50 protein-coding genes (2 of these 50 only partly in view) are annotated in these 56,825 nt (G+C 66.1%); 23 read left to right on the top strand and 27 right to left on the bottom strand.

Annotation, left to right across the window (positions count from 1 at the left end; genetic code table 11):
- Positions 1-1,050 carry the 5' portion of an NAD(P)H-hydrate dehydratase gene (locus tag P0M04_RS26950; protein WP_259452709.1) on the bottom strand. 447 nt of this gene lie to the left of the window's left edge, so 1,050 of the gene's 1,497 nt are visible here — the first part of the coding sequence; it begins with the start codon at positions 1,048-1,050; its stop codon lies off the left edge, out of view.
- A gap of 107 nt (positions 1,051-1,157) precedes the next feature.
- Between P0M04_RS26950 and P0M04_RS26945 the strand changes: the two genes are divergently transcribed.
- The gene (locus tag P0M04_RS26945; protein WP_259452710.1) at positions 1,158-4,787 is read left to right on the top strand and encodes a hydantoinase B/oxoprolinase family protein; all 3,630 of its coding nucleotides are present in this window, start codon (positions 1,158-1,160) and stop codon (positions 4,785-4,787) included.
- Between the two features lie 44 nt (positions 4,788-4,831).
- Complete coding sequence (locus tag P0M04_RS26940; RefSeq protein ID WP_259452711.1) at positions 4,832-6,961, top strand: galactocerebrosidase; 2,130 nt, start codon at positions 4,832-4,834, stop codon at positions 6,959-6,961.
- Between the two features lie 18 nt (positions 6,962-6,979).
- Here P0M04_RS26940 and P0M04_RS26935 read toward each other — a convergent pair whose 3' ends face one another.
- Positions 6,980-8,659, bottom strand: coding sequence for a tetratricopeptide repeat-containing response regulator (locus P0M04_RS26935; RefSeq protein ID WP_259452712.1), 1,680 nt, complete (start codon positions 8,657-8,659; stop codon positions 6,980-6,982).
- Positions 8,660-8,842: 183 nt separating this feature from the next.
- Here P0M04_RS26935 and purL point away from each other — a divergent pair, with 183 nt between their 5' ends.
- Positions 8,843-12,883: a phosphoribosylformylglycinamidine synthase gene (purL, locus tag P0M04_RS26930; protein ID WP_259452713.1), complete on the top strand. Its 4,041-nt coding sequence runs from the start codon at positions 8,843-8,845 to the stop codon at positions 12,881-12,883.
- Between the two features lie 45 nt (positions 12,884-12,928).
- Here purL and P0M04_RS26925 read toward each other — a convergent pair whose 3' ends face one another.
- From P0M04_RS26925 to P0M04_RS26875, 11 genes are all read right to left on the bottom strand, one after another.
- Positions 12,929-13,375, bottom strand: a complete 447-nt coding sequence (locus P0M04_RS26925; RefSeq protein ID WP_259452714.1) for a GNAT family N-acetyltransferase — start codon at positions 13,373-13,375, stop codon at positions 12,929-12,931.
- A gap of 18 nt (positions 13,376-13,393) precedes the next feature.
- Positions 13,394-13,753: a DUF1304 domain-containing protein gene (locus tag P0M04_RS26920; RefSeq protein ID WP_371877397.1), complete on the bottom strand. Its 360-nt coding sequence runs from the start codon at positions 13,751-13,753 to the stop codon at positions 13,394-13,396.
- A gap of 51 nt (positions 13,754-13,804) precedes the next feature.
- Positions 13,805-14,458 (bottom strand): hypothetical protein, encoded by a 654-nt coding sequence (locus P0M04_RS26915; protein WP_259452715.1) that lies wholly within the window; start codon positions 14,456-14,458, stop codon positions 13,805-13,807.
- Between the two features lie 7 nt (positions 14,459-14,465).
- A complete protein-coding gene (locus tag P0M04_RS26910; RefSeq protein WP_259452716.1) occupies positions 14,466-15,869 on the bottom strand; it encodes a selenium-binding protein SBP56-related protein in 1,404 nt (467 codons plus the stop codon).
- A gap of 110 nt (positions 15,870-15,979) precedes the next feature.
- Positions 15,980-17,272, bottom strand: coding sequence for a GDSL-type esterase/lipase family protein (locus tag P0M04_RS26905; RefSeq protein WP_259452717.1), 1,293 nt, complete (start codon positions 17,270-17,272; stop codon positions 15,980-15,982).
- 84 nt (positions 17,273-17,356) lie between these two features.
- Entirely contained in the window at positions 17,357-18,136 is a 780-nt protein-coding gene (locus P0M04_RS26900; protein WP_259452718.1) for a peptidylprolyl isomerase, read from the bottom strand.
- A 102-nt stretch (positions 18,137-18,238) separates the two neighbouring features.
- The gene (locus P0M04_RS26895; protein WP_259452719.1) at positions 18,239-19,030 is read right to left on the bottom strand and encodes a peptidylprolyl isomerase; all 792 of its coding nucleotides are present in this window, start codon (positions 19,028-19,030) and stop codon (positions 18,239-18,241) included.
- A gap of 129 nt (positions 19,031-19,159) precedes the next feature.
- Positions 19,160-19,435 carry a BolA family protein gene (locus P0M04_RS26890; RefSeq protein WP_036229424.1) on the bottom strand — a complete coding sequence of 92 codons (276 nt, stop codon included), beginning with the start codon at positions 19,433-19,435 and terminating at the stop codon, positions 19,160-19,162.
- Positions 19,432-20,085, bottom strand: coding sequence for a septation protein A (locus P0M04_RS26885; protein ID WP_259452720.1), 654 nt, complete (start codon positions 20,083-20,085; stop codon positions 19,432-19,434). Before P0M04_RS26885 ends, P0M04_RS26890 begins: the two co-directional genes overlap by 4 nt.
- Before the next feature lie 18 nt (positions 20,086-20,103).
- The gene (gene msrB / locus P0M04_RS26880) at positions 20,104-20,499 is read right to left on the bottom strand and encodes a peptide-methionine (R)-S-oxide reductase MsrB (RefSeq protein WP_036229421.1); all 396 of its coding nucleotides are present in this window, start codon (positions 20,497-20,499) and stop codon (positions 20,104-20,106) included.
- Between the two features lie 35 nt (positions 20,500-20,534).
- A complete protein-coding gene (locus P0M04_RS26875; RefSeq protein ID WP_259452750.1) occupies positions 20,535-22,022 on the bottom strand; it encodes a protein adenylyltransferase SelO in 1,488 nt (495 codons plus the stop codon).
- A gap of 209 nt (positions 22,023-22,231) precedes the next feature.
- Between P0M04_RS26875 and P0M04_RS26870 the strand changes: the two genes are divergently transcribed.
- Together P0M04_RS26870 and P0M04_RS26865 are read left to right on the top strand one after the other, a co-directional pair.
- A complete protein-coding gene (locus tag P0M04_RS26870) occupies positions 22,232-23,893 on the top strand; it encodes a 3-(methylthio)propionyl-CoA ligase (RefSeq protein WP_281042112.1) in 1,662 nt (553 codons plus the stop codon).
- A 69-nt stretch (positions 23,894-23,962) separates the two neighbouring features.
- Positions 23,963-26,050 carry a 3-hydroxyacyl-CoA dehydrogenase NAD-binding domain-containing protein gene (locus P0M04_RS26865; RefSeq protein WP_259452721.1) on the top strand — a complete coding sequence of 696 codons (2,088 nt, stop codon included), beginning with the start codon at positions 23,963-23,965 and terminating at the stop codon, positions 26,048-26,050.
- On the opposite strand, the gene P0M04_RS26860 is transcribed toward P0M04_RS26865, so the two are convergent.
- On the bottom strand, positions 26,040-26,696 hold the full coding sequence (locus P0M04_RS26860) for a hypothetical protein (RefSeq protein ID WP_259452722.1): 657 nt from the start codon (positions 26,694-26,696) through the stop codon (positions 26,040-26,042). The two genes, P0M04_RS26865 and P0M04_RS26860, sit on opposite strands and share 11 nt — an antisense overlap.
- A gap of 119 nt (positions 26,697-26,815) precedes the next feature.
- On the opposite strand from P0M04_RS26860, the gene P0M04_RS26855 reads away from it, so the two are divergent.
- The 3 genes from P0M04_RS26855 (at position 26,816) to P0M04_RS26845 (ending at position 30,664) form a co-directional block, all read left to right on the top strand.
- Entirely contained in the window at positions 26,816-27,334 is a 519-nt protein-coding gene (locus P0M04_RS26855) for a TetR/AcrR family transcriptional regulator (RefSeq protein ID WP_259452723.1), read from the top strand.
- A 50-nt stretch (positions 27,335-27,384) separates the two neighbouring features.
- Positions 27,385-28,602: an MFS transporter gene (locus tag P0M04_RS26850; RefSeq protein ID WP_259452724.1), complete on the top strand. Its 1,218-nt coding sequence runs from the start codon at positions 27,385-27,387 to the stop codon at positions 28,600-28,602.
- Between the two features lie 163 nt (positions 28,603-28,765).
- Complete coding sequence (locus P0M04_RS26845) at positions 28,766-30,664, top strand: PQQ-binding-like beta-propeller repeat protein (RefSeq protein ID WP_259452725.1); 1,899 nt, start codon at positions 28,766-28,768, stop codon at positions 30,662-30,664.
- Here P0M04_RS26845 and P0M04_RS26840 read toward each other — a convergent pair.
- The 3 genes from P0M04_RS26840 to P0M04_RS26830 form a co-directional block, all read right to left on the bottom strand.
- A complete protein-coding gene (locus tag P0M04_RS26840) occupies positions 30,651-31,739 on the bottom strand; it encodes a glycoside hydrolase family 5 protein (protein ID WP_259452726.1) in 1,089 nt (362 codons plus the stop codon). The two genes, P0M04_RS26845 and P0M04_RS26840, sit on opposite strands and share 14 nt — an antisense overlap.
- A gap of 180 nt (positions 31,740-31,919) precedes the next feature.
- Complete coding sequence (locus tag P0M04_RS26835) at positions 31,920-33,620, bottom strand: MFS transporter (protein WP_259452727.1); 1,701 nt, start codon at positions 33,618-33,620, stop codon at positions 31,920-31,922.
- Positions 33,621-33,716: 96 nt separating this feature from the next.
- A complete protein-coding gene (locus tag P0M04_RS26830) occupies positions 33,717-34,742 on the bottom strand; it encodes a tyrosine-type recombinase/integrase (RefSeq protein WP_259452728.1) in 1,026 nt (341 codons plus the stop codon).
- A gap of 125 nt (positions 34,743-34,867) precedes the next feature.
- On the opposite strand from P0M04_RS26830, the gene P0M04_RS26825 reads away from it, so the two are divergent.
- The 3 genes from P0M04_RS26825 to P0M04_RS26815 all read left to right on the top strand — a co-directional run bounded on the left by P0M04_RS26825 (position 34,868) and on the right by P0M04_RS26815 (position 36,524).
- Complete coding sequence (locus P0M04_RS26825; protein ID WP_259452729.1) at positions 34,868-35,068, top strand: DUF1737 domain-containing protein; 201 nt, start codon at positions 34,868-34,870, stop codon at positions 35,066-35,068.
- Between the two features lie 211 nt (positions 35,069-35,279).
- Positions 35,280-35,582, top strand: a complete 303-nt coding sequence (locus tag P0M04_RS26820; protein WP_259452730.1) for a Dabb family protein — start codon at positions 35,280-35,282, stop codon at positions 35,580-35,582.
- Between the two features lie 30 nt (positions 35,583-35,612).
- Entirely contained in the window at positions 35,613-36,524 is a 912-nt protein-coding gene (locus P0M04_RS26815; RefSeq protein WP_259452731.1) for an SDR family oxidoreductase, read from the top strand.
- Here P0M04_RS26815 and P0M04_RS26810 read toward each other — a convergent pair.
- From P0M04_RS26810 to ygfZ, 5 genes are all read right to left on the bottom strand, one after another.
- On the bottom strand, positions 36,506-37,483 hold the full coding sequence (locus P0M04_RS26810) for an amidohydrolase family protein (protein ID WP_259452732.1): 978 nt from the start codon (positions 37,481-37,483) through the stop codon (positions 36,506-36,508). The genes P0M04_RS26815 and P0M04_RS26810 overlap by 19 nt on opposite strands.
- 12 nt (positions 37,484-37,495) lie before the next feature.
- Positions 37,496-39,334: a glycosyl hydrolase family 18 protein gene (locus P0M04_RS26805; protein WP_259452733.1), complete on the bottom strand. Its 1,839-nt coding sequence runs from the start codon at positions 39,332-39,334 to the stop codon at positions 37,496-37,498.
- A gap of 86 nt (positions 39,335-39,420) precedes the next feature.
- Positions 39,421-40,179, bottom strand: a complete 759-nt coding sequence (locus P0M04_RS26800; protein WP_259452734.1) for an NRDE family protein — start codon at positions 40,177-40,179, stop codon at positions 39,421-39,423.
- Entirely contained in the window at positions 40,170-40,448 is a 279-nt protein-coding gene (locus P0M04_RS26795) for a DUF4936 family protein (RefSeq protein ID WP_259452735.1), read from the bottom strand. The genes P0M04_RS26800 and P0M04_RS26795 overlap by 10 nt, the downstream gene beginning before the upstream one ends.
- 5 nt (positions 40,449-40,453) lie before the next feature.
- On the bottom strand, positions 40,454-41,512 hold the full coding sequence (ygfZ, locus tag P0M04_RS26790) for a CAF17-like 4Fe-4S cluster assembly/insertion protein YgfZ (protein ID WP_259452736.1): 1,059 nt from the start codon (positions 41,510-41,512) through the stop codon (positions 40,454-40,456).
- Between the two features lie 103 nt (positions 41,513-41,615).
- On the opposite strand from ygfZ, the gene mltG reads away from it, so the two are divergent.
- The 7 genes from mltG to P0M04_RS26755 all read left to right on the top strand — a co-directional run bounded on the left by mltG (position 41,616) and on the right by P0M04_RS26755 (position 46,816).
- Complete coding sequence (gene mltG, locus P0M04_RS26785; RefSeq protein ID WP_259452737.1) at positions 41,616-42,617, top strand: endolytic transglycosylase MltG; 1,002 nt, start codon at positions 41,616-41,618, stop codon at positions 42,615-42,617.
- Positions 42,618-42,632: 15 nt separating this feature from the next.
- Positions 42,633-43,259 (top strand): dTMP kinase, encoded by a 627-nt coding sequence (gene tmk, locus P0M04_RS26780; protein ID WP_259452738.1) that lies wholly within the window; start codon positions 42,633-42,635, stop codon positions 43,257-43,259.
- A 2-nt stretch (positions 43,260-43,261) separates the two neighbouring features.
- The gene (locus P0M04_RS26775; protein WP_259452739.1) at positions 43,262-44,287 is read left to right on the top strand and encodes a DNA polymerase III subunit delta'; all 1,026 of its coding nucleotides are present in this window, start codon (positions 43,262-43,264) and stop codon (positions 44,285-44,287) included.
- A gap of 22 nt (positions 44,288-44,309) precedes the next feature.
- A complete protein-coding gene (locus tag P0M04_RS26770) occupies positions 44,310-44,711 on the top strand; it encodes a PilZ domain-containing protein (RefSeq protein ID WP_259452752.1) in 402 nt (133 codons plus the stop codon).
- Positions 44,712-44,727: 16 nt separating this feature from the next.
- Positions 44,728-45,246, top strand: a complete 519-nt coding sequence (locus tag P0M04_RS26765) for a GNAT family N-acetyltransferase (protein ID WP_259452740.1) — start codon at positions 44,728-44,730, stop codon at positions 45,244-45,246.
- 133 nt (positions 45,247-45,379) lie between these two features.
- On the top strand, positions 45,380-46,162 hold the full coding sequence (locus tag P0M04_RS26760; protein WP_259452741.1) for a TatD family hydrolase: 783 nt from the start codon (positions 45,380-45,382) through the stop codon (positions 46,160-46,162).
- Positions 46,163-46,165: 3 nt separating this feature from the next.
- Positions 46,166-46,816: an ankyrin repeat domain-containing protein gene (locus tag P0M04_RS26755; protein WP_259452742.1), complete on the top strand. Its 651-nt coding sequence runs from the start codon at positions 46,166-46,168 to the stop codon at positions 46,814-46,816.
- On the opposite strand, the gene P0M04_RS26750 is transcribed toward P0M04_RS26755, so the two are convergent.
- Positions 46,800-48,140: a diguanylate cyclase domain-containing protein gene (locus tag P0M04_RS26750; RefSeq protein WP_259452743.1), complete on the bottom strand. Its 1,341-nt coding sequence runs from the start codon at positions 48,138-48,140 to the stop codon at positions 46,800-46,802. The genes P0M04_RS26755 and P0M04_RS26750 overlap by 17 nt on opposite strands.
- A 196-nt stretch (positions 48,141-48,336) precedes the next feature.
- Here P0M04_RS26750 and P0M04_RS26745 point away from each other — a divergent pair, with 196 nt between their 5' ends.
- From P0M04_RS26745 to lpxO, 5 genes are all read left to right on the top strand, one after another.
- Positions 48,337-49,260 carry a class I SAM-dependent methyltransferase gene (locus P0M04_RS26745; protein ID WP_259452744.1) on the top strand — a complete coding sequence of 308 codons (924 nt, stop codon included), beginning with the start codon at positions 48,337-48,339 and terminating at the stop codon, positions 49,258-49,260.
- 156 nt (positions 49,261-49,416) lie between these two features.
- Complete coding sequence (locus P0M04_RS26740) at positions 49,417-50,739, top strand: vanadium-dependent haloperoxidase (RefSeq protein WP_259452745.1); 1,323 nt, start codon at positions 49,417-49,419, stop codon at positions 50,737-50,739.
- A 149-nt stretch (positions 50,740-50,888) separates the two neighbouring features.
- Positions 50,889-51,089, top strand: coding sequence for a hypothetical protein (locus P0M04_RS26735; RefSeq protein WP_036229622.1), 201 nt, complete (start codon positions 50,889-50,891; stop codon positions 51,087-51,089).
- Positions 51,090-51,201: 112 nt separating this feature from the next.
- A complete protein-coding gene (locus P0M04_RS26730; protein ID WP_036229374.1) occupies positions 51,202-51,432 on the top strand; it encodes a DUF6139 family protein in 231 nt (76 codons plus the stop codon).
- Between the two features lie 120 nt (positions 51,433-51,552).
- Positions 51,553-52,452 carry a lipid A hydroxylase LpxO gene (lpxO, locus tag P0M04_RS26725; RefSeq protein WP_259452746.1) on the top strand — a complete coding sequence of 300 codons (900 nt, stop codon included), beginning with the start codon at positions 51,553-51,555 and terminating at the stop codon, positions 52,450-52,452.
- 262 nt (positions 52,453-52,714) lie between these two features.
- Here the strand turns inward: lpxO and P0M04_RS26720 are convergent, their stop codons facing one another.
- The 4 genes from P0M04_RS26720 to P0M04_RS26705 all read right to left on the bottom strand — a co-directional run.
- A complete protein-coding gene (locus tag P0M04_RS26720) occupies positions 52,715-54,061 on the bottom strand; it encodes an IS4 family transposase (RefSeq protein WP_281042111.1) in 1,347 nt (448 codons plus the stop codon).
- Between the two features lie 159 nt (positions 54,062-54,220).
- Positions 54,221-55,618: an acetate kinase gene (locus P0M04_RS26715; RefSeq protein WP_259451230.1), complete on the bottom strand. Its 1,398-nt coding sequence runs from the start codon at positions 55,616-55,618 to the stop codon at positions 54,221-54,223.
- Between the two features lie 24 nt (positions 55,619-55,642).
- Entirely contained in the window at positions 55,643-56,146 is a 504-nt protein-coding gene (locus tag P0M04_RS26710) for a hypothetical protein (RefSeq protein ID WP_259451231.1), read from the bottom strand.
- Positions 56,147-56,157: 11 nt separating this feature from the next.
- Positions 56,158-56,825: the 3' portion of a C39 family peptidase gene (locus P0M04_RS26705; protein WP_259451232.1), read on the bottom strand. It continues 22 nt past the right edge of the window; the window shows 668 of its 690 coding nt (coding positions 23-690); its start codon lies beyond the right edge, outside the window; it ends in the stop codon at positions 56,158-56,160.

Below are 56,825 nucleotides of genomic sequence, written 5' to 3'. Positions count from 1 at the left end.
TGCCGCCAGGTCGGGGCTGGCCGCGCACAGGTTCAGCGCGTCCGCATCGACCACGAGGGGCCCCGTCCCGTCGATCACCCTGGACAGCAGGTGCGTGGCGCCGGCGGAATCGCCCATGCCGGGGCCGGCGACGACAGTGCGGCCGTCGAACGCGAAGCCGGCCGCGTCGCGGAACATGATCTCCGGCTGCGCCGCATCGAGCGCCGGTCCCGGATCGACGGCCGCCACGAACACCCGGCCCGCGCCCGCATACAACGCGGCGCGGGCCGCCAGGATGCCGGCGCCGGCCATGCCGCGCGCGCCGCCCAGTACGGCGACATCGCCATACGTGCCCTTGTGCGAATTGTTGCGGCGCGGCTTCAGGAAGCCTGCGAACAGGGCGGGCGTGTTCAGGCGCGCGTGCGCGACTTCGGCGTGCAGCCCGTCCGCGCCGAGCCGGTTGACGTGCACCCGGCCCGCGTGGTCGCAGCCGTCGCCTGTGTGCAGGCCCGGCTTGTTCCCGAGAAAGGTGATGGTGTGCGTGGCGCGCACGGCTACGCCGTCCGGACCGATGACGCTGCCCGTGTCCGCATCGAGGCCGCTCGGCACGTCCAGTGCGAGCACGGGGCACGTCATGCCGTGCGTACGCTCCACGAGCGCGCGCGCCTGGCCCGCGAGTGGCCGCGCGAGGCCGATGCCGAACAGGCCGTCCACGACGAGACAGCAGCCGTGGCAGTCCGCGAGGTCGGACACGAAGCGCGCCCGGCTGGCCTGGGCCCGCGCGAGGGCATGCTGGGTCTCGGGCGACGGCGCCGCGCCGGCGAGGTGGACCACGTCCACGTTGGCGCCGAAGTTGGCCAGGTTCGCGGCCACTTCCAGCGCGTCGCCGCCGTTGTTGCCGGGGCCGGCCAGCACGAGGATGCGGCCCGTCGGCAGGCCGCCCAGCACTTCCAGGGCATAGGTGGATGCCGCTTCGCCGGCGCGCCGCATGAGGCTGCCCGGCGGGAGCTGCGACTGCGCGGCCTGTTCGATGGCGCGGATCTGGGCGACGCTGTAGAGCGGATTGTCCATGGTGGTTCCAGGCATTGCGAAAACCGGGTTGCGAAAACTGCATTGTCGCCAAAATCGGCGCCGCGCGCGACTACAATAGCGGCTCGATGACTTTGGGAGGTATCACGATGGATTGGCAGTTCTGGATCGACCGCGGCGGCACCTTCACGGACATCGTGGCGCGCCGGCCCGACGGCAGCCTCGTCACGCACAAGCTGCTGTCGGAAAATCCGGAACAGTACCGGGATGCGGCCGTGGCAGGCATCCGCCACCTGCTTGGCCTGGCGCCCGGCGCGCCCATCCCGGCGGGACAGGTGGACGCCGTCAAGATGGGCACGACGGTCGCGACCAATGCGCTGCTGGAACGCAAGGGCGAACCGACCGCGCTTGCGATCACGCGGGGTTTTCGTGACGCGTTACGCATCGCCTACCAGAACCGTCCGCGGCTGTTCGACCGCCACATCGTGCTGCCCGAGCTGCTGTACGGGCACGTCGTCGAGATCGACGAACGCATCGGCGCCCACGGCGACGTGATCAATCCGCTGGACGAGGCGGCCGCGCGGCGCGGCCTGCAAGCGGCCTACGACGCCGGCATCCGCGCGCTGGCGATCGTGCTCATGCACGGCTATCGCTATCACCAGCACGAAGACGCCGTCGCGCGCATCGCCCGCGACATCGGTTTTACGCAGGTGTCCGTGTCGCACACGACGAGCCCCCTGATGAAGCTCGTCGCGCGCGGCGACACGACGGTCGTCGACGCCTACCTGTCGCCGATCCTCCGCCGCTACGTGGACCAGGTGGCATCCGAACTGCCCGGCGTGAACCTGCAGTTCATGCAGTCCAGCGGCGGCCTGACGGATGCGCGCGCGTTCCAGGGCAAGGACAGCATCCTGTCCGGCCCCGCCGGCGGCATCGTCGGCATGGTGCGCGCGAGCCGCCTGGCCGGCTTCGAGCGCATCATCGGCTTCGACATGGGCGGCACGTCGACCGACGTGTCGCACTATGCGGGCGAATTCGAGCGCGTGTTCGAGACGCAGGTGGCCGGCGTGCGCATGCGCGCACCCATGATGAGCATCCATACCGTCGCCGCGGGCGGCGGCTCGATCCTGCACTTCGACGGCAGCCGCTACCGCGTGGGGCCGGACAGCGCCGGCGCGAATCCGGGCCCGGCAAGCTACCGGCGCGGCGGGCCGCTGGCGGTCACGGACTGCAACGTCATGCTGGGCAAGATCCAGCCCCGGCATTTCCCGCATCTGTTCGGGCCGAACGCGGACCAGCCGCTCGATGCAGATGCCGTGCGCGCCGGCTTCGAAGCGATGGCGGACCACGTCGAACGCGCGACCGGCACGCGGCCGCTGCCCGAGGCCGTCGCGGAAGGCTTCATCCGCATCGCCGTGGGCAATATGGCGAACGCGATCAAGCAGATCTCCGTGCAGCGCGGGCACGACGTCACGGACTACGCGCTCACGAGCTTCGGCGGCGCGGGCGGGCAGCACGCCTGCCTCGTGGCGGATGCGCTGGGCATGAAGACGGTGTTCATCCACTCGCTGGCGGGCGTGCTGTCCGCGTACGGCATGGGTCTCGCGGACCAGGGCGCGATGCGCGAGCGGGCCGTCGAGCGCCGCCTCGACGAGATCGGCCCCGACGTCCTGGCCGCGGAGCTGGATGCGCTGGCCGATGCTGCGCGGGCCGACCTGGCGGCGCAGGGCGTGGCGGCCGAGCGCATGGGCGTGTTGCGGCGCGTGCACCTGCGCTACGAGGGCACGGATTCCGCCATCGTCGTGATGGATGGCGACCGCGCGGCGCTGCAGGCCCAGTTCGAACAGGCGTACCGCCGGCGCTTTTCCTTCCTCATGCCGGGCAAGGCGCTCGTCGTGGAAGCCGTGTCGGTGGAAGCGCTGGGGCGCTCCGACGCCCCGCCCGAACAGCAGATGGATGCCGTCCAGCGCGACGGTGCCGTCCCCGTGTTCGAGACCGTGCGCATGTACGCGGATGGCGCCTGGCGCGACACGGGCGTGTACCGCCGCCAGGACATCGCGCCGGGCGACGTCATCGACGGCCCGGCCATCATCGCGGAAGCGAATGCGACGACGGTCGTGGAGGCGGGCTGGCAAGCCGGGGTCACGGCGTACAACCACCTCGTGCTGCGCCGCGTGCAGGCGCTGCCGCGGCGGCACGCGATCGGCACGACGGTCGACCCGGTGATGCTGGAGATCTTCAACAACCTGTTCATGTCGATCGCCGAGCAGATGGGCCTGCGCCTGCAGAACACGGCGTACTCCGTCAACATCAAGGAGCGCCTCGACTTCAGCTGCGCCATCTTCGACGCGGACGGCAACCTCGTCGCGAATGCGCCGCACATGCCCGTGCACCTCGGCTCGATGGGCGAGAGCATCAAGGCCGTCATGCGCAGGAACGCCGGCGCGATGAAGGCAGGCGACGTCTACGTGCTGAACGACCCGTACAACGGCGGCACGCACCTGCCCGACGTGACGGTGATCTCGCCCGTGTTCAACGAGACGGGCCGGGACATCCTGTTCTATGTCGGCTCGCGCGGCCACCATGCGGACATCGGCGGCACGACGCCGGGCTCGATGCCGCCGGATTCCGCGCACATCGAGGAAGAGGGCGTCCTCATCGACAATTTCAAGCTGGTGGACGGCGCCGACGGCGTGCTGCGCGAGGCCGAGACACGCGCCTTGCTGGGCGGCGCGCGCTGGCCCGCGCGCAATCCGGACCAGAACCTGGCGGACCTGCGGGCCCAGGTTGCCGCGAACCAGAAGGGCGTCGAAGAACTCCGCAAGATGGTGGCCTTCTACGGACTGGACGTCGTGCGTGCGTACATGGGCCACGTGCAGGACAATGCCGAGGAAGCCGTGCGGCGCGTGATCGGGGCGCTGGCGGACGGGCACTTCGTCAACGAGCTCGATAACGGCGCGCGCATCGAAGTCGCGATCCGCGTGGACCGCGCGGCGCGCAGCGCGGAGATCGATTTTACGGGGACGTCCGGCCAGCTGCCGAACAATTTCAATGCGCCGTCCGCCGTGTGCATGGCGGCCGTGCTGTACGTGTTCCGCACGCTCGTCGACGACGAGATCCCGCTGAACGCCGGCTGCCTGAAGCCGCTGAAGGTGATCATTCCGCCGGGCTCCATGCTGAATCCGCACTATCCGGCGTCCGTCGTGTCCGGCAACGTGGAGACGTCGACGTGCATCACGAACGCGCTGTATGGCGCGCTCGGCGCGATGGCGGCCGCGCAGGGCACGATGAACAACTTCACGTTCGGGAATGCGCGCTACCAGTACTACGAGACCATCTCCGGCGGCTCCGGCGCCGGCCCGGGCTTCGACGGCACGGACGTCGTGCAGACGAACATGACGAACTCGCGGCTGACCGATCCGGAGATCCTGGAATTCCGCTTCCCCGTGCGGCTGGAAAGCTATGCGATCCGCGCCGGCTCCGGCGGCGCGGGGCGCTGGCACGGCGGGAACGGCGGCGTGCGGCGCATCCGCTTCCTCGAGCCGATGACGGCGGCGATCCTGTCCAACAACCGCGTCTACGCGCCGTTCGGCATGGCGGGCGGCGCGCCGGGCGCGCGCGGGCGCAATCTCGTCGAGCGGGCCGATGGGCGTGTCGAGGAGCTGGGGCACATCGGCAAGGCGGAGATGGGCGCCGGGGACGTGTTCGTCATCGAGACACCCGGTGGCGGCGGGTATGGCGAAGCCGCAGGTATGCCGATTTCGAAAACGCCTATATGAAATCGGAATTGTTCTTTGCGTAAGCCGCGGCCCATACTGCGGCCATGACCAGACAACGAACCCTCCTCCTTTCCCTGGCGCTGAATGTGACGCTGACGGCAGCGCTCCCTGCACATGCCGACGTCCAGACCATCACGCTGGACGGCCGCGCACCCGGCACGCGCTTTGACGGCATCGGCGTGGTGGACGGCGGCGGCGCGACGTCGGTGCTGCTGAAGGATTATCCGGAACCGCAGCGCAGCCAGATCCTCGACCTGATGTATAAGCCGAAGTTCGGCGCATCGGTCAGCGCGCTCATCGTCGAGATCCCGGGCGACGGCAATTCCACGCAGGGCTCCATGCCCAGCCATCGCCACACCCGCACGGACGTCGACTACGGCCGCGGCTATACCTGGTGGGTGCTGCGCGAGGCGAAGCGGCGCAATCCCGCGCTGACGCTGGACGCCGCCGCCTGGAGCGCGCCCGGCTGGATCGACGACGGCGGCAAGCACGACTTCTTTTCGCCCGACGGCGCCGATTACTACGTCAGCTGGCTGAAGGGCCTGCGCGACGTGTACGGGCTGGAGCTCGATGCGATCGGCAGCCGCAACGAACGGGGCGTCAGATACGACTTCGCGAAGACGCTGCGCGCACGCCTCGACGCCGGCGGTTTCAAGAAGGTGAAGCTGCACAGCTTCGACAACTGGCCCGACGACAAATTCGATTTTGTGAAGGACATGCCGAAGGATGCGGGCCTGCGCGACGCGATCGACATCCTCGGCGCCCACATCAACGCGCCCGAATACATCGTGCCCGCCTGGGTGCGCGAGGCGGCGGCCGGCATGGGCAAGCCGATCTGGAATACCGAGCAGCACGTCTACGTGGCCGGATTCGACGGAGCGCTGGGGATCGTCCAGGCGTTCAACCGGAACTGGATCGACAGCGGCGTGACGAAGATCGTCAACTGGTACGGCATCGCGGGCCTGTACACGCTCGAGCCGTATTCGGGCGTGAAGGAGGCGGCGGTCCGGGCCAACTGGCCGTGGAGCGGCCATTACGAGATCAATCCGCAGCTGTGGGCCTATGCGCACTACGGTCAGTTCACGGCGGCCGGGTGGACGTATCTGGCACAGGGCAGCGGTCGCCTTGCCGACGGCGGCAGCTACGTGACGCTGAAGGCGCCCGGCCCGGACTACAGCGTGATCATCGAGACCCGCCATGCAAAAGCGCCGCAAACGGTGCGCGTGGCGGTCGGCGCGGGCCTGTCGACGGACGACGTGGCCGTGTGGCGTAGCGATGCGAAGGCGCAGTTCGTGCACGTCGCGGACCTGCATCCGGAGGGCGGCGCGGTGGCGCTCACGGTCGATCCGGACGCCATCTATTCGCTGACGACGACGCGCGGCCAGCAAAAAGGCGGGTTCGACGCCGTGCCCGTGCAACAGGCCTTCCCGTTCCCGTACCGCGAGACGTTCGAGCGTTACCGCGATGCGCGCGCATGGGGGTACCTGCCGCGCTACTTCGCCGACATCGAAGGCGCGTTCGAACTGGCGCCGTGCCCCGGCGATCGCCGCACGTGCCTGCGCCAAAGCGTGCCGGTCAGGCCGCATTCGTGGGCGCCGGACTGGAAGCCGTACACGATCCTGGGCGACGACGGCTGGACCGATTACGAGGTGAGCGCGGAAGTACGGGTGGGTCGTGGCGAATCGGCGGCCGTGATGGGCCGGATCAACGACGTCGGCAGCGGCTATGGCGCGCTCCCGAAAGGCTATTACCTGGAACTGGACGGTGCGGGCGAGGCGCGCCTCGTCGTCGTGCGCGGCAAGGTGGACAAGAAGGCGCTCGTCGGCGACGCCGAACAGCAGGCGCTGATCAAGGCGGCGAACGATGCGGCGGAGGGCGGCGAGAAGGTGCTGGCACGGGCGCCGCTCGGCAAACCGGCCGCCGACCGCTGGCATACGCTGAAGCTGCAGTTCAGCGGGGCGCGCATTCGCGGCTTTGTGGACGGCAAGCCCGTCGTGGAAGCGGACGACGCCCTGTACGGCAAAGGCATGGCCGGCCTGCTGGCGGGACCCGCGCAGACAGGCCTGAGCATGCCATACTATCGGGACGTCGTGGTCAACCGCGTGGGCGGCGCGCTGCCGACGCCGACGAAGCCGTTGCCAGGACAGGCGCCGATGTACGTCCGCAAGCGCTGAGCACCGGTCAGGCCGCGTTCAGTTCGCGATGCCGTACTTCCGCTTCGCCGCTTCCATCTCCGCATCCAGGGCGGCCAGCCTCGGATGCGCGGGATCGAGCGCGCGGATATGCTCCAGCTGTTCTTCCGACAGCGCGGCGAGCGGGTGGTCCCAGCCCATCTCCATGATCTGGCGGAGGACGCCGCCAACGACGGCGATCATCACCTGCAGGTTGTTCGGCGCCATGTGCAGCGCTTCCAGCAGGGTCTGGACGGCGCCGCGCACGTCGCCCATGTTGCGCTTCTCGTCCGCCACGCCAAGCAGGATCTGGGCCTGGGCGCGCAACTGCTTGCCCATGCCGTCCGCCAGGTCCGGACGGCCCGCGCGGACGAACACGTTCAGCGCCTGCTGCGCGGACAGCGCCTCGTCGCCGCCGTTCAGCGCGCCGAGCATCACTTCCGACGCCTCGTCGTCCATGCGGTGCGCGAGGCAGGTTTGCGCGAGGCCCACGCGCATGTTGGGCGACAGCGTGCCGCCCGCGCGCACGGCATCGACCGCAAGCTTGAGCTCCTTGACGGCGGCCGCGCCATTGCCGGCCGCATCGTGCAGCAACGCCACCGAGATCGCCTTGCACGCGTCGGCCGCCGGGGTGCCGCGCAGCGAGCGTTCGAGGTCGCGGATCACGGTCGACGCGCCGGCCGGATCGCCCTTGCCGACGAGCGCCCGGACGAGGTTCACGTGGTCTTCGGGGTTGCGGAATTCGGAATAACGGGAACGCGTCACGACTTGCCGGAACGACTTCTCGGCGCCGTCCGTGTCGCCCGCTTCGAGCGCCACCTCGCCCAGCCGGCGCAGGCGCCGCACGACGTACGGCGAGATGGCGACGGCATCTTCGAGGGTCTTCTTGGCGAGGGCCGCGTCGCCGCGTTCCTGCTGGCAGCGCGCGAGCAGGTCGTAGGCGGCCATCAGGCGCGGATTCTCGGCCACGATATGTTCCAGCAGCGGGATGGCCTCATCGGTGCGGCCCTGGGCGGCGACGGCGCGCGCGAGCCCCAGCCGCGCCCAGCCCACGGGTTTTGTCGCCAGCACGTCGCGGTACACGGTTTCGGCCAGTTCGTGCTCCTTCAGCGACACGTGCAGTTCCGCGCGCAGCCGCGCGAAGTCGAGGGCGTAGTGCGGGCGCGTGCGGGCCGATTCGATGGCAGCGTCGATCGCTTCGCGCGGCCGGGCCTGCGCGATGAGCTGGTACACGGGGAGGAGGGCGGCGCGCCGTGCCACGGCCTTCTGGATGCGCTCGTGCAGCACCTGCACCGTGAACGGCTTCAGGATGTAGTCGGTGGGCGTGAGCTCGGCCGCGCTGACCACCTTGCCGTACGCGCCTTCCGCCGTGAGCATGATGAAGATGGACCAGGGCGGGATGAGGCGGTGGTGGCGCAGGTCTTCCAGCAGTTGCTGGCCGTCCTGGCCCTCGCCGCTCGTGGTCCCGCTTCCGAGGTCGTACTCGCACAGGATGATGTCGAAGGACTTGCGGCCGAGCGCCTTGATCGCGGTGCTGGCGTTCACCGCGGACTCGATGCGCGTCACGCCCGACTGGTTGAGCATGTTCTGCAGGTTCGCACGCAACGCCGGATTCGGGTCGACAATCAGCACGCTCAGCTGGCTGCTGAGCTGCACGTTCTGCGGATTGCCGGCTGGGCTGGATGAGCTGTTTTCTGGCATGCGTGTCAAGGATCGTCGTGATGCGCGTCGCGCCGTTTTCGACACTACGATACCGGTAAGCTGCAAGGTCGGCAACTTTTTGCCTCCCGTGCGGGCCTCATGCCAGACGGGAAAGGGGGCAACGCTGTATAATACCGGGCTTCTTTCACCCGCAGCCACGCTGCATCAACCGACTTCCAAGCCATGTTGATTCTGCCGGGTTCCAACGCCCTCTCTGCTTTCCGTAGCCAACGCCTCCTCACGCAACTGCAAGCCGTCGCGCCGACGATTGCCGACGTCTCGGCGCGCTACTACCACTTCATCGACGCAAGCGCCCCCCTGTCCACGGAGGACACCGAGCGCTTGACGGCCATGCTCACCTATGGGGAGCCCGTGCCGGAAACGCAGTACGAGGGCGTCACCGAGGAATTCTTCGTGATCCCGCGCCTGGGCACCATCTCGCCGTGGGCGTCGAAAGCCACCGACATCGCCCACAACTGCGGCATGGCCCACATCCACCGCGTCGAGCGCGGCGTCGCCTTCAAGGTCGTCCTGAAGAGCGGCATCCTCGGCACGGGCTTCGGCGCGCCGAAAAAGCTTGCCGACGACGAGATCCAGGCCGTTGCCGCGCTGCTGCACGACCGCATGACGGAAACGGTGCTGCGCAGTGCCGACCAGGCGCAAGCCCTGTTCACGGACCTGGAAAGCCGTCCGCTGGACCAGATCGACGTGCTCGGTGCAGGCCGCGCCGCCCTCGTCGAAGCCAACGCCACGATGGGCCTGGCGCTGGCCGAGGACGAGATCGACTACCTGTTCGACGCCTTCTCGCGCGTGCAGCGCAACCCGACTGACGTCGAGCTGATGATGTTCGCGCAGGCGAACTCGGAGCACTGCCGCCACAAGATCTTCAACGCCGAGTGGACCATCGACGGCGCGAAACAGGACAAATCCCTGTTCCAGATGATCAAGAATACGCACCAGCTGCAGCCGAAGGGCACGATCGTCGCGTACAGCGACAACTCGGCGATCATGGAAGGCGCGGAAGCCCTGCGCTTCTTCCCGCAGGCCGGCAGCCAGGAATACGCGCCGGTCACGGAGTTGACGCATACGCTGATGAAGGTCGAGACGCACAACCACCCGACCGCGATCTCCCCGTTCCCGGGCGCCTCGACGGGTGCCGGCGGCGAGATCCGCGACGAGGGCGCGACGGGCCGCGGCGCGAAGCCGAAGGCGGGTCTCACCGGCTTCACGGTGTCGAACCTGTACCTGCCGGATGCCGTGCAGCCGTGGGAAAACGCAGCCAACGTCAACAGCGCGGACAAGACGGGCGCCGATAAAGTCTACGGCAAGCCGGAACGCATCGCGTCGCCGCTGCAGATCATGGTCGACGGCCCGCTGGGCGGCGCCGCCTTCAACAACGAATTCGGCCGGCCGAACCTGGGCGGCTACTTCCGCGTCTACGAACAGAACGTGGGCCCGACCGCGATCAACGGCAATACCGTGTTCGGCTACCACAAGCCGATCATGATCGCGGGCGGCATCGGCAACATCTCGTCCGCGCACACCCACAAGAACGACATCCCGGTCGGCAGCCTGCTGCTGCAACTGGGCGGTCCGGGCATGCGCATCGGCATGGCCGGCGCGGCCGCGTCGTCGATGGCGACCGGCACCAACACGGCCGACCTGGACTTCGACTCGGTCCAGCGCGGCAACCCGGAGATGGAGCGCCGCGCGCAGGAAGTCATCAACAGCTGCTGGCAGCTGGGCGCCGAGAACCCGATCATCTCGATCCACGACGTGGGCGCGGGCGGTATCTCGAACGCTTTCCCGGAAATCACCAACGACGCCAAGCGCGGCGCCACGTTCGACCTGCGCAAGGTGCCGCTGGAAGAAAGCGGCATGTCGCCGAAGGAAATCTGGAGCAACGAATCGCAGGAGCGCTACGTCCTCGCAATCTCGCCGGACGACCTGCCGCGCTTCGCCGCCATCTGCGAACGCGAGCGCTGCCCGTTCGCGGCGGTGGGCGTTGCCACGGAAGAGCGCCAGCTGCGCCTGATCGACCCGATCACGAATACGTCGCCGGTCGACATGCCGATGGACGTCCTGCTGGGCAAGCCGCCGAAGATGCACCGCAACGTCGAGCACGTGAAAGACCAGTTCAAGCCGGTCGACGTGACGGGCCTGGACCTGGAAGAAGTGGCGCGCCGCGTGCTGCTGCTGCCGACCGTCGCGGATAAATCGTTCCTGATCACGATCGGCGACCGCAGTGTCGGCGGCATGAGCGTGCGCGACCAGATGGTCGGTCCGTGGCAGGTGCCGGTGGCCGATTGCGCCGTTACCACGCTGAGCTTCGAAGGCTACAAGGGCGAGGCGATGGCGATGGGCGAGCGTACGCCGGTCGCCGTCATCGACGCGGCCGCGTCGGGCCGCATGGCCGTCGGCGAGGCGATCACGAATATCGCTGCCGCGCCGATCGCCGACATCTCCGCGATCAAGCTGTCCGCGAACTGGATGGCCGCATGCGGCCAGCCGGGCCAGGACGCCGCGCTGTTCGACACGGTGAAAGCCGTGGGCATGGAGTTGTGCCCGGCGCTGGGCGTGTCGATCCCGGTCGGCAAGGACTCCCTGTCGATGCGCACCACGTGGAATGAAGACGGCGACAACAAGGCCGTCGTGTCGCCGGTGTCGCTGATCGTGTCGAGCTTCGCGCCCGTCACCGACGTCCGCAAGACCCTGACGCCGCAACTGCGCACGGACCTGGGCGACACGTCGCTGATCCTCATCGACCTGGGCCGCGGCAAGAACCGCCTCGGCGCCTCCGCGCTGGCGCAAGTGACGCAGCAGCTGGGCAACGACGCGCCGGACGTCGACAACCCGGCCGACCTGAAGGCCTTCTTCGCCGCGATCCAGAAACTGAACGACGACGGCAAGCTGCTCGCTTACCACGACCGTTCGGACGGCGGCCTGTACGCCACGCTGTGCGAGATGGCTTTCGCGGGCCGCGCCGGCGTCTCCGTCAACCTGGACATCCTGACGATGGAAGGCGAGCACGCCTCCGACCACGGCGACGCCAAGAACTGGGCGGCACAGGTGGGCGAGCGCCGCAACGACCTGACCCTGCGCGCGCTGTTCAGCGAAGAGCTGGGTGCCGTCGTGCAGGTCAAGACGGCCGAGAAGTCGGACGTGATGAACGTGCTCCGTTCGTTCGACCTGGGCGCTTGCAGCCACATCATCGGCAAGGTCAACGACCGCGGCGTCGTGGAATTCACGCGCGACACGAAGGTCATCTACAACAAGCGCCGCAGCGAGCTGCACCGCCTGTGGAGCGAGACGAGCTGGCGCATCGCGCGCCTGCGCGACAACCCGGCGTGCGTGGACCAGGAGTACGACCGCCTGCTGGACGAGCAGGATCCGGGCTTCACGCCGAAACTCGTGCACGACACGAACGTGAACATCGCCGCGCCGTTCATTGCGACGGGCGCGCGTCCGACGGTGGCGATCCTGCGCGAGCAGGGCGTCAACTCGCACATCGAGACGGCATGGGCGATGCACCAGGCGGGCTTCAAGGCCGTCGACGTGCACATGAGCGACCTGATCGCCGGCCGCGCGAAGCTGGACGATTTCAAGGGCCTGATCGCCGTGGGCGGCTTTTCGTACGGCGACGTGCTGGGCGCCGGCGAAGGCTGGGCCAAGACGATCCTGTTCAACCCGGCACTGAAGGCGGCATTCGCCGAATTCTTCGGCCGCGGCGACACGTTCGGCCTGGGCGTCTGCAATGGCTGCCAGATGATGAGCAACCTGAAGTCCATCATCCCGGGCGCCGAGGCATGGCCGAAGTTCACCCGCAACAAGTCGGAACAGTTCGAAGCGCGCTTCGGCATGGTCGAGGTGATGGATTCGCCGTCGATCTTCTTCCAGGACCTGGCCGGCACGCAGGCCCCGCTGGCGATCGCGCACGGCGAAGGTTTCGCGGACTTCTCGCAGACCGGCGACATCGCCAACGTCGTGAAGGCGCTGCGCTACATCGACAACCGCGGCGCCGCCACCGAGGCGTATCCGTTCAACCCGAACGGCTCGCCGGAAGGCCTCACGGCCGTCACCACGCCGGACGGCCGCTTCACCGTGATGATGCCGCACGCGGAGCGCGTCGCCCGTACCGTCACGATGTCGTGGCATCCGGATGGCTGGGGCGAGGATTCGCCGTGGGCGCGCATGTTCCAGAATGCGCGGAAGTGGGTGGGCTGATCCCCGTCACTTAAAGCAAAAAGCGCTGCCTCGGCAGCGCTTTTTTCATGCCGGCCGCTTTTTGTAGATGTCGGGCCGGTTGATGTGCCAGAAGAGTTTCGGATTGTCGGGCGTCGTGAACCCGAGCTTCTCGTACAGCCAGGCCGCGCTCGTCGTCGCCAGCAACAGGCGCCGGTAGCGCTCGACGCCGGGATAGTCCAGCATGCATTCGACGAGCCACCGTCCGAGTCCCTTCCCGCGATAGTCGTCGATGACGAACACGTCCGCCATATAGGCAAACGTCGCATGATCGGTGATGAAGCGGGCGTAGCCGATCTGCCGGCCGTCGTCGTACAGGCCGAAGTTGAGGCTGTTCGCGATGGCAGTGCGCACCGTCGCCTCGTCGATACCCGCGGCCCAGGTGGTCCGGCTGAGGTTCTGGTGAATGACGTCGAGCTGGAGCAGGCTGTTGTCGGTCGACACTAGGTAGTTTTCTTTAGTCCAATTCATCATGGGCGCAGGCTCCGGGTGTCAAGCCGCCAGCCATGCAGCGAGTGCCAGCGCGGCCGGGACGGTCTGCACGAAGAGGATGCGGCGCGACACGGTCGCCGCACCCCACACGCCCGCGACGGCCACGCACACGAGTCCGAACACGACGAAAGCACGTCCAATGACCGCGTCCGGATGCAGCAGCCCCACCGCCAGACTGGCCACCAGGAACCCGTTGTAGCACCCCTGGTTCGACATCAGCGGCGCGAGCGCGTCCACCCGGTCTTCCTTGATGCCGAACACCTTCCTGCCGCGCGTGCGGAACAGGACGGTCTCGATCAGCACGATGTAGACGTGAATGGCGATGACGATGGCGGTGAGCAGGGTGGCGATCAGCAGCATGTTTATTCCGGTTAATAGAAATGTACGTACTGTACAGCAACTCGGTCGCCATTACACCGCCAGCCAGATCCCGGTAGCACCGGCAAGGACCAGGCTGGCGCCCCAGGCCGCCTCCACGTTGAGCCAGGCGTGCCGCAGGAAACGCAGGCCCAGATAGCGATAGACCAGCCAGGCCATGCCGATGCCCGCGAGGAGGCTTGCGAGGGTGTGCACGGCGGCGACCAGCAGCGCGGTATCCATGTTGGCCCGCGCCATGAAGTTCATCACGGCGCCATGGCCCGTTCCATCGGCGGCGGGCGCCGCGCAGAGGCCGAGCATGAACGGCACCAGCATCAATCCCGCGCCGTGGGCAGTGGCCATCAGGAACGACCACCACGCAAGCCGGGTCGGCGGAATACGTGCGAGCAGGCGCGGGTGGCGCCGATTGATGAGTTTGAAGGCGCCGAACAGCAGCACCACCGCGCCGGCGCCGATGCGGATGGCACGGCTCCATTCCAGATACCAGCCGAGCCAGGCGAACGGCGCGAGCGCGACGGCGATCGCCATGAAGTGCCCGCCACCCAGCGGCAACAGGGTGGCAAAGACGGCACGGGCGCGCTGCTCCGCCATGCCGTTGGCCACCGCCAGCGGCCATCCCATCGCCGGATTGATGCCGTGATAGAGGCCAAGCGCGACAACGGTCAGCCAGAGTGCGCTTGTGCTCAAACCGTGCTCAAGCCGACGGATAGCAGAACGAATCCGTCGAGCAGTCGCCGCCCTGCAGGCGAATCTGGTGCGCGGCGTAATGCGGTCCGAAGTCGACGTGGAACGACGGGTCCAGTTCGATGCCGCCGTTCGCGCCGACGTGGCACATCAGCTGTACGCCCGGTACGCCGTCCGGATAGAACTGCGTGTCCCAGCTGCTGTAGAGGGAGTTGGTGAAGTAGACGCGCTTGCCGTCCCGGCTGATCTCGGTCATCTGCGGGCCGCCGCCGTAAGCCCGGCCGTTGGGGTGTTGCGCATGCTGCGCGATGCCGCCGATGCGTACGCTGCCCGCCAGCGTCGGCTTCATCGGATCGGTCACGTCGTACTGGCGCAGCTCGCCGGTGCCCCAGCACGCGACATACAGGAAGCGGTCGTCGAGCGACAGGTCGATATCGGTGACGAGCGGCGGTACCGCACCGAAGCCTTTCAGCAGCGGCGGCAGCAGGGCCGGGTCGGCCGGCTCGGCCGGTATCGTGGCCGTCTTCCTGATGTGAAACGTGCCGTTCTCGCGGTACCAGGTCCAGATGGAGCCTTCCAGATTGGTCGTATCGACGACAACGCCAAGGAAGCCGTATTCGCGTGTGGGATCGTGCGCCGGGCGGATCTCGAGCGCCATCTGGTGGTGGGCGCCCAGGTCGATGGTCTGCACATGCCTGCGCTCGCGCAGGTTCCAGAAATGTACCGAATGGCCGTATTTGTTGGCGAGCAGGTCTTCGGCGACGATGCCGTTCTCAAACTGCGGCGGCAGGCCCCATTCGCTCGACACCATATAGTCGCGCGGCAGGTTCCACCAGAAATCGTATTGCAGTTGCTGCGGCCCGCGGTCGATTTCCCAGCGACCCAGTATCTCGAAGCTCTCGCAGTCCATGATGAAGACGCCCGGCGGGCCCTGCGTGCCGTCCGCGCCCCCGCCCAGGGTGCTGATGTAGATGCCCTCGGGGCCGCAATGGACGGTATGGGGGCGCGAGTACCCCGTCTTGCGCATCAGTTCTTCCGGTTCGATCGTCTTGACCAGTCGTGGCGCACGCGGATCGGGTTGGGTGTCGACGATGTAGATGCGCGACGAGCGGATGCCGGGAATGACGAGGTAGCGGCGCTGCAGGAAGGCATGGCCCGACATGGGCGACAGCGCCGAACTGCAGGCGTTCCAGCCGAAGTGGTGGAATTCGTCGCCGGCGTAGGGCATGACGAGCCGGTTGATCACCGAGCCATACGTGGCCGATTGCGGATCGAGGTCGACGACGGCCAGCGCGTCGGGCTGCGAACGGTCCGGCGACAACAGCGCCGTGTACGCCAGCAGTTCAGGTGCCGCTTCCATCGCCAGCCGCGCCGATGGGTGAAAGGTGGGATCGGGACGCAAGGTCTGCAGCATCATAGCCCCCAGGAATGAGTCTCGGCCGGGATGGCCGAGACATTCAAGGCTGAGCGCTTGCCCGGGCGCCGTCAAGGGCAGTGGCTGCCCTTGTTGTGTGAGATCAGAAGTCAGCGCATCAGGCGGTCAAGCTCCGGCTGCATCTCGCGCTGCCAGATCTTGTAGCCTTCGGCATTCGGGTGCAGCAGGTCCGGCATGATGTCCTTCGACAGCGTGCCGTCCGCCGCCAGGAATGCCTTGTTCATGTTGAGGAAGAACACGTGCTTGTTGTCGGCCAGCCTGGGCAGCATCGCGTTGACCTTCTCGTTCAGGACGCGCAGGGTGTCGTCCGGCTTCTCGCCGCGCGGGAAGATCGCCAGCAGCAGGAGTTTCGTCTTCGGCAGGCGCTTGCGGATTTCCGCGATGTCGCGCTTGATGCCGGCGTAGATCAGTTCCGGCGCTTCCTGGCGGAAGCCGGTGTTGTTCGTGCCGATCATCAGCACCGCGACCTTCGGGGCTATGCCGTCGATCTCGCCATGCTGCAGGCGCCACAGGACGTTTTCCGTGCGGTCGCCGCCGTAGCCGAGGTCCAGTGCGCTGTACCTTCCGTAGAACGTTTTAAAGAGCTCCGGCTGCTCCTTTTCCCAGTGGTGGGTGATGGAGTCGCCGATGAAGACGAGTTCCGTGCGCTCGCCGGCGGCCTTGCGGCGCGCGATCTCGGCCAGCTTCTCTTCATGGCGCGGCATCCACCAGTCGAGCGACCACGACTCGTTCAGCGGCGACGGCGTCACGCTGGCCGTGCGGTAGTCCGGGCACGCCTGGTTCGGTTTGCCCGCCATGTCGATGCGGATGTTGGCGATCTCGACGTTGCCGGCGCCCGTGCCGTCCAGCGCGAACGGTTTCGTCACGGCGCTGAAGTCGTCGCCCTTGCGGTAGAAGCACGACAGCGCATAGCTCCGGTGCTGCCAACCCTTGCCCTCGGCGGCGCGCGCTGGAATCACATCGGGGACCTTGCGCTCGCAGTTGTTGCCGCAGTCGATGCGGAAGTTCAGGCCGCCTTTCGCCAGCTCGTTCACCTTCAGGTCGAACGACACCGTGCCCCTGGCCAGATACGGACGCAGGTCGAGCGGGGCACTCTCCACGCGCAGGGTCGAGAACCACGCATCCTTCCAGGCCAGGCCGAGCGCGTCGCCGGCCGCATCCTTGTTCGTGCGGCGGGCTTCGACGACGGCGTTCTTCAGCTTCGGATCGTCGTCCATGCGGCCGTTGTCGCCGTCCAGCGTTTTTTGCACGTCGAAGTCGCCGTACAGGACTTTGGCGCCGGCCAGCGGCTGGCCCACGTAGAGGGGCAGGGTGGAGGCTGCCGTCGCTGCGCTTGCGGCGAGCGCGGACAGGATGAGGGCGGCGGAATGGCGGAGTGTCATGGGTGTCTCTAGTTTGTTGTTTGGTCGAACAAATTAGTCAAAAAAAAGCGCCCACGAGGAGCGCTTTTTTCATGTGTAACCGTCTTACTGGATCTTGGCCTTTTTCAACAGCTCTTCACGGAACGCGGCCAGCTTGCGCTGCTGCAGCGATTCCGCGACCTGCTGCTTGACTTCTTCCAGCGGCGGGAACTTGCTGGCGCGGACGTCTTCCAGCTTGATCACGTGGAAGCCGTACTGCGTCTTGACCGGGGTCTCGGTGATCTGACCTTTTTGCAGCGAGGTCATGGCCTTCGAGAACTCAGGCACGAACGAGCCCGGGCTCGCCCAATCCAGGTCGCCGCCGTTCGCTGCCGAGCCCGGGTCTTTCGACTGCTTGGCCAGTTCTTCGAACTTGGCGCCGCCCTTCAGCTTGGCGATGATCTGCTTGGCTTCGTCTTCCGTGGCGACCAGGATGTGGCGGGCGTGGTATTCCTTGTCGCCCTGCTGGGACTTGTACTTGTCGTACTCGGCCTTGATCTCGGCATCCTTGACCGGGTTCTTCTTGATGTAATCGGCCAGCATCGCATTGATGATGATGCTCTGGCGGGCGTTGTCGATTGCGTTCTTGACGTCCGGACGGGTGCCGACGCCTTGCTTGTCGGCTTCCTGGATCAGGACTTCGCGGCCGATCAGGTCCTTCTTGATTGCCTCGCGCAGTTGCGGGGAATCGGTTGCCTTGCCCTGGGCGACGACCTGCTTGACCACCTGGTCAACCTTGGCCGCGGGGATGGGCTTGCCATTGACGGTCGCAACGTTCTGCGCGAACGACGGCAGGGCTACCATCGCGGTCATGGCTAACAACAGGCGGGCTGGCTTCACAATCATTTATTCGATCCTATCTAAAACCGGTGGTGGTGGTCCGGTGGTCAACACGAAATGTCGCCGTGGCGACGAAAACCGGCGGCCGAAGCCGCCGGCGCTGCAATGTTACTGCACCTTTGCCTTCTTGACCATTTCTTCCTGGTACGCGGCCAGCTTCTGCTGGGTCAGCGCTTCGGAGATCTGCGGCTTGACTTCGTCCAGCGTCGGCAGCTTGGCCGGACGGACGTCGTCCAGCTTGATCACGTGGTAGCCCACTTGCGTCTTGACCGGGGCGTCGGTGATCGCGCCTTTCTGCAGGTTGCTGAAGCCCGCTGCGAATTCCGGCGGGAACGACGAAGGGCTGGCCCAATCCAGGTCGCCGCCGTTGTTGGCGGTGCCGGTGTCTTTCGACTGCTTGGCCAGGTCTTCGAACTTGGCGCCGCCTTTCAGCTTGGCGATGGCTGCCTTCGCTTCATCTTCGGTCGCGAACAGGATGTGGCGCACGTGGTATTCCTTGTCGCCGGTCTGCTTGGCGAAGCGGTCGTACTCGGCCTTCACTTCGGCGTCGGAAACCGGGTGCTTCGTGATGTAGTCGCGGGCGAGGGCGTTGATCACGATGGTCTGGCGGGCGTTCTCCAATGCCGCCTTCACTTCCGGATTCTTGTCGTAGCCCTGCTTGATCGCTTCCTGCATCATCACTTCGCGTGAAATCAGGTCTTTCTTGATCGCCTCACGCAGTTGCGGGCTGTCGGTACCCTGGCCTTGTGCCACTACCTGCTTGACGATCGCGTCGGCGCGCGACGACGGGATGGCTTTGCCGTTCACCACGGCGAGATTCTGTGCGAAGGAAGGCGAGTAGGCAAACGATGCGGCGATAGCGATCAGGGCTAACAGCAGCCGTGCTGGCTTAAAAGTCATTTTGTTTCCTGTGAGGGGGTTGCTTGGACGAAGATTTGATTGGTTTTTTTAGTGCGTAGCGGATTCTCGGACAGCTCACTTACGATTCGCTTAATTACGACTCACTTAAGACTTCGGATAAACAAGCCGTCACGACTGCTCGGAAGGCGCGACGGCGGTAATCGCCAGGGCATGAATGTCAGTGTGCATCATACCTTGCACGGCATCATATACCAGTCGATGACGCATGACCAGCCTCAGTCCCTCGAAGCGTTCCGAAACGATTTTCACTCGGTAATGCCCCCCGCCGGAGGCCGCGCCGGGGTGTCCTGCGTGCAGGTGCGAATCGTCGCCGACTTCCAGCACGGACGGGCTCAGAGCCGCATCGAGCGACTGGCGGATGCGTTCCACGCGGTCGTCCATCATGCGTCTCCCTTGCCCTGCGGCTGCTCGTGTTCTTCGATGTACTTCGACAGCATCAAGGTCTGGATGACGATGAATGCGAAGAAGATGCCGGTGATGCCGAACAGCTTGAAGTTCACCCACGCGCCCGTGTTGCCCTTGAAGACGATGAAGGCCATGACGAGGTTCAGCACGCCGATGACGGCGAAGAAGGCCATCCATGCGTAGCCGACCCTGGCCCAGACGGCGTCGGGCAGCCGGATCTGCGCTTCCATCACCTTGCGCATCAGGTTGTTGCGGAAGCCGACCTGCGCGACGAACAGCGCCAGCGCGAAGGCCCAGTACAGGATCGTCGGCTTCCACTTGATGAAGTCGGGATCGTGGAAATAAATGGTCGCGCCGCCCGTCACGACGATGACGCCGAGGGACAGCCACAGCATGCCGTCCACCTTGCGCCCGCGCGCCAGCAGGTACAGGATCTGCAGGACGGTCGCGATGATGCCGACCGCGGAGGCAAGGATGATCGGCGACTGGTCGGGCGTGACGCTGCCGCCCGAGATCAGGCCGCCCATGTATTGCTGGACGAGCGCGTGCGCCGCGTCCTGGTGGCCATCCGCGAATTTGTAGACGAGGAAGAAGAGGATGACCGGGAACAGGTCGAACAGGAATTTCATCGGTACGTTGCCCCTGGTTCAGATCGGCTCGAAGCGGAGCGCGGCCGAGTTGATGCAATAGCGCAGGCCGGTCGGCGGCGGGCCGTCCGGGAACACGTGGCCCAGGTGGGCATCGCAGACGGCACAGATGATTTCCGTGCGCACCATGCCATGGCTCCTGTCGACCTTTTCGATCACGTTGTCCGGATCGAGGGCCTTGAAATAGCTGGGCCAGCCGCAGCCGGAATCGAACTTGGCGTCCGATTCGAACAGCGGCGTGTCGCAGCACACGCAGTGATAGATGCCGTGCTCATGGTGGTCCCAGTACTTGCCCGTGAACGCGCGCTCGGTCGCCGCGTGGCGGGTGACCTGGTATTCCATCGGGTCCAGCTGGGCGCGCCATTCGGCGTCGGTTTTCGTCACTTTGTCGGTCATGATCCCTCGTTTTTCATCGTTTCAGGAAGAGCAGCTCACGAGGAGCAGCTAACTTCAAGGTGAGATGCCCAGTCCGGCGGCAGTGCCGCATAGGCGTCGTTCCCGGGCTGTTCGTCGAACGGACGCTCGAGCACACCGAGCAGCCTGTGCACTTCTTCAAAGTCGCCATTCTGCGCTTTTTCGATGGCCACCTGGGCCAGGTAGTTGCGCAGTACATATTTGGGGTTGACGGCGTGCATCGCAAGCCGGCGCTCCGCATCGACGCTGTTCTCCACGCGCAGCCGGGCCCGGTAATCGACCGCCCAGGCGTCGAAGGCCGGGCGGTCGAGGAACAGGTCGCGCAGCGGCGCGTCTGCTGCCTCACGATCCGCGTCGAGCACGTCCACCTTCAGGTCGCCCAGGCGGCGGAAGAACAGTGTGAAGTCGACGTGGTTGGCCTGCATGAGCTTGAACATGTCGTCGGCCAGCGCGCGGTCGTTCTCTTGCGTCGATTTGAGCCCGAGCTTGGCATGTAAAAGTTCATCGAACTTTTCGCCGTACGCGTCGACATACACTTCCAGCGCGGCCTGCGCCGCTTCCTGGTCCTCGATCAGCGGCAGCAGCGCGTTCGCCAGCGCATAGCAGTTCCAGTGGCCGACGGGCACCTGGTTCGCGTACGAATAGCGGCCGCCCTGGTCCGTGTGGTTGCAGATGTGGTCGACGTCGAACGCTTCCATGAAGCCGAACGGGCCATAGTCCAGCGTGATGCCCAGGATCGACATATTGTCCGTGTTCATCACGCCATGCATGAAGCCGACGGATTGCCAGTGCGCGATCATCCGTGCCGTACGGCGCGTGACTTCCTCGAGCAGAGCGAGGTAGGGATTCGGCGCGCCCGTCAGTTCGGGATAAAAGGTCTTGATGACGTAATCGGCCAGCGTGCGCAATTCTTCCGGCTTGTCGCGGTAGCGCCAGTGCTCGAAAGAGCCGAAGCGCACGAAGGACGGCGCCATGCGGGTGACGACGGCGGCCGTCTCCATCGTTTCGCGGATCACGCCCTTGTTCGAGCCCGTCACCATCAGCGCGCGGGTCGTCGGGATGCCGAGGGCGGCCATCGCCTCCGAGCACAGGAATTCGCGGATCGACGAGCGCAGCACGGCGCGGCCGTCGCCCATGCGCGAATAGGGCGTCATGCCGGCACCCTTCAGCTGGAGCTCCATCCGGCCCTCCGGACCGTCGATGTCGCCCAGCAGGATCGCGCGGCCATCGCCCAGCTGGCCTGCCCAGTGGCCGAACTGGTGGCCGGAATACACGGCGGCCAGCGGCTGCGAGCGGGGCGGGACCTGGTTGCCCGTGAAGACGGCGACGAAATCCTCGTGCGCGAGGGCGGCCGGATCGAGGCCCACAAGCCGGGCAGCCGGCGCGCTGGCTGCGACAAAGTATGGCGCGGGCAGGGGCGTCGGCATCAGGCGCGTATAAAACGCGGGCGGCAGTTCGGCAAAGGAATTGTCGAATGGCAGATCGTCGGCGGTGCGGGTGCTGATAACGCTTCCTCGGGTTGATTGTTCTTCGTGCGCGGATTTTACCCCACACGCGCGGATTCTATGGGCGCAGGGCGTGCGCGACCTATCCGGGTTACATTCGGTAACTGTTTCGTAATGTTGAGCTGCTGCGCTGCAGCATCGATTTCCGTTGACGATATAAGCACGATCGTTCGAAACTCGGTCTTCCCACAAGCAACCTCGAGAGACCGATGACCTACGTTCCCCCGCCGTTGATGGGCCAGATGATGGATCAGCCCCTGCTCATTTCCAGCATCATCCGTTTCGCCGCGCGGCATTACGGCGACAGCAAGATCGTCTCGCGCCGCGTCGAGGGCGACGTCCACCGCTACACCGTGCGCGAATGCGAGGCACGGGCGCGGCGCGTGGCCAACGTGCTGCAGGCGCAGGGCATCGCGGCGGGCCAGCGCGTCGGCACGCTGGCGTGGAACGGCTACCGCCACCTCGAACTGTATTACGGGGTGTCCGGCTCGGGCGCCGTGCTGCACACGATCAATCCGCGCCTGCATCCCGAGCAGATCGCGTACATCGTCAACCACGCGGAAGACCAGCTGCTGTTCTTCGACCTGACGTTCCTGCCGCTCGTGGCGGCGATCGCGCCGCTGTGCCCGACCGTGAAGGCGTTCGTGCTGATGAGCGACCGGGCGCACATGCCTGCCGAGGGCAGCATTCCGAACCTTTTGTGTTACGAAGACCTGCTCGCCGCGGCCTCCGAGGAGTACGACTGGCCGGATTTCGACGAGCGCGCGGCCGCCTCGCTGTGCTACACGTCCGGCACGACGGGCAATCCGAAGGGGGCGCTGTACTCGCACCGGTCGACCGTGCTGCACGCCTACGCGTCCGCGATGCCCAACGCCCTGAACGTGGCCGGGCGCGACGTCGTGCTGCCCGTCGTGCCGATGTTCCACGTGAACGCGTGGGGTTTGCCGTATTCCGTACTGCTGTCCGGCGCCAAGCTCGTGCTGCCGGGCGCGGCGCTGGACGGCAAGTCGCTGTACGACCTGTTCGAGGCCGAGGGCGTCACGTTCTCGGCGGGCGTGCCGACCGTCTGGCTCGGTCTGATCAATTACGCGCTGCAGAACAGGCTGGCGTTCTCCACGTTCAAGCGCACGGTGATCGGCGGCGCCGCGTGCCCGCCTGCGATGATGGATACGCTGATCGACCACTTCGGCATCGAGGTCATCCACGCGTGGGGCATGACGGAGATGTCGCCCCTCGGCACCACGTGCGGGCTGCTGGCGCGGCACCGCGACCTGCCCGTCGCGGCGCAGCGCGCCGTGCTGCGCAAGCAGGGCCACGCGATCTTCGGCGTGGACATGAAGATCGTCGACGACGACGGCAACGAGCTGCCGTGGGACGGCCATACCTTCGGCCACCTGCTCGTCAAGGGCCCCTGGATCATCTCCAGGTACTTCCGCGACGAGGGCGGCGACGCGCTGCAGGACGGCTGGTTCCCGACCGGCGACGTGGCGACGATCGACGCGGACGGCTACATGCAGATCACGGACCGCAGCAAGGACGTGATCAAGTCCGGCGGCGAGTGGATCGGGTCGATCGACCTCGAAAACATCGCGATGGCGCATCCGGCCGTGCTGCAGGCCGCGTGCATCGGCGTGCGCCATCCGAAGTGGGACGAGCGGCCCGTGCTCGTCGTCGTGCGGCGGCCCGAGGCCGAGGTGACGCGCGCCGAGCTGCTGAAGTTCTTCGACGGGAAGGTCGCGAAATTCTGGATGCCGGACGACGTGCTGTTCGTGGATGCGTTGCCGACCGGCGCGACCGGCAAGATCCAGAAGAACCGGTTGCGCGAGCAGTTCCGGGAGTATCGGCTGCCTGGCACCGACGGTGCGTGCTAAAAATAACACGACCGTTCTTTTAACGGTTATATTGTCGCCACCTACAATCACACCAACGCAAGGAGACCCATGAGCGCCGATTACCAGGTTATCGACGACGTCGCCGTCATCACGCTGAACAACCCGCCCGTCAATGGCCTCGGCCTGGCGACGCGCACCGCCGCCGTCGAAGGTTTGAATCGCGCGGCCGCGGATCCGGCCGTCAAGGCCATCGTCATCACGGGCGCCGGCAAGGCGTTCTCGGGCGGTGCCGACATCCGCGAATTCAACTCGCCCAAGGCGCTCACGGAACCGACCCTGCACACGTTGATCCGCACGGTCGAGAATTCGGAGAAACCCGTCGTCGCCGCGATCCACACCGTGTGCATGGGCGGCGGCCTGGAACTGGCGCTGGGCGCCAACTACCGCGTGGCGCTGCCGGGCGCGCAGATCGCGCTGCCGGAAGTGAAACTGGGCCTGTTGCCGGGCGCCGGCGGCACGCAGCGCCTGCCGCGCGTGCTGGGCCTGGAGACCGCGCTGAACATGATCGTCACCGGTACCCCGGTGCTGTCCGAAAAGCTGGCCGGCACCTTGCTGTTCGACGAATTGCTGCCGGCCGGGTCCGACCTCGTCGCGGGCGCGATCGCATTCGCGCGCCGCGTGGCCGACGTGCGTCCGTTGCCGAAGGTGCGCGAGCGCCAGGTCGACCACCCCGATGCGGCGGGCTTCCTGGCCGCTGCCCGGGCGCGCGTCAAAGCCGAGGCGGGGCCGTTCCCGGCGCCCGTCGAATGCGTGGAGACGGTCGCCGCGTCCGTCGAAAAGCCGTTCGAAGATGGCCTGACATTCGAGCGCGAGCGCTTCATCCACCTCACGCAGACGACGGAATCGAAGGCGCTGCGCCACGCGTTCTTCGCGGAGCGCGCCGCGAGCAAGGTGCCCGACGTCCCGAGCGACACGCCCGTCCGCGAGATCCGCAGCGCGGCCGTCGTCGGCGCCGGCACGATGGGCGGCGGCATCGCGATGAACTTCGCGAACGCCGGCATCCCCGTGACGATCCTCGAGACGAAGCAGGACGCGCTGGACAAGGGCCTGGCCACCATCCGCAAGAATTACGAGAACACGGTCAGGAAGGGCAAGCTGGCGGCGGACAAGGCCGAGCAGCGTGTCGGTCTCATCCGCGGCACGCTGGACTACGCCGACATCGCCCAGGCCGACATCGTCATCGAAGCCGTGTTCGAGGACATGGGCGTCAAGGAAACCGTGTTTCGCCAGCTGGATGCGACGATGAAGCCGGGCGCCATCCTCGCGTCGAACACGTCGACCCTGGACCTGAACCGCATCGCGGCGCTCACGTCGCGCCCGCAGGACGTCATCGGCCTGCATTTCTTCAGCCCCGCCAACGTGATGAAGCTGCTGGAAATCGTGCGCGGCGCGGAGACGGGCAAGGACGTCCTCGCGACGGCGCTGGCGCTGGCGAAGAAGATCAAGAAGACGGGCGTCGTCGCCGGCGTGTGCGACGGTTTCATCGGCAACCGCATGGTCGAGCAGTACATCCGCCAGGCCGGCTTCCTGCTGGATGAAGGCGCGCTGCCGCAGCAGGTCGATGCGGCTATCGAAAAATTCGGCTTCGCCATGGGCCCGTTCCGCATGGGCGACCTGGCCGGCAACGACGTGGGCTGGTATATCCGCAAGCGCCGCGCCGTCGAATCGCCCGATGTGAAGTATTCGAAGACGGCCGACCTGCTGTGCGAACAGGGCCGCTTCGGCCAGAAGACGGGTGCCGGCTGGTACGACTACCAGGCGGGCGACCGCACGCCGCGGCCGTCGCCGTGGGTCGACGAGATGATCGTGAAGCACTCGCACGATCTGGGCATCAACCGCCGCGCCATCTCCGACGAGGAGATCGTCGAGCGCCTCGTCTACGCGCTCGTCAACGAGGGCGCGCGGATCCTGGAAGAGGGCATCGCGCTGCGCGCGTCGGACATCGACATGGTCTATCTGTCCGGCTACGGTTTCCCGCTGTTCCGCGGCGGTCCGATGTTCTATGCGGACACCGTCGGCCTGCCCGCCGTGCTGGCCGCTGTCGAGAAGTATGCGCGCGGCTACCACGGCGAAGCGTGGGCGCCGGCGCCGCTGCTCGTGCGCCTCGCGGGCGCGGGCAAGACCTTCAACGGCTAAGGCGCCACAGCGTCAGCGCGGCGCCCGCGTACCACAGCGCCTGCACGCCCGTGAGGAGCATCAGCGAATGCGGGTGCATGTGCAGGCCGCTCGCGGCCGCGAGTGCGGTGCCGGCGCCCGCCGGCAGCGCGAGCGCGGCCAGCAGCCGCGTCGCGCGTGGACTGGCCCAGGACAGGCAGCACATGCCCGCGCCCATGCCGATCAGGCCCGCCTTCGTGAGCACCTGGATCGCGATGGCGATCAGCGTGAGCAGTGCGGCCGTGGCATCGTGCGGCCAGCCGCCGTCGAGGGCGGCCCGCGCCAGGCGTGGCGTGATGAAACCGTCGCCCAGCATCGCGCCGCCGACCGCCGCGCAGCCCAGCGCATGGCAGATGACGCCGAAGACGACCACAGGACGGTGCGTGCCGAGCGCCAGCGCCAGCGCGGTGACGCCGTAGAGGAGAAAACCGCAGACGACGAACAGCGCGCCATGCACGCGCGCCGAACCGTCGCCCAGGCGCACGAGCGCGGCCAGCGTGTCGGCGAAGCCCGTGCCGTGCGGGACCACGGGATGATGGAAGAGGAGGGCGACCATCGCGGCGCCCGCGACGACGAGGGCCCAGGCGGCGGGCGGAATGGAACGGGGCGTGCGGTCGGCTGCTATCATGGCGGTCCTTTCGATGGAAAACCACATTGGACCAGCGACGGATGTCCCGTTGGCGGATGGTGCCGCCGCGCCGTCCGTTAGCGGACAAAACCGGTTCGATGTCCGCTCATGGAGATGCGATGGAAGAAATCGTGCTGGACCGGCGCATACAGCGCACGCGCAAGGCGGCCGTCGGCGCATTCATCGAACTGCTGATGGCCGAGGGCTACGATGCCGTCGCAATGACGGCGGTGGCCGAGCGCGCAGACCTCGGCCGCTCCACCTTGTACGAACACTTCCGCACGAAGGATGACCTGCTGGCCGCGTCGATGGACTGGCCGCTGCGCGTGCTGGCGGCCGATCCGCCCGAGCCGGCGGCGCTGCTGATGCTCATCGAACACGTGCGCGAACGGTCCGGCGCCGTGCGCCTCCTGCTCGAACAGCCGCTGCGCTCGCGCATCGCGCGCATGCTGGCGGCGCGCATCGTGCCCGGGTTGCACGCCCGCGGCGTGGTGGGGCCGCGCGCGGACGTGCGCGCGCTCGCATGCGCGGAAGGCCAGCTGGCGGCGCTCGGGCTGTGGATGCACGGTGCCGGCGTCCCGGCCGCCGTGCTGGCCGAGGAACTGGCGCGGTTGTCCGCGGGGGCTGCCGCGCACTGATAATGCCCCTGATGCGGTCAGGGTGCGCGCCGTGCTAGGCTGTGTCCACCATGAAGAACGCCCTCCTGATCGCGACCGCCTGCCTGCTCGGACTGTTGTCCACGACGGGCGCGTCGCTGCCGTATCCCATCCTGCCGCCGCTGTTCGTGAACGGCGCGCCGGACAGCCTGACGCACTTCCTCGGCCTGCCGCCCAAGCTCCTGTTCGCGCTGGCGCTGATGGTCAACCCGGTCGGCCTGCTGCTGGGCACCGCCGTGCTCGGGTCGCTGTCGGACCGCTACGGCCGCCGGCCGCTGCTGCTCGTGACGGCCGTGGGCGCCGCCATCGGCCACGTGCTGACGGCGTGGGCGCTGGCGAGCCGTTCGTACCCGCTGTTCCTCGTCGCCCGCTTCGGCACCGGCCTGCTGGAGGGCCACAGTGCGATCGTGCGCGCGATGCTCGCGGACCGGCTGCAAGGCCCGCTGCGCAACCATGCGATGTCGTGGCTGAACGGCGCGCTGCACATGGGCTGGCTGGTGGGGCCGCTGCTGGCCGGGTTCACGATCGCGTGGGGCATCACGGTCCCGTTCTACATCGCCGCGGGCGCGCTGCTGCTGGGCGCCGTTCTCGTCGGCGTCGCGCTGGAACGCAAGCCGCGCGCGGCCGGGCCGTCGTGGTGGAGCGTCGCGCGCGAACGCCACGCGTTCAACCTGCTGCGCCACGACGGCCTGCGCGCACTGTTCGGCGTGCAGCTCGCGTACACGTGCGGCGTCACGGCGTTCTACGAGTTCTATCCGTTGTGGCTCGTCGAAGTGGGCCATTACGATACGCGCGCGATCGCCCTCGTCAACGTCGGCATGTGCGGCCTGATGACGTGTTCCGCGCTGTTCGCCGGCCGCGCCAGCCGCACGGAGCCGATGCGCCGCGCCGCGTGGCTGGCCGCCTGCGTGGCACTGGCCATCGGGTCGCTCGGCGTCGGCCATTTGTGGGTGGGCCTCGTGGGCATCATGGCGTTCGGCCTGCCGCACGCGTTCTACAATGCCGTGGTGCAGGCCTGGGCGGCGGACCGCTTCGGCGGCGGGCACGGACAGGGCGCCGTCATGGGCCTGCTGTCGACGACGTTCTGCCTCGCGAACATCCTGATGGCGGCGGCGGGCGCCGTGCTGACGCTCGTCGACACGCGGCTGGTGCTGTTGGCGGGCGCGATCCTGACGGCGTGGGCGGCGAACCGGATGCGAACGTGGGGGAGCGGGGCGGTGGCCGGGTCGGCGGCGAGCGGGACCAAATGATGGCGGACGGACGGCAGAAGGTCCACGACGATCCGGATGTCTTTGCCGTATGGCAGCCGGGCGGCGACATTTCGTGAGATTCTGCCCGTACTTACTGCATTAGAATGGGCGCCTTTGACAAAATTGCATTAAACATTGCAAAGGTGACTCTCTCATGCATTTCATGTCTCGACATATCACTCCCCTGCTGCTGGGGCTCGCGCTGGTGGGCTGCGGCGGCGGTGGAAGCGGTGGCGCGGGCGGCGTCGCGGCCAATCCGGAAGGCGCCTGGCTCACGTTCACGCCGAATCCCGTCGCCGTCAGTAGTGTCGAGGGCGACAGCACGTCGTTCCAGGTCACCGCGACGTCGAGCCGTACGTTCGCCAAGCCGTTCAATATCGCGATCGTCGATTCGACAGGCGTCATCACGACCAACGTCAACCTGAGCGCGCTGAGCGAGCTGCAATACCGTGCGACGCTGCAGACGTCACCGGACCTGCGCGTGGGCGAGCATCCGACGACCCTCGAGGTCCGGTTGTGCGAGGACGATCCGCTCGTCTGCCGCTCGCCGCTCCCCGGATCGCCGTGGCGCGTGCCGCTGAACGTGACCGTGAAGCCGTCGCCCGACGCCACGAAGCACGTGACGGTAACAACGACACCGGCCGCGCTGGCGCTCACCACCTATCCGGGCGAGGTTGCCACCATCGACCTGAAGGGCACCATCGGCGGCGATGCGCTCACGAAGAGCTTCCAGGTCGGCGTCATCGATCCGTCCGCCGCCACCACGAGTGTGCTCAACTTCGCCGACGCGCACGGATTCAGCGCGACGCTGACGACGTCCGCGAGCCTCGTGCAGGGCGATTACAACGGCAACGTGGAGGTGCGGTTGTGCTTCGACGATCCGCGCACGTGCCGCCAGCCGGTGGCCGGTTCGCCGTGGCTGGTGCCGCTGAAGATCAGCGTGAAGTCGCCGACGAACCTGACCGCGCTCGTGCCGATAGCGGGCGTCGGCGCGTGGTCGACATACCAGGGCAATGCGGCGCACACGGGGTTTGTCCCCGCCAGTTTCGACTTCACGAAATTCAGCCGGCGCTGGAACATTCCCGCCGGGTCGAATTACTCGCAGCCGCTCGACGGCGCCGCCAGCGACAACGGCATGGTCTTCGTGACCCGCACCGATCCCACGGGCGCGGCCGACGTGGTGGCGCTCAGTGAGGCGACCGGCAAGGAAGTGTGGCACACGGCGCTCGGCAAGATCCATCACGTGAACGCGCCGGCCGCGGGCAACGGCCAGGTGTACGTCACGACGACCGGCCACGAGGACACGTTCATGTGGATGTTCGACCAGCGCAGCGGTACGTTGCTGAGCAAGACGAGCATGTCGTCGCAATGGGAAAACTACCTGGCGCCGACGGTGGTCGGCACCGACGTGTACACCGAGTCGGGCTACTACGGAGGCATGAGCAAGTTCTCGAGCGTGACCGGCAGCCAGACCTGGTGGGCGAACATGCCGCAATACGATTCGTGGACGCCGGCCGTCGATGCCCGCTACGCGTATGGCTACATGTCGGGGCAGCTCATCGCCGTCGACGTCGCGACGGGCAACGATCGCTGGACCGTGACCGATCCGGAAAATTCGTGGGCCGGCTACGGCGGCGCGCCCGTCGTACTGACCAACGATCTGGCGTTCGTCGCGAACGGCGGACGCGTGATGGCGTTCGACATCGCGAAGCACACGCGGGCCTGGTCTGTCACCGGCACCGTGACCGGCCAGCCGGCATTCGGCAACGGTACGCTGTACGTCCTGAATGCGAATGGCACCGTGCTGGAAGCACGCGCGCCGGCCGACGGCCGGCTGCAATGGACGTCCGAATCCTTGGGCAGCGACTTCTTTACCCGGGTGATCGTGACGCGCAACCTGGCGTTCGTCAGCAGCGCGATGCGCACCGTCGCGATCGACCTCGTGACCCACAAGGCGGTGTGGTCTTACCCGCTGGGCGGTGACCTGTCGATCTCGGCGAACGGCATCCTGTACATCCTCGGTACGACCGGCGGCGCACTGGCGGCGGTCAACCTCCAGTGATGCAGCGGCCGGCGACGCCGCCGGCCTGGCGGGTTGCCGGCACCAGCGCCTTCAGGATCGGCTGGATGAAGTCGTTCTTCTTGAAGTCGTACAGCACGAAGTCGCTGGAGAACTGCCAGTAGCCCCACGCGAAGCCATATTTCTCGGCGGTGCGCGCGACGGTCGACGTCCACAGCACGCGATCCTCCATCGCCGCCTTGTCGTAGGCGCCGAATTCGCCGAGGAAGACGGGGCGGCCACTCGCGTCGCTCCATGCTTTCACGGCGGCGAAGTCCTGGTCGATGCGCGCGATCTCCGCCGGCTTGCCGAAGCGGATGCCCGTCGTCGAGCGGATCGGCTCGTCCGCCCACGACGCGCCCTGGTGCGTGAACGGGAACGGATCGTAATAGTGGAACGTCGCGATGAGGTGTTTGTCGGCGGCCGGGAGCGCGAGATCCTTCAGCGTGTCGCGGCTGTTCCAGCGCACGCCGCCGATGATGACGTTGCGCGTGGGGTTCGTCTTGCGCATGATGGCCAGCACCTGCGGGAAGCTGACGTTCCACGTGGCCGCGTCGAACTGGCCGTGCGGCTCGTTGAGCAGTTCGAAGACGACCGTGTTCGGCTCGTTGCGGTAGCGTTCCGCCAGCTGGCTCCAGACGGCCTTCAGCTTCGGCATGCAGGCGGCGACGTCCTTCGAGCAGTCGTCGAAATCGTGTTCGTCGACGATCACGTTCAGCCCGTGCTTCGTCGCCGTCGCCACGACCCAGTCGAGGCGGTTGAGCCATTTCGGATCGAGGCGGTTCTGCGCGTCGAGGGCACGGAAGGCGAACAGTACGACGCGCACGGTCGAGAAGCCGGCCTCCTTGATCTTCGCGAAGTGCTCCTCCTTGTAATTGCCCTGGGCGCCGTCGCGCCAGAACGGGTCGTAGCCGATGACGTTGACGCCGCGGCCCAGCTGCCTGACCTGGTCGTGCGCGGAAATGTCCTTGAACTGCGACGTGGCCGGCGGCGGGTTGGGGGCGGGATCGTCAGCGAACGCGGCGTGCGCGACGAGGGCGAGCGTGACGGCGGCGGCAAGGCGCGGCAGCTTGGGCATGAAGAGTCTCCATCGTTATCGTTGTGTGCATCGATGGTAGCGCTATCTCGGACGCCTGCCAAGTATGTGACAACGGGACATTTCCAAAAACCGGGCTCTGACCCCGGCTCTGGTTGTCGTGACGCGCAACGAAAAAAGCCGCCATTGCTGGCGGCTGTTCGAGGTGCGCAGGCGCGACGTTCAGTCGGCCGCGTAGATGTCGTTGTCCTTCGTCTCGCGCACGAACAAGGTGCCGATGATGACGGTCGCGACGGCGATCACGATCGGGTACCACAGGCCGTAATAGATGTTGCCGTTGGCCGCGACGAGGGCGAAGGCGGTCGTTGGCAGCAGGCCGCCGAACCAGCCGTTGCCGATATGGTAGGGCAGCGACATCGACGTGTAGCGGATGCGGGTCGGGAACATCTCGACGAGCATCGCGGCCACCGGCCCGTACACCATCGTCACGTACAGGACCAGTACGAACAGCAGCAGCACGAGCATCGGCTTGTTGATCTGCGTCGGGTCGGCCTTGGCCGGATAGCCGGCGGCCTTGATGGCGGCGCCCAGGTCCTTCTTCAGCGCCGCTTCGCGGTCCTTACTGGCCTGGTCGAAGTTCAGGCCATCCGCGGTCAATGTCGCGTTGAACGACGGGTAGACCTTGTCGCCGACCTTGACGCTGGCGATGGTGCCGGCCGGTGCGTCCTGGCGCGTGTAGCTGACCGACGCCGCCGTCAGCTGCGCGGTGGCGATGTCACACGACGACGGGAATCTCTTCTGGCCCGTGGCGTTGAACTGGAAGTGGCAGGACGCCGGATCGGCCACGACGACGACGGGCGAGTTGTTCAGCGCCGTCTCCAGCGTCGGATTGCCGTAGTGCGTGAGACCCTTGAAGATCGGGAAGTACGTCAGCGCGGCGATCAGGCAGCCGGCCATGATGATGGTCTTGCGGCCGATGCGGTCGGACAACGAGCCGAAAAAGATGAAGAACGGCGTCGCCAGCGCGAGCGCGATGGCGATCAGGATGTTGGCCGTCGCGTCGTCGATCTTGAGCGTCTTGGTGAGGAAGAACAGCGCATAGAACTGGCCCGTGTACCACACGACGGCCTGGCCCATCACGATGCCCAGCAGCGCGAGCAGCGCGATCTTCCCGTTCTTCCAGGTCAGGAACGCTTCGCTCAGCGGCGCCTTCGACGTCCGGCCCTCGGCCTTCATGCGCGCGAATGCGGGGGATTCGTTCATCGACATGCGGATCCACACCGAAACCGCGAGCAGCAGCACGGAAACGAGGAACGGGATGCGCCAGCCCCACGCATCGAACGCGGCGGTGTCCATGCCCGCGCGCACGCCCGTGATCACGAGCAGCGACAGGAACAGGCCGAGCGTGGCCGTCGTCTGGATCCACGACGTGAAGAACCCGCGCCGCCCGTCGGGCGCGTGTTCGGCCACGTACGTCGCGGCGCCGCCGTATTCGCCACCCAGCGCGAGGCCCTGCAGGATGCGCAAGGTGACGAGGACGATGGGCGCGACGATGCCGATCGACGCGTAGCCGGGCAGGAGGCCGACGATGAACGTGGAGCCGCCCATGATCATGATCGTGACGAGGAACGTGTACTTCCGGCCGATCATGTCGCCGAGGCGGCCGAACACGAGCGCACCGAACGGCCGCACGATGAAGCCGGCCGCGAAGGCGAGCAGCGCGAAGATGAACGAGGTGGTCGGGTCGCCGATGAAGAACTGCTTGGCGATCACGGTCGCCAGCGAACCATATAGGTAAAAATCGTACCATTCGAAGACGGTACCGAGCGAGGAGGCGAAGATGACCTTGCGCTCTTCCTTCGTGAGCCCAACGCCGGACGGCGTGGATTTGCCGCCCGCGGCCATGCCGGGGTTGATTGCCATGGTGGTCTCCTGTCTTGATTATTTTGTGCGCCGCCCGATGGCGCGGGCGATCCGCTGACTGTGCGCCGGGAAGCTTACGGCACGCTTGCTGGAAACTTACGCAGGGCTTACAGGTGGGCCCGGATCTTCGGGATCGTCGTCCGATGTCTCATGCAGCCGCGCATACTTGTACGCCTCCGTCGACCGCTCCAGCGCGAGACCGAGCGTCGTCGTCAGCTCGCTGCGCGACATGCCCTGTTCGAGCTGCTGGACGGCGAAGCTGTTGCGCAGGGTGCGCCCGCCGGCACGCGAGACGGCGATGCCGGCCCGCTCGAACGTCGCGCGCGTCTGCCGGTACACGGTCGCCTTGTGCAGCGGCTCGCCTTCCAGGTTCGCGGGGAAGACGAGGCTACCTGCAATCTCGAGCTCCTCCCGTTCCTTCAGCCATGCGGTCAGTTCGGCCACGCCGGCCTTCGGCAGGGTCGTCGTGTGTTCGTAGCTCGTGCGATGCTTCGCTTCCGGCGTGATGTTCAACGCGAGGGCGCCGTCGATGTCCGGCTGGCGGCCCACTTCGTCCAGCAGCAGGCCGATGGCTTCCGCCACGCGCAGGCCGGCGAGCGCCATCACGATCTGCATCGCGCGGTCGCGTCGGCGCTTCCAGCCGGCGTGGCCCTCCATGTCTTCCGTGCGCCCGGCGGGGAGGGCGGCCAGGAACCGTTGCAGGTCGTCCGGACTCAGCGCCGTCATGGGCGCGTCTTCGGCCAGGTGGGCGCGGTCCGTCGCGATGATGGCCTGGCGCGCGGGATTCGGCGCACGGCCCAGGTACTCGAAGCAGCGCTCCAGCAGGCGCAGGTAGCGGTAGGCGATCTTGCTGTTCAGGTCGCGCTGGCCGTTCTTCGACAGCTCGATGAAACGGCGCAGGTCGGCTGCGTTCACGGTCGACATCCTGAGACCGCGTTCGAGCATCCACGTGGCGAACTTCCCGAACATGAATTTGTAGATCGCCGCGGATTCGCTCGACACCGGCAGCGGGACGTCGCGCTGGCGGCTGGACGTAAGGACGAATTCCGGCGTGACGACGAACGCGGCGAAGGCCTCGACGGGGCGTTTGTCCCAGTCGGCAAGGGAAGGTGGCTGGCTCATGTTGCCATCATACTGCAACTAACCGACTTGGGGCGCGAGCAAAAGCAGAGGTGGCCAGCAGGCCAGAAGTTTCGACAATATACTCGATGGTCTTTACAACGACGCACACACACCTGGAGAGCATCATGTCCGACCATCCACCCGAAGGTCTTCCAGCCTACCGTATCCTGACCGGCCCCGACGACGCCTCGTTCTGCCGCCGCGTCAGCGCCGCGCTCGAGCAGGGTTATCTGCTCTACGGGTCGCCCACCGCGACCTTCAACGGCGAATCCGTCATCGTCGCACAGGCCATCATCTGGCCGAGCAAGCGGTCCTCGATCGCATAAGCGCAGCGGCCACCCGGCCACCCGGCCACCCAACGATCGGCCGGGTGTGTACCCTGATTATGCAACTAACCGACAGATGGCGCCCACAGAGCTCAACCCCGCCACCAACGCGCCAGGGCAGGCGCGCCTTATCGCTCTTATAATGGGAACGCGGTATCCCTCGACACGGGATGTCGCGACAGTCCAATACCGAACGCTACAAAGGAAATCCATGCTCAAGCACATCGTCATGTGGAAACTGAAAGACCACGCCGAAGGCGCCGACCGCGCCGCCAACGCCATCGAAATGAAGCGCCGCCTGGACGAATGCGCCAACATCGTCCCCGGCCAGATCAAGTTCGAGGTTGTCATCGCCCAGCCCGGCCTGGAAGCCACGTACGACGTCGTGCTGTATTCCGAGTTCGAGGACAAGACCGCGCTGGACGCCTACATCAAGCATCCGGTGCACCAGGCCGTGGTGCCGTTCATCGGCGCGATCCGCGAAGGGCGCCAGTGCATGGACTACGAAGTCTGACGTAACAAGCAGAAGCGACGGGAGGTCGCGATGGAGAATTTTGCGGGACGGGTGGCCGTCATCACGGGCGCCGGCAGCGGACTCGGACGCGAGTTCGCCAACGAGGCGGCCCGGCTGGGCATGAAACTGGTCCTGGCCGACATCGATGCGCATGCCCTGGAACAGGCGGCGAGCGCGCTGCAGGCCGGCGGCGCCGACGTGCTCGCGATGGTGTGCGACGTGCGCAAGGCCGCGCACGTGGAAGAACTGGCGGATGCGGCGATGATCCGCTACCACGGCGTGCACCTCCTGTTCAACAATGCCGGTGTCGGCACCGCGGGCCTCATCTGGGAATACACCGAAGCCGACTGGGACTGGGTGCTGGGCGTGAACCTGTGGGGCGTGATCCATGGCGTGCGCGTGTTCACGCCGCTGATGCTCGAGGCGGCGCGCCGCGATCCGGATTACGAAGGCCATATCGTGAACACGGCGTCGATGGCGGGCCTGCTGGTGCCGCCCGTGATGGGGCCGTACAACGTGTCGAAACACGCCGTCGTTGCGCTGTCGGAGACGCTATACCACGACCTGCGCCTTGTCGATGCGTCCGTGAAGGCATCGGTCCTGTGTCCGTATTTCGTGCCGACGGAGATCGCGCACTCGGAACGGCACCGCGCCGGCGAACTGCGTCACGACGCGCCGCCGACGCCCAGCCAGCAGGCGGGCCAGGCGCTGCTCGAACAGGCGGTCGCCTCCGGCACGATGTCAGCCGCGGAGGTGGCCCGCATCACGTTCGACGGCATCCGCCGCGGCGACTTCTACATTCATACGCATCCGCAGGCGCTGCAGGCCGTGGCCCAGCGGATGGACGCCATCGTGCACGGCAATCCGCCGGCCGATGCGTACGCGGCGACACCGCAATTCACGGACCAGCTGAGGGCGGCAGTTCAGGGTTCCGGAAAATAAGGCGGCACGTTCGCCGCGATGTGCGCGAACTCCGCCGGCGACAGCGGCAGCTTGCGGAACGCGGCCCACGATTCGCGCGGCCGGAGGTTGGCGCCCTGCGCCGAGTCCGTCCCGTACAGCACGCGCCCGACGCCGACCTGGCGGATGCGTTTCACCACCAGTGCCGCCGTTTCCGGTTTGATGTCGCGGTCGACGATCGAGGCGACGTCGAACCAGAGGTTGTTCGCATGCGGGTCATGGTTCTCGACCGCGTCCGCCAGCACGGCCATCGCAGCCTGCGCGGGCGGGTCGTCGTAGCCGGGACCGGAACCGGCGAAGTGGGCGACCTGCACGACCACGTCCGGCGCCGCGGGCAGCACCTGGTCGAGGAAGATGCGCGCTTGCGTCGCGCCGTACGGCCGCTTCTTGCCGATGTTCGCGCGCAGGTGGATGACGATGGCCATCCCGTGCACGTTCGCGGCCGCGAACACCTGGCGCAGGCGGGCGACGTGGGCCGGATCGTCCAGCTGCACGTCCGAATTCCCGACGTGCAGCTTGATGCCGTGGTTCAGGCCCGGCGCCTGCGCGCACCGTTCGAGTTCCGCCAGCGCGTAGTCCTTCAACGGGTTGAAACTGCAGAATGCGATCAGCCGGCCGGGGTGGCGGGCCGCCTGCGCGGCTGTCCAGTCGTTTTCGGCCCGCACCTTCGCAACCTCGTCATCGACCTTGCGCGAAGGACTCCCGTACATATAGGCGATGGACAGCAGCACGGCCCGCTTGATGCCGGCCGCGTCCAGCAGCGGAACCAGCTGGTCCGCATCCAGCGGCACGAGCCCGGTCGACGGGCCGAGCATGGCGATGTCGGCCGCGCTGAACACGTGCTGGTGATAATCCCCGGCGGGAACGGTCTGGGCGTGTGCCGCGCCCGCGAAGAGCAGGGCGGCAAGGGGAGCAGCAATGAGGGCGCGGATGGCATTCATCCGGCCAGTGTATCAGCGACTGGCGCAGAACCCCGCATCGTCATTGGTCCCGCCGGCAGCCAGGTCGCGGTTCCAGTCGGGGCCGGACAGGTGCATCGTCGTGCCGTCCATCGTGTATTTGCCGTTCCACAGCCCGGAGAGCGTGCCCTGGACGTTCGGCACGTCGACGGTCCAGCCGACGACCTTGACGGCGCTGTTGTTGGTGACGGCGACCTTGGCGCAGTAGCCGCTGGTCCAGTCGGCCGTGATCACGAGTTTCGCGGTGACGGCACCGGCGGGCGGCGGCGGAGGCGGCTCGGTGGGCTTAGTCGGACGCGTCGCGCACAGGCCCACCTGCGTGGACTGGCCGGGACGCAGCTTGCGGTCGTAGGCCGGGCCCTGCAGGCTGAGGACGCCATTCTCCAGCGTGTACTGCGCGTTCCACAGCGACGTGATCGAGTCCTTGAACGGGAGTGTCGTGCTCCAGTACCCGGCCGTCGTGCCCACGTTCGTCACGGTCAGCGTGCCGCAATACCCGGTGCCCCAGTCGTTCGATGCGTCCAGCTGCGTCTTGAGCTCAAGCGGCGGCGGGGGCGGCAGCGGATTCGGATACGGGCCGGGTTCCGTCGCCGTCGGGTCCAGGAACGCCTGCTTCACGGCGGTGAGCAGCGGGTTGTTGACGCCGTCCGTCGTGCCGTAGTTGATCAGCCAGATGGCGGTGCCGGCGGCGCCTTCGCCGTCCTTCGTCGATTGCGCCCACGCGCCCTTGGCGGCGATGGTCGCCGGTTCCTCGTAGCTGATGTAGCCGCTGGCCCAGTCCGGACGGTCGGCCGGCGTGTAGCCGCCCGGGTAGACGCGGTAGCTCGTCTGCGTGGGCGCGTCCCACGCGTAGATGCCCTTGTCCAGGTAGCCGTATTTATGGAGCATCGTGTAGCTCCAGCGGTAGTCGAGGACCGACCATTTGCCGAGGTCACCGTCCGTCTCCTGGTTCGGGCCCGTGAACGGCGGCGCGTAGTTCGCGCCGTAGAAGCCGATGCCCATGGCCAGCTTCGAGCGGGGTACCCCGGCGTCGACATAGGCCTGGATCGTGCCGGCGATCGAGACGGGCCGGTGTTCCGTGTGTCCCGTCAACGGCGAGAACGTATTGCTGTACCAGCCCTGGCCGAACCAGCCCACGCCATAGCTCATGAAGTTGTACTGGTCGACGAGGGTCGTCATGCGCACGTCGTGCGGCGTCACCTTGTCGATGTTCGTGTTGATGTTCCCGGCCGGGTACGTGATGATCACCGGGCTGTTCTGGTAGCGCGGCCGCGCGTTCGCTTCCTTGCGCAGGTCGATCACGAGGGCTTCCAGCAGCGCCGCCTCGTCCGGGTTCTTGCTGTCGAGGCCTTCCCAGTCGACGTCGATGCCGTCGTAGTCCTTCGCGACCATGTAGTCGACCAGGTTCTTCACGAACGTCGGCCGCACGGCCGGCGCGGCCGACGCGAGGAAGCCCGCATTGTCGCCTTCGCCGCCCAGCATGATCAGGGCCTTGATGTTTGCCTGGTGCGCGCGCCTGACCAGGAATTCCTCGACGGTCCAGTCGTAGGCGGCGCCGGGGCCGACGTCGCGGTTGTCGTGGGCGTTGCCCCCGCCCAGGACGATCTCGCCCGGCTGGCCCGACTTGCCGCCGCCCGGGCCGATGCGGGCGAACACGAAGTGCGTCAGCGCCGTCATGTCGACGTGCTCGGGTTTCTGGTAGTCGGCGTTGTCCCAGAAATAGCCGCCGTAATAGCCCGTGACCCACTTCGGCTGCGTGCCCGGGGTGGTTGCCATCGCCGGCAGCGCTGCCATCAGCGTCAGTCCGGCCAATACCTTGATTGCCTTGCGCATTCTCTGCTCCTTTTGTTGTTACTGTAAGGCAACAAGGTTAGCAGTGCGCTGCGGAAATTCCTGCCCCCACGGGAGGGGCCATCAAATCAGGCTGCGGCCTGGTCGCAAGGTTTCAGGATGCGTTCGTGCAGCTCCGGCTCGTCGTCGCCATACAGCTTGACGACGGTCGACGTGCGGGTGCCGTAGCCCGGGATCTCGATGCAGACGGCGGACAGCTGGCGTTCCAGGTCGAGCGGGACGCCCGTGTCGGGCAGGCGCATGTCCGGGGCGCGGGTCGTATCGGCCAGCATTTCGAAATACGCTTCTTCCGGCGCGCCCTGCAGCAGCAGGCTGGCGAACGTCGCCTTGGTGCGCACGACCTTGGGCCAGGGCGCATCCAGCAGGCCGTTCGAGACGCCGTAGATGCCCGGCTCCAGCGCCTTGCCGTTGCGCGGGTCGTCCCCGGCATGGTTCGAGAACCAGTACATGCCGGCGGCATCGCCGAGGATCAGGTTGAAGCCGTTGAAGGCATCCGCACCGGGCGCGATGCGGGCGAGGTACGCCTCCGCCTCCTCGTCGCCCTTGAGGAAATCGGCGACGAGGGCGCCGCGCGTGGGCGCGTCCGTGCGCCAGTCGCTGGGGGCGCGGATGTTGGTGAGGGCGGCGAATTTCGGACCGTTCGGACCATCCTTCGTCACACCCATCCAGCTGCCGCCGCCGCGCAGGTCGCGGCCCGCGATGATGTTGGGTGCGTCCGGCCAAGGGCCGGCCGGGGTGGCGGGACGATCATAGTATTCGTCGCGGTTGGCGCAGGCGACCAGCGGCAGGCCCGGGATCACGCGCCAGGCAAAAACGATCAGGCACATGTTGGGAGATCCATGAAGATTTCGGCGCGGCGGGGACCCTCGATGAGGGATGCCAGGCCGGCACTGCGGGCCGCGTCTTCGAGCCGCGCGGGAAAGGCATCGTCCACGCCCGGATACACTTCCATCCAGGTCTGCAGGCCGGCGCTGGCTTCGGGCCGACGCTTCAACTGCGCCGGCACGCCGACGCTGTCCTGCAGCGCGCGCACGCGCGGCGCCAGCGCGGCGGCGTCAAGCTCGCGCACCTTGTAATAGACGTACAGGTCGATCATGAGCGTCAAACGTCAAGCGCGTCGAGCGCGTACGGCAGCGGCAGGAAATCCAGCTTCGTGCCCCCGGCCGAGCCGTGGCGCACGTCGCCGTCCAGTGCCGCGAGCTTGATCTCGACGAGGGCATCGGCCCCGCCCGCGCCGTTCGGCGCCGCGTTGACGATCATGCCCGACGGCTGGTCCGGGTCGGTGACGGAATAGACTTCGTCGCCGGGACGCGCGGCCGCGTCAGGCAGTGTGGCGAGCGCCGTGCGCCGTTTCAGCTTGCCGAGGTACTGGCTGCGGGCGACGATTTCCTGGCCCGGGTAGCAGCCCTTTTTGAAATTGACGCCGCCGAGCAGCTCGTAGTTGACCATCTGCGGCACGAACTGTTCCTGCGTGCCGGGGCCGATCTGCGGGACGCCGGCGTGGATGGCCGCCAGTTGCCAGGCTGCGTTGCCGCCCAGCGCGAGCGCGTCCTTCCACGCGGACAGCGCGGCGATGGCATTATCGGCCGTGGTCAGCCACAGGTAGCGCGGCTGGTTGAACGCGTCGGCGAGACGGATCACGGTGCCGGCGTCGCCGTCGATCTTCGCGTAGGGAGCGTCGGGCAGGGTGCCGACGCGCTCGCGCAGCGCATCGGCCGCCGCCGCGCCGCCCAGGCCGAGGACGGCCGCGCGGGCCGGTTCGTCGGTGGCGTCGCGCAGCTTCGCTTTCGCGCGCAGCACGAACATCGTCAGGCGCTTCTGCAGCGGCGCCTGGATGGCGCGCGGCAGTTGCAGGTAAATACTCTCCGCATCGCGCCACATCAGGAACGTGGCCTGCAGGCGGCCCTTCGGCGTGCAATAGCCGGCGAGACGCGCTTCGGAGGTGCCGAGGTGCTCCACGTCGTTGGTGAGCTGGTTGTGGAGGAAACTGGCGGCGTCGTCGCCGGCGATGCCAATCAGGCCCAGGTCGGTGACGGAGGCGACGATACCGCGTTCGAGGTCGGCGGTAGTGAGCACGCGGCCGAAGTCCTCGACTTGCGTCGGGCTATCGGGATGAAAGCGGGCGCCCAGGGTGGCGAGGTGTTCGATCCAATGGTTCATACACGAATTATTTCCGGTTTGGCTGTATCGGCTTTATGATTACGGCCTCATTATAAGTTCGCCTTCGAAAATGCGCCGACGACGGCAAAAAACCAGGTCCAGCATGGCATTCATAAAAAAACTCATCGTCACAGGCGTCATCGTGGCCGTCGGTGCCGGCGCCGGCTTCCAGTGGTGGAGCAAGCAGCCGATCACGCCGGGCAACGCGGCCGTCATCCCGTTCGCCATCGCGCAGGGCAGCGGTGTCGCGGGCGCCGCGCAGCAGATGGCGACGGCCGGCGTGCCCGTCAACCCGTTCCTGTTCGGGGTGCTGGCGCGCGTCACCGGCAAGGCCGGCCAGATCAAGGCCGGCAGCTACGAGCTGAAGCCGGATACGTCCCCGCGCCGCCTCCTCACGCAGCTCGTGCGCGGCGAGTTCGCGCAGGAATCGCTGACGATCATCGAGGGCTGGACGTTCCGCCAGATGCGGCAGGCCATCGATGCGGCGCCGAACCTGAAACACGAGACCGCGAAACTGTCCGACCAGGAGTTGCTGGCGAAGATCGCGCCGGACTACAAGGCACCGGAAGGCCTGTTCTTCCCCGATACGTATCTGTTCGCGAAGAACGCGAGCGACCTGTCGATCTACCGGCAGGCACACGAGATGATGATGAAGCGCCTGAAGGCCGCGTGGGAAAAACGCGATCCGGGCCTGCCGTACACGGAGCCCTACCAGGCCTTGATCATGGCCTCGCTGGTGGAAAAGGAAACGGGCCAGAAGAGCGAACGCGGGATGATCGCGGGCGTCTTCGTGAACCGCCTGAAGGCCGGCATGCTGCTGCAGACCGACCCCACCGTCATCTACGGCATGGGCGATAAATATGACGGCAAGATCCGCAAAAAGGATCTCGAGACGGACACCCCGTACAATACCTATACGCGCGCCGGTTTGCCGCCGACGCCGATCGCGCTGCCGGGCGTGCAATCGCTCGCCGCCGCGACGGCGCCCGCGAAGACGGAAGCCCTGTACTTCGTGTCGCGCGGCGATGGCACCAGCCACTTCTCGGTCAACCTGAATGAGCACAACAAGGCCGTGAACCAGTACCAGCGCAACCAGTCGCAGTAATTACGAATGAATCCAATGAACCAGAACGATGCCACCCGCGGGCGCTTCATCACCTTCGAAGGCATCGACGGCGCCGGCAAGTCGACGCACATCGGCTACGTCACCTCGCTGCTGAAGGGCGCGGGCAAGCGGGTCGTGTCGACGCGCGAGCCGGGCGGCACGCCGCTCGGCGAAAAGCTGCGCGACCTCGTGCTGCACGAAAAGATGCACCTCGAGACGGAAGCCCTCATCATGTTCGCCAGCCGGCGCGAACACGTGGCGCAAGTCGTCGAACCGGCCATCGCGCGCGGCGACTGGGTCTTGTCCGACCGCTTCACGGATGCCAGCTTCGCCTACCAGGGCGGCGGACGCGGTCTCGATCGTGCCAAGCTGGACGCGCTGGAACAATGGGTGCATCCGCACCTGCAGCCGGACCTGACCCTGCTGTTCGACGTCCCGCTGGACGTGGCGAAAGCCCGCCTGTCCGCCTCGCGCACGCTCGACAAGTTCGAGATGGAACAGGCCGATTTCTTTGCGCGCGTGCGGGGCGAATACCTGCGCCGCGCGGCCGAATCGCAGGGCCGCATCGTCGTCATCGATTCGACGAAGACCATCGACGAGGTGCGCGCCGCGCTGCAGGCCGCGCTGGAGACCTGGCTGTGAGCATGTACCCGTGGCAAGAAGACGCGTGGACGCGGCTGCAGGCGATGCGCGTGCGGCTGCCGCACGCCATCCTCTTCTACGGCCCGTCCGGCATCGGCAAGGCCGATTTTATTGAAGCGTTCGCGCAGGCGCTGCTGTGCGAAAACGTGAGGCCCGACGGCCACGCGTGCGGCGCATGCGCGTCGTGCGGCTGGTTTGTCCAGGGCAATCACCCCGACTACCGCCGCGTGCGGCCGGAAGCGATGGAGGACGAAGCGCCCGCTGCCGAGGGCGACGAGGCGCCGGCGGAAGAGAAAAAAACGAAGTCGAAGACGGCGTCGAAAGAGATCAAGATCGAGCAGGTGCGCGCACTGGCCGATTTCATGAACATCTCGACACACCGCCAGGGCCTGCGCGTCGTCGTGCTGTATCCGGCCGAGGCGCTGAACATGCCGGCGTCGAACGCGCTGCTCAAGACGCTCGAGGAACCGCCGCCAGGGACCGTGTTCCTGCTGGCATCGAACGGGCTGGACCGGCTGCTGCCGACCATCCTGTCGCGCTGCCGCAAGTTCGCCTTGCCGATGCCGGACCACGCCCAGGCGTTGGCCTGGCTGGGGGCGCAGGGCGTCACCGATGCGGACGGCTGGCTGCGCGAACAGGGCGGTGCACCGCTCGCGGCGCTGGCCCAGGCCGAGACGGGCAGCCGCGATGAGCTCGACAGCCTGCTGCAGGTGCTCGCGCAACCGAGCGTGGATGCGGCGTTGCGCAGTGCTGACAAATTGAGCAAGGCGCCGCTGGCGTCGCTCGTCGCGTGGCAGCAGCGGTGGCTGTATGACGTGTTTTCGTACAAGCTGTCCGGAGTGATCCGGTATTATCCGAGATATCAGCGGGAACTCGCGGCGTTGGCTGGGCGCGTGCACGTGGCTAACCTGCTGCAGGCGATCAAGTCCACGAACGAACGCCGCGCCGTGGCCGATCACCCCCTGTCTCCGAAACTGTTTGTCGAAGACATGTTGCTTGATTACACTGCCCGCTGCGGTCCTCAGTGACCTGATCGATGAAAGGAAGATGATGAGCGTATCTCCGAACGGTCCGATCAGCGGCCTGCCCGCGGATCCGAACGCGCCCCAGCCGGTGCGGCCGTCCGTATTGTCGCTCGCCATCAAGGAAAAAGCCGCCCTGTACGCGGCCTACATGCCGTTCCTGAAGAATGGCGGCATGTTCGTGCCGACCAACAAGCCGTACAAGATCGGCGACGAGATCTATCTGATCCTGTCGCTGATGGACGACCCGAACAAATACCCGATCGCCGGCAAGGTCGCGTGGATCACGCCGGCCGGTGCGAACAACAACAAGGCGCAAGGCATTGGCGTGCACTTCCCGGCCGACGAGACCGGGCAGCGTGCCCGCCTGCGCATCGAAGAAATCCTTGGCGCCGCGCTGCGTTCGTCACGCGCCACCCATACCCTGTAATTTTTTTGGCTTCACCATGCCGTCCTACGTACACCGCCTCGCCCGCATCGAAGACCTGCCCGTCATCGTCGACATCTACAACTCCACCATCGCGTCGCGCGAAGTCACGGCGGACACCGAACCCGTCACCGTGCAATCGCGCGAAGGCTGGTTCAACGACCACACGCCGGAACGCCGTCCGCTATGGGTGATCCATGACGCGGCCGATGCGTCCGACAGCCCGGCCGTGATCGGCTGGTGCTCGTATTCGAATTTCTACGGCCGTCCGGCATACTCGGGCACGGCCGAGCTGTCGATCTATATCGCGGAAGCATGGCGCGGCAAGGGTGTCGGTCGGTACTGCCTGGAACAGGCGATGGCGTTCGCGCCGAATGTGAACGTGCATACCTTGCTCGGGTTTATCTTCGGGCACAACGCGCCGAGCCTCGGACTGTTCCGCAAATACGGGTTCGATACGTGGGCACATTTCCCGCGCGTGGCGAACCTGGATGGCATCGAGCGGGACCTGATCATCCTGGGCAAGCGCGTGGCCTGAGACCCCAAGACCGTCGCCCCTGCGAAGGCAGGGGCCCAATTTTACGTAGCGTTGACGCGAGGAAATGGGGTTCCCGCCTACGCGGGAACGACGGTGGGCGGCGAGCCGATGGCGCCTCGCGTACAATATCGGGATGTATATCGATTCCCACTGCCACATCAATTTCCCGGAACTGGCCGCCCGGATGCCGGAGATCCTGGCCAAGATGGCCGAGAACAAGGTCTCGCACGCGCTGTGCGTCTCCGTCGACCTGCCGGAGTTCCCCAGCGTGCTCGCGCTGGCCGAGCAATATCCGCACATTTATGCCTCCGTCGGCGTGCATCCCGATTACGAGGACACGCCCGAGCCTACCGTCGCGCAGCTGGTCGAGCTGGCGGATCACCCGAAGGTCATCGCGATCGGCGAGACGGGGCTCGATTATTACCGGCTGGAAGGCGACCTCGAGTGGCAGCGCGAGCGTTTCCGCACGCACATCCGCGCATCGCGCGAGACGCGCAAACCCCTGATCATCCACACGCGTTCGGCCAGCGAAGACACGATCCGCATCATGCGCGAAGAAGGCGCGGGCACGGACAAGGGCGGCGTCGCGGGCGTCATGCACTGCTTCACGGAGTCGCTGGAAGTGGCCCAGGCCGCCATCGGGATGGGCTTCTATATTTCGTTCTCGGGCATCGTGACGTTCAAGAGCGCGAAGGACCTGCAGGCGGTGGCGAAGGCGGTGCCGCTCGACCGTATCCTCATCGAGACGGATTCGCCTTACCTCGCGCCCGTGCCGTTCCGCGGCAAGATGAACGAGCCGGGCTATGTGGCGCACGTGGCGGAGTACATCGCCACGTTGAAGGATGTCCCGTTGCGCGAGATCGCCGACCGCACCACCGAGAATTTCTTCAACCTGTTCAAGGCCGCGAGGACCTGACCCATGACCCTTCTTCGAGCTATCCTGCTTGCCGCCACGCTGGCGGCGCCCGCCCTGGCGCTGGCCGACCAGACGAGCGACTTTTTCCGTGCGGTGCAGATGGACGATGCCGGCACGGTGCGTTCGTTGCTGGGCAAGGTCGATCCGAACCAGCCCAATCCCGTCGGTGGCGAGCCTGCCCTCGTGCTGGCCGTGCGCGAAGGCGCGATGCAGGTGGTCGACGCGCTGCTGCGCAACCCCGGCACGAACGTCGACGCGCCTGCGCTGAACGGCAACACGGCGCTGATGATGGCCGCGTACAAGCACAACAAGCCGGCAGCGGAAGCCCTCATCGCGAAAGGCGCGGCCGTGAACCGTCCCGGCTGGACGCCGCTGCACTACGCGGCCGCCAGCGGCGATAACGACATCGCGCGCCTGCTGCTGGCGCACGGCGCGCGCATCGATGCGCAGTCGCCGCCGGCCAGCGGCAAGTTCACGCCGCTGATGATGGCGGCGCGCGAGGGCCACGATGACACGGCCGTGTTCCTGCTCGGCCAGGGCGCGGATCCGCAACTGAAGAATGGGGAAGGCCTGACGGCGGCCGGGATCGCGCGCAAGGCCGATCACGCCGGCATTGCCGAGGCGCTCGACAGGAAGGTCAAGTCTGCCCGCTGAGCGGGCCGGTCTCGCTTTCCCCGCACTTGTGGGCGCGCTTCCTGGTGTACATGTGCGCGTCCGCATGCATCAGCAGGGTCTCGACCTGGTCCGCATGATCCGGGAACAGGCCGATCCCGATGCTGACCCCGATGCGCAGCGGCGCGCACTGCGTCGGCACGGGCCGCACGAGCGCGGCGCAGATCTTGTCGGCGCAGTGTTCGGCGTCCTCGGGCGCCTGCAGGTCTTCCAGCAGCAGCACGAATTCGTCGCCGCCCAGGCGCGCCACCGTGTCCGACTCGCGCGCGCATTCCACCAGCCGGGCCGCGACCTCCCGTAACAGCGCGTCGCCGGCCGCATGGCCGTAGCGATCGTTGACCAGCTTGAAATCGTTCACGTCCACGTACAGCAGCCCGAGCCGCGAGTGACAGCGCCGCGCCCGCGCGACGGCCGTGCGGATGCGGTCGAAGAACAGCCGGCGGTTCGGCAGGCCCGTCAGTTCGTCGAGGCAGGCGGACCGCATCAGGTCGTCGTGCAGGCGCTTGCGCTCCAGCGCCAGCCCGACCTGGGCCGCGACGAAGCGCAGCAGGCCGCGGTCGGCCGGCGAGTAGCCCGTGCCGGCATGGTCGCGCAGCAGCAGCGCGCCGATCGTACCGGCCGGGCCGCCCAGTTCGATCATGAGCCAGGTATTCAGCCGCCCCGCGCCAACGTGGCGGACGGCGTCCGGCGCGATACTGTCCGGCGTCGTCGCCGTGGCGCGCCAGCGCGCGAGGCAGGCGCGCGACGGCAGGCGCGTTTGCGGGTCGTGGTCGCGCTGGTAGACCACCTTGAAACCGTGCTGCGGGGTCGGGTCGCTCACGACGACCATGCCCGGGGCGCCCACGAGGCGGTCGAGGATGGCGTGGATCTCGCCGCACAGTCCGGCCAGGTCGCCCGTATGATAGACGGCTTCGGAAATCGCATACGTCGCCGCCTGGCGCCGCTCGGCGCGCTTGCGGGCGCTGATGTCGCGCGCGACGCCCAGGCGCAGGCCGTGGTCCGCGATCCAGCGGGCCGACCACATCACGTCGACGCGGCGCCCGTCCTTGTGCAGGTAGCGGTTCTCGAAGCCGACGCGTTCCTGGCCGGCCAGCACGCGCGCGCTTTCCATGCACGTGATGGCGCGGTCTTCGGGAACGACGAAATCGAGCATGTATTGGCCGATCAGCTCGGTGGGGCGGTAGCCGAGCATGCGCTCGCAGCCGGCGCTGACGTCCACGATGATGCCACGCCGGTCCACCAGGAAAACGACGTCCAGGAGCAGGTCGGCGATGTTCGCCGAGAGGGAACGGATCGAATGTACCATGGCGGCCCGAAAACGGTGGCGGCGGATGGGAAAATACTAACATTCCCGTATGGAAAAAGGTCAATGTATTTATGCACCATCGGCCAGCTGTTCCATCGATCCGACAAACTGGCCGGCAAATCCCCGTCAGATCGGCGCATCAGTTGCTTATAAGCATGGACATAATGCAGACAAGATCTCCCACACAGAGGAACCCATGCTCAACGAACGCGAAATCGAAAGCTGCTATCTGGGGCAGTTTATTCCGGTCCACTACCATCACAACATGCTGATGGACCATAACCGCATGCACAGCTTCAAGTCCGCGATCTACCACGCCGTCAAGCCGGGCATGAAGGTCCTCGAACTCGGGGGAGGCACGGGTGTGCTGTCGTACTTCGCCGCCCAGAACGCGGCGCAGGTCTATTGCGTCGAGTTCAACCCGGATATGGTGCGCGAGGCGCGCCGCTTCCTCGCCATGAACCCGAACGGCCACAAAGTCGAGGTGGTGCATGCGGATGCGTTCGAATACCTGCCGCCGGAGCCCGTCGACCTCGTCATCTGCGAAATGATCCACGTCGGCATGCTGCGCGAGAAGCAGGTCGAGGTGATCGAATCGTTCAAGCGCCGCTACCTGGCGCGCTTCGGCGGCCCGCTGCCGATCTTCATGCCGGAAGCCGTCATCATGGCCGCGCAGCCGCTGCAGCTCGAATACGATTTCGAGGGCTTCTATGCCCCGATCGTGCAATTCCAGCCGACCAACGTGATCTATCCGGGCACCATCGAACTGGCGCAGCCGGGCGTGTATTCGATCATGGATTTCAGCCAGCCCGTCGGCGACGCGATCGCGTGGGAAGGCCAGTTCCGCATGGAGCAGGGCGGCCGCCTGAATGCGCTGCGCTTCATCACCAAGAATGTCCTGTCCATCGTCGAGGAGCGTGGTACGACGATCGACTGGCTGAACCACTACATGATGCTGCCGCTGGCCACGCCGCTCGACGTGCAGCCGGGCGACATCGTGCAGGTCGGCTTTGCCTACCGCGCGGGCGGTTCGATTCCGTCGCTGGAAGCGTCGATGCGCGCGGAAGTCGTCGAGCGCGCCGGCGTGCCGGTGCGGGCGCGCGATGCAGAATTCGCTTGATTGTTGATATAGATCACGGTCACCCGATGTTGGGTGGCCGTTTTTTTAATGGTAATTGCTTTTAAACAATCCTTTATGTAGCATCGGACATTTCATCCGCTATCACATAAAGGATTCATCATGCATGCAAACCGGCGCAAACTCTTGAAGTGTGCGATGGGTTCCACCGTCCTGGCCGGATTGCCTGGCCTGGGACAGGCGGCTAATCCCGCCGATTATGTCGACGCCGATGCCGCGATCGCCGCGGCCCAGGCGAAAAGCGTGGTCGCGGGCTGGAATGAAAAGCTGATGAATACCGCCTTCAAGGCGTTTACTCCGCCGGCGGTCACGGCCCGTGCACTGGCGCTGTTGAATGGCACCCTGTACGACCTGTGGCGTTATCTCGAGACCCCGCAGGCCGTCGGCCTCAACCGGTTTTTCACGACGCCGGTCACGCGCGCCCAAGGCGCCGACCCGCAATTCCAGGTCATCGCGCTGAGCGCCGCCGCGGCGGCCGTCCTGAGAGGGCTGTTTCCCGCGTATGCCCTGGACATCGCCGTCTACGGCGCGACATGGGGCCTGGGCGGACGCTTCGCCTGGCTCATTCCGGCGACCCGCGTGGGCGAAGAAGCGGCGCAGCACATGCTGAACGAACGCGCGCACGACGGCAGCAATCAGCTGGGCGACCTGCATCCGGGCGCCTATTCGGATTACACAGGTTATACCCCCGTCAATTCCGCGACGACGATGGTCGATCCCGACCATTGGCAGCCGCTTCCTTACCAGAGCTGCATGACGCCGTTCTGGGGCAAGGTCAAGCCATTCGCATTGAAAACCGGCGACCAGTTCCGCCCGGCCGCGCCGCCCTCGGTATTTTCCGCACAAATGCAGGCAGAAATGCAGGAATTGATCGACCTGAATGCCAATCTCACGCCGGAACAGATCCGGGTATGCGAATACTGGGGCGATAACAGCCGTGTGCCCTGGGTGCGATTCGCCGAAATGCTGGCGTACCGGCAGGGTTTTTCGCTCGGCCGGGAAATCCGGTTGTTCCGCGCACTCGGTGTCGCGCTGCACGATGCGATGGTCGCGACATGGGACGCGAAAATGACGTATGACTTCGCCCGTCCGGTGTCCGCGATCCGGACACTGTTCAAGCAGCGCACGCTGAACAACTGGACGGCGAAGGGCGTGGTCCAGGTGGCGGGCGCGAACTGGACGCCGTACCTGTACACGCCGCCGTTCCCGGAATACGTCTCGGCGCACAGCGTGTCCGGCCACGCGGCGGCCGTCGTGCTCGCGCACTTCGCGGGCGGACCATTCCGGTTCAGCCAGAAGGCGTCGCCGGCGGTGACGCTGTACTGGGACTCGTTCGCGGACGCCGCCGCCCAGGCGGGCTATTCGCGGCGCCTGGCCGGCATCCACTTCCTCCATGGCGACCTGAACGGGCGCACGCTCGGCACGAAGATCGGCCGCAAGGTGCTCGATCTCGCCGTCTGAGCGGCGGGCCGCACCGTCCGCCCCCGGTTTCGGGCCGTCCGTCCGCCCCGGGCCGCCGTCCATCGCAGAAAGATTGCACGTTGGCGTCCATACAACTACAGTCATCGTATCGGGCGGATGAAGCCCTTGTCCTGTAGATGGAGCTGACGATGCTGGGTTTCCTCGTGTGGTTGGTATTATTGTTCCTGTGCTGGCCGATCGCGTTGCTGGCGCTCGTGATGTATCCGCTCGTGTGGCTGTTGCTGCTGCCGTTCCGCCTGCTCGGGATCGGCGTCGAGGCCGTCTTCGAGCTGCTGCGCGCGATCGTCATGCTGCCGGCGCGTGTGCTGGGCGGGGGTATCGGACGCTGAAACTTGACGTCCAGCCAGTGTGCGCCGATTAACAGACGGACACGAACCGTTCGCCTATCGTCCCCATACTGATGGCTTTCATTCGAAAGCCATGCTTTTAAAGGAAATGACTATGCGCCTGGACATCTACCGCAGAGCCGAACACGACGGCAAGTTCTCCTACCTTGCCGTCCCCGAGACCCGCAACATCCCCGAGGAAGCCACGAATACCGACTGGGAAGTCGAAGCCCGGGCTTTCGAAGTCGACGACGATGCCGGAGACCTGCCCGACTACGATATCCAGAACCTGAACGCCCAACTGGCGGAAAAAGGGTACGCCGTCACGTCGTCGACGATGCATTGACGCTGTAGCGGTAGTGCCACATTCGCGGCCGTACGCCGTCCGTCCCGACCAGCCGGGGCGGGCGGCGTACGGCCGCGTATCGCATATGGTATCCTTGCGCCTCGTTCAGTCGGAGGCGTCATGAAGTGGTTCGTAGTCGGTTTTCTCGTGCTGTCGGTGCTGCACATCCATTTCCGCGGCAAGGTCCGCCTGCCGTTCGGCCGGCAGTTGTTCGACCATTCGTCATTCATGGCGCCGATCAACATGTTCATGCACCTGTTCTCCAAGGTGCCCAGCACGCCGTACATCCCGGTCCGTGAGTTCCCGGAATTGTCCGTCCTGCAGGAAAACTGGCCGGTCATCCGCGAAGAAGGCCTGCGCCTCATCGAGATGAAGAAGATCAAGGCCTCCGAAGAGAACAACGACGCCGGTTTCAATTCCTTCTTCAAGACGGGCTGGAAGCGCTTCTACCTGAAGTGGTACGACGCGAGCCACCCGTCGGCCGAGCGCCTGTGCCCGAAGACGTACGCGCTGCTGCAGGGCATCCCGTCGGTGAAAGCCGCGATGTTCGCCGAGCTGCCGCCGGGCGCGAAGCTGAACCCGCACCGCGACCCGTTCGCGGGCTCGATGCGCTACCACCTCGGCCTGGCCACGCCGAACGACGACCGCTGCTTCATCGAAGTCGACGGCCAGCGCTACAGCTGGCGCGACGGCCAGGGCGTCATCTTCGACGAGACCTTCATTCACTGGGCCGAGAACGCCAGCGACAGCGACCGCCTGATCCTTTTCTGCGACGTCGAGCGCCCGATGCGCTTCGGCTGGATGCAGGCCGTCAACCGCTGGCTGGGCCGCACGATGATGACGGCCGCCGCGTCGCCCAACGAGAGCGGCGACCAGACGGGCCTCGTCAGCAAGCTGTTCCGCATTTCGTACGTGATGGGCCAATACCGCCGCCGCTACAAGGCCTGGAACAAGACGGCCTATAAAGCGACCAAGGTCGCGCTGATCGTGGGCCTCGCGGCGCTCGTCTACTACATCTGACCCATCTTTCCGAGAAAACGCAGGGCCGCAAATTCTGCGGCCCTTTTTTTGTTTCCCAGATTCGGGGTCAGATCCCGTTTTTCGGCAAATTCGGGGTCAGAGCACTTTTTTAGACAAGATCTCGGTCGAAACAATTAGCCACCGCCGGCACACGTTTGCTGCACTGGCTCGTGCATCGGTACGGCGCCAACTAGCGTTCGCCGTAGCGTTTAGTTCGCGAGGCAATTGATCGAAAATGTGGTCTGACCCTAATGCCAGTCAGTTAAGCGGGGCTGGCATGTTTTGTTGGGTACTTGGATTTCCTGGATTTTATTGTTCTCGGATATGAGCGTGTTCGTCGCTCTGGTAGAAGGTAGGCACGTGCTTGTTCACGTAGCCATGCCAATCGCTTGGGGAAGGTGCCGGGTGTTTCGAGCGGCCAGTGGTACAGCGCGGTAACGATGGCCAGGGCCAGCCATTGGAAGCTGAGGCGCTGCGGTGGCACGTTCAGTTCAGTGGCCATCTGGGCAATTTCATGGCGCAGCAGGTTGTAGGCGATCAACATTCCCCATACTTCCTGGCGCACGAGTTCCGGCAGCCTGCTGCGCAGGACAGGCGCTTTTTTCAGCATGCCTTGCTTCATTTCCCTGAAACCGAGTTCGATCTCCCATCGCTGCACGTAGTGTGCGGCGACGTCACGCGCGGGGAAACGATGCGCATCGCACAGCGAGGTGAGAAATCGTCGAGGCTGTCCGCCCACCGTGCATTCGATCAGTCTAGCCTGCCAGTGCGAGGGAAGATCCGGATGCTGCCGACGCGCCTGAGGTGAGACGGGAAGCCGTACCAGACAGTCACCGGGAGCCACCTGGCAGACTACCTCATAACACAGCGAGGTTTTGGTGCGTATCAGCCAATGCTTTTGCAGGCCCGACCGTTGCCAGTCCAGTAGAAACGCGGCCGAGAAATAGGCTCGATCAAAAATCGTGAGCGAGTTATCAGGCGCAGCCTGTATCAGTGTCTTTGCATAGCTCAGCTCACCTGTCTGGCACTCTCCGAAGTCGACGGCGCGCAGCAGGTGACTGTGGGTATCCATCAGGCAGACGGCACGCAATTGCGGCCAAGCGCCATCACGTCCGTCACCTCCCCGGGGCCGGCCAAACTCCCTTTCGTTTTCTGGCGTGCTCGGCACCGACCAGACCACGCCATCAACAGCATAACTGCGCAGGCCATGAAACAGCGCACTCTCCGCTGGGGCACGCTCACCCCAGCAGCTTGCCGTCCGCTTGAACAGCCATTCCAATGGGGCTTCGCCTAAACGCTCACGCCCCGCCACTGAAGCACTGGGGACAGGTGTGCTGGCTGCCGGGCCATCGGCAAGATCGAGCTGTTTGACGATATGCCAGATCGGCTCGTTTCGAAACAATGCCAGTCCAATTACCAGCCAGACCATCCGATCGGCCGGTAACCGACGACGACGCACCGACACAGTGCCAGTCTGTTGCAAAGCCTCATCGATCCACGCCGGATCGATAAGGCTGGCGAAACGGTCAAATTCCTGCGGCGTCAGCGAGGCCGAGTAATCCAGGTCAAGTTGCAGAGCCATGATAGAAAACGGATTTACGTTGAACATAAATCCGTTCTAGCCCTTGGATCGCGTCGGTCAAGTCCTTAAGTGACCGGCATTAGGTCTGACCCCGATTTTGGTCGGAAATGTGCTCTGACCCCGAATTAAAAAGGGCCGCAAGTGCGGCCCTGGTCGGTGGCCGCGCCTTGCGGCCAAAGGGGATGCTCAAAACGTGAACGGCATCCTGACCATCAGCGTGACGTCCGGCGTATCGCGCGTGAGGCCCGCGCCCACCGACACGCTCAGCGTGCGGTTGTTCTTCAGGCGGTAGGAGTAGCCCAGCAGCAGCGTACCGAGCTGTACGCGCACGGAGCCCGGGATCACGACGCCGTTCTGGTGCATGCGGCCCACGGAGTTGTGGTCGTAGCCGATGCTGAACGACGCCCGCTCGTTCAGCGCGAGGCCCATGCCGAAGTTGAAGCCGAACACGTCCCCCGGTTCCACCGTACCCAGCAATTCCTTGCCGCCGTTCAACACGGTGCGGTAGACGTTGCCGCGCTTGAAGTTCTTCGTGTAGCTGAAGCCGCCGAAGAAGATGGCCGGGTCGGACGGCAGCAGCCACGTCACGCTCGGCTGCAGCGAATAGAAGCCGGACCCGGTCGGCAGGTCGAGCGGCAGGCCCGTCCCCGTCACGTTCTGGCCCACGCAGCGGGTCTGGCAATCCGTCACGACCTCGAACGGGTCGCGGCCCGTGCGCGACTTGAAACGCAGGCCGGCGATGTAATAGGGCGAGTCGACGCCGCCGTCGTTCAGCTGGTAGCGCCAGCCCAGCTCGATGTCGCCGATGCCCTTGCCGCTCGTCTGGAATGCGCGCTCCGCCGCCGTGCCCGTGAACAGTTCGCGGCTGACGGTCGAATCGCTGCGGTAGACGTACGGGATCTTCGCTTCCAGTTCCAGGCGGTTGTCGAAACCGTAGCGGAACGTGGCCGAGCCCGTCGTCGTGTTGCGTTTCACTTCGCGCACGTCGAGCAGGCCGATCAGCAGGGCCGGAATCACCGTGTAGCCGACGAGGGCCACGCGGTTGCTCGACGAATAGCCGTACTGCACGGACGGCTCGAACACGAGTTTGCCCCGCGGCGTCAGGACGCCCGGGGTCTCGAAGATCGGTGCGACTTCCGGCGTGCGCGGCGCGGGTGGACGGCCGACAGCGTCGGTGTTTGCCTGCGCCTGCGCCTGGCCGGCGCCGCCCGTACCGCGCAGGGGGGCCAGGCGGCCGGGATAGACCGGATCCGCGAACGGGACGGCGAGCCTGGGCGGTGCATCGAGCGGACCGGCCTGGACCTGCGCAGGCGCGTCGGCCTGGGGCGCCGGCAGGTTGCCGGTGCCGCGCATCCGTTCGAGCTGCATTGGTGCCGCCGCCGTCGCGCTGTTCGCCGGCGGGGCCACACCGCTCGCGCGCAACTGGCGTTCCAGTTCGTCGACGCGCGCGCGCTGCTCTTCCAGCTGTTGTCGCATGATCTTGAGCTGCTCGAGGAGGTCAGGACCGGACTGGGCACCGGCCGGGATGGCCGCCAGGGCCACGCTGACACCAATCACGCCGTACAGCGCTGGAATTTTTTGCATAGGTTTTCTCCAGGTAAAAATCCGTCACCTGCCGGTGGCGGCGGTATTGAGCGCGTTCGCGAGGCTGGACTGGAAATTCATGGCCTGCAGCAGTCCGCGTGCGTTCACGCTTGCATTGATGATGGTCTGGTTGTTGATCAACTGGTTGTTCAGGCTGTTCTGGATGACGGTGCCGCCCAGGGTCGTGTCGCCCATCTGGACGTTGAACGTGCCGCCGCCATTCTGGATCAGCCTGACCTGGTTCGCCGTGTCGGCGGTCAGCGTGCTGTGGCCGCTCGTCAGGGCGCCGAGGTCGCCCAGTTCCAGCTGGCTGCGTTCGGCCACGTTGCCGTTGATCGTGACGATGCGCTCGATGCCGAGCGACACCGCCAGGCCGTTGTCGGTGATGAAGCCACCGCGGTAGTCGTCCAGCGTATCGGACGCGACGGCGTTGTCGCTGCTGAACGGGTTGTCCGGGCCGCCGGCGTAGCCCTGCGTCGCGATCGCGACGCTGGCCAGTACGAGGCCGATCTGGACAGGTATGCGCATGGGGTCTCCTGTCAAAAATCGCCCGGACCGAATTTCGGCAGCGTCGTCATGTCGATGGCGGTCCGGGTCACACCCTCGGCCAGCGGCGCACGCGGGGCGGCGCGCCAGTCGAGGTCGGAGTTGAACGAAGGCTTGCCGGGCGCGTCGTGGATCACGAACAGCAGCCGGGTCGGCCAGATGGATTCGAAGTGCTCGCGCGTGATCGAGCGCGTGCCGCTGGACGGATCGCCCAGCAGGATGCGGCCGTCGTCGGCGCCCTTGATCACGACGAAATGGTTGTAGCCTTTCTCGGAGATCAGCACGATGGCGGGCAGTTTGCTGTCGAACAGCTTCTGCAACGGCACCTGGAAGCCGTCCGCCTTGAAGCCGATCTTGCCGAGATAGCGCTGCATGTCGAGCAGCGAAAAGCCTTCGCGCCGGATCTTGGCCTGGTCGCCGATCTCCCACATCGCCTTGAAGGCGTCGGTTTCGCTGACCGGGCGGCCGTAGTGATAGGTCAGCAGGGTCGCCACGGCGGCGGACCCGCAGCTGAAGTCGTATTGCTGGCGGGTCGTCGAGGCGAAGCGCAGTTCGCGCATGCTCTTGACCGGCACGTTGAAACGGGCACCGCCCGCGATCGGCAGATCTGCCGCGTGTACGCAGGTGGCGCCCGGGAAGGTGCTGAGCAACACGCACAGCA

Source organism: Telluria mixta, from assembly GCF_029223865.1.
Lineage (GTDB): Bacteria > Pseudomonadota > Gammaproteobacteria > Burkholderiales > Burkholderiaceae_D > Telluria > Telluria mixta.
This window is presented reverse-complemented; position numbering and strand designations above follow the sequence as displayed.

Excerpts from the sequence above, each read along its gene's own strand:
- P0M04_RS26945 (WP_259452710.1), top strand. The coding sequence starts at position 1,158 with ATGGATTGGCAGTTCTGGATCGACCGCGGCGGCACCTTCACGGACATC.
- P0M04_RS26940 (WP_259452711.1), top strand. The coding sequence starts at position 4,832 with ATGACCAGACAACGAACCCTCCTCCTTTCCCTGGCGCTGAATGTGACG.
- P0M04_RS26935 (WP_259452712.1), bottom strand. The coding sequence starts at position 8,659 with ATGCCAGAAAACAGCTCATCCAGCCCAGCCGGCAATCCGCAGAACGTG.
- purL (WP_259452713.1), top strand. The coding sequence starts at position 8,843 with ATGTTGATTCTGCCGGGTTCCAACGCCCTCTCTGCTTTCCGTAGCCAA.
- P0M04_RS26925 (WP_259452714.1), bottom strand. The coding sequence starts at position 13,375 with ATGATGAATTGGACTAAAGAAAACTACCTAGTGTCGACCGACAACAGC.
- P0M04_RS26920 (WP_371877397.1), bottom strand. The coding sequence starts at position 13,753 with ATGCTGCTGATCGCCACCCTGCTCACCGCCATCGTCATCGCCATTCAC.
- P0M04_RS26910 (WP_259452716.1), bottom strand. The coding sequence starts at position 15,869 with ATGCTGCAGACCTTGCGTCCCGATCCCACCTTTCACCCATCGGCGCGG.
- P0M04_RS26905 (WP_259452717.1), bottom strand. The coding sequence starts at position 17,272 with ATGACACTCCGCCATTCCGCCGCCCTCATCCTGTCCGCGCTCGCCGCA.
- P0M04_RS26900 (WP_259452718.1), bottom strand. The coding sequence starts at position 18,136 with ATGATTGTGAAGCCAGCCCGCCTGTTGTTAGCCATGACCGCGATGGTA.
- P0M04_RS26895 (WP_259452719.1), bottom strand. The coding sequence starts at position 19,030 with ATGACTTTTAAGCCAGCACGGCTGCTGTTAGCCCTGATCGCTATCGCC.
- P0M04_RS26890 (WP_036229424.1), bottom strand. The coding sequence starts at position 19,435 with ATGATGGACGACCGCGTGGAACGCATCCGCCAGTCGCTCGATGCGGCT.
- P0M04_RS26885 (WP_259452720.1), bottom strand. The coding sequence starts at position 20,085 with ATGAAATTCCTGTTCGACCTGTTCCCGGTCATCCTCTTCTTCCTCGTC.
- msrB (WP_036229421.1), bottom strand. The coding sequence starts at position 20,499 with ATGACCGACAAAGTGACGAAAACCGACGCCGAATGGCGCGCCCAGCTG.
- P0M04_RS26870 (WP_281042112.1), top strand. The coding sequence starts at position 22,232 with ATGACCTACGTTCCCCCGCCGTTGATGGGCCAGATGATGGATCAGCCC.
- P0M04_RS26865 (WP_259452721.1), top strand. The coding sequence starts at position 23,963 with ATGAGCGCCGATTACCAGGTTATCGACGACGTCGCCGTCATCACGCTG.
- P0M04_RS26860 (WP_259452722.1), bottom strand. The coding sequence starts at position 26,696 with ATGATAGCAGCCGACCGCACGCCCCGTTCCATTCCGCCCGCCGCCTGG.
- P0M04_RS26855 (WP_259452723.1), top strand. The coding sequence starts at position 26,816 with ATGGAAGAAATCGTGCTGGACCGGCGCATACAGCGCACGCGCAAGGCG.
- P0M04_RS26850 (WP_259452724.1), top strand. The coding sequence starts at position 27,385 with ATGAAGAACGCCCTCCTGATCGCGACCGCCTGCCTGCTCGGACTGTTG.
- P0M04_RS26845 (WP_259452725.1), top strand. The coding sequence starts at position 28,766 with ATGTCTCGACATATCACTCCCCTGCTGCTGGGGCTCGCGCTGGTGGGC.
- P0M04_RS26840 (WP_259452726.1), bottom strand. The coding sequence starts at position 31,739 with ATGCCCAAGCTGCCGCGCCTTGCCGCCGCCGTCACGCTCGCCCTCGTC.
- P0M04_RS26835 (WP_259452727.1), bottom strand. The coding sequence starts at position 33,620 with ATGGCAATCAACCCCGGCATGGCCGCGGGCGGCAAATCCACGCCGTCC.
- P0M04_RS26830 (WP_259452728.1), bottom strand. The coding sequence starts at position 34,742 with ATGAGCCAGCCACCTTCCCTTGCCGACTGGGACAAACGCCCCGTCGAG.
- P0M04_RS26825 (WP_259452729.1), top strand. The coding sequence starts at position 34,868 with ATGTCCGACCATCCACCCGAAGGTCTTCCAGCCTACCGTATCCTGACC.
- P0M04_RS26820 (WP_259452730.1), top strand. The coding sequence starts at position 35,280 with ATGCTCAAGCACATCGTCATGTGGAAACTGAAAGACCACGCCGAAGGC.
- P0M04_RS26815 (WP_259452731.1), top strand. The coding sequence starts at position 35,613 with ATGGAGAATTTTGCGGGACGGGTGGCCGTCATCACGGGCGCCGGCAGC.
- P0M04_RS26810 (WP_259452732.1), bottom strand. The coding sequence starts at position 37,483 with ATGAATGCCATCCGCGCCCTCATTGCTGCTCCCCTTGCCGCCCTGCTC.
- P0M04_RS26805 (WP_259452733.1), bottom strand. The coding sequence starts at position 39,334 with ATGCGCAAGGCAATCAAGGTATTGGCCGGACTGACGCTGATGGCAGCG.
- P0M04_RS26800 (WP_259452734.1), bottom strand. The coding sequence starts at position 40,179 with ATGTGCCTGATCGTTTTTGCCTGGCGCGTGATCCCGGGCCTGCCGCTG.
- P0M04_RS26795 (WP_259452735.1), bottom strand. The coding sequence starts at position 40,448 with ATGATCGACCTGTACGTCTATTACAAGGTGCGCGAGCTTGACGCCGCC.
- ygfZ (WP_259452736.1), bottom strand. The coding sequence starts at position 41,512 with ATGAACCATTGGATCGAACACCTCGCCACCCTGGGCGCCCGCTTTCAT.
- mltG (WP_259452737.1), top strand. The coding sequence starts at position 41,616 with ATGGCATTCATAAAAAAACTCATCGTCACAGGCGTCATCGTGGCCGTC.
- tmk (WP_259452738.1), top strand. The coding sequence starts at position 42,633 with ATGAACCAGAACGATGCCACCCGCGGGCGCTTCATCACCTTCGAAGGC.
- P0M04_RS26775 (WP_259452739.1), top strand. The coding sequence starts at position 43,262 with ATGTACCCGTGGCAAGAAGACGCGTGGACGCGGCTGCAGGCGATGCGC.
- P0M04_RS26770 (WP_259452752.1), top strand. The coding sequence starts at position 44,310 with ATGAGCGTATCTCCGAACGGTCCGATCAGCGGCCTGCCCGCGGATCCG.
- P0M04_RS26765 (WP_259452740.1), top strand. The coding sequence starts at position 44,728 with ATGCCGTCCTACGTACACCGCCTCGCCCGCATCGAAGACCTGCCCGTC.
- P0M04_RS26760 (WP_259452741.1), top strand. The coding sequence starts at position 45,380 with ATGTATATCGATTCCCACTGCCACATCAATTTCCCGGAACTGGCCGCC.
- P0M04_RS26755 (WP_259452742.1), top strand. The coding sequence starts at position 46,166 with ATGACCCTTCTTCGAGCTATCCTGCTTGCCGCCACGCTGGCGGCGCCC.
- P0M04_RS26750 (WP_259452743.1), bottom strand. The coding sequence starts at position 48,140 with ATGGTACATTCGATCCGTTCCCTCTCGGCGAACATCGCCGACCTGCTC.
- P0M04_RS26745 (WP_259452744.1), top strand. The coding sequence starts at position 48,337 with ATGCTCAACGAACGCGAAATCGAAAGCTGCTATCTGGGGCAGTTTATT.
- P0M04_RS26740 (WP_259452745.1), top strand. The coding sequence starts at position 49,417 with ATGGGTTCCACCGTCCTGGCCGGATTGCCTGGCCTGGGACAGGCGGCT.
- P0M04_RS26735 (WP_036229622.1), top strand. The coding sequence starts at position 50,889 with ATGCTGGGTTTCCTCGTGTGGTTGGTATTATTGTTCCTGTGCTGGCCG.
- P0M04_RS26730 (WP_036229374.1), top strand. The coding sequence starts at position 51,202 with ATGCGCCTGGACATCTACCGCAGAGCCGAACACGACGGCAAGTTCTCC.
- lpxO (WP_259452746.1), top strand. The coding sequence starts at position 51,553 with ATGAAGTGGTTCGTAGTCGGTTTTCTCGTGCTGTCGGTGCTGCACATC.
- P0M04_RS26720 (WP_281042111.1), bottom strand. The coding sequence starts at position 54,061 with ATGTTCAACGTAAATCCGTTTTCTATCATGGCTCTGCAACTTGACCTG.
- P0M04_RS26715 (WP_259451230.1), bottom strand. The coding sequence starts at position 55,618 with ATGCAAAAAATTCCAGCGCTGTACGGCGTGATTGGTGTCAGCGTGGCC.
- P0M04_RS26710 (WP_259451231.1), bottom strand. The coding sequence starts at position 56,146 with ATGCGCATACCTGTCCAGATCGGCCTCGTACTGGCCAGCGTCGCGATC.